Source organism: Thermophagus sp. OGC60D27 (genome assembly GCF_052400625.1).
GTDB lineage: Bacteria > Bacteroidota > Bacteroidia > Bacteroidales > Marinilabiliaceae > Thermophagus.
The window spans coordinates 462,151-519,821 of sequence record NZ_JBQTGH010000001.1; the positions used below are offsets into that span (position 1 = coordinate 462,151).

A 57,671-nucleotide genomic window follows, 5' to 3' on the forward strand; every position below is an offset into this window, starting at 1 on the left:
CTGCAGCGTGCAGGAACAAATCTTAAACGTTAGCTGACTCGCTGCAGTGTGCAGGAACAAATCTTAAACGTTAGACGAGCCGCTGCAGCATGCAGAAAGAAATCCTAAACCTTTGCTGTGTCGATCCGAACCAAAAAAGAACATATATAAAATTCAGGTAAATCATGTGAGCTTCATCAGACCAATATAAAGACAATTTTTTTCATAAAAATAAAACGATACATCCATAAATTGATGAAGACAAAAAACTTTTGAAATGAAACGATCCATGATAAAGTATGCCTCACACAAGAGCATGATTAGTTCTTGCGAGTTCCATCCGACCAATGGATTAACCCATTTTTATACGGATGAAACGAGCATGGCGACTTTTGCCACAAAAGTACATGTATAAATTTGGCCAAGCCATGTGAGTTCCATTCGACCAATAACTTAGATATAATTTATACGGATGAAACAAAACCCTTTTCTGAATTGTTTGCTTCATCTATTCTAATTCTGACAAATACCTTATTCTTTCTTTGCGACACATGGTAATTTTTATTACTTTGCCTATCATAATAATCCATTGTTCGCTGCAAGGGGAGTTCGGTATGTTTTTTAGGTTAATTCTGCAATATGGGTCTTATTTTCTTTGTGTGCACAATTGGCATTTAGCGGTTCGAAACAATGGCAGAAAATTATCTTCAGACAGAACACCCCAACACTTAAAACAGCAAAAAAATAACTCATGAATACAATCATCGTAACCGGCTGCGCCGGATTTATCGGGTCTCACTTGTCCGCAACCCTTCTCCATGAAGGTCATAAAGTAATAGGCATTGATAATTTTGATCCCTTTTACAGCCTGGACATCAAACGGCTCAATCTCCAAAAATGTCTGGATTATGAAAATTTCACTTTTTATGAAAAAGACCTGAGAGATGAGTCGTCGGTCAAAGACATCTTTTCTAATGGTGCGGATATCGTCGTTCATTTGGCAGGGAAAGCAGGTGTACGACCAAGCATCGCTGATCCACAGAGTTATATTGAAAACAACATAACGGCTACGAGGGTGGTATTAGATGCCATGAAAACTGCCCACATTCGTAAACTGGCATTTGCCAGCTCTTCTTCGGTTTATGGCAACAATCCCCAAAGGCCATGGAACGAAAACATCAATGTGGACCACCCCATCTCTCCTTATGCTTTTTCAAAAAAATCTTGCGAACTGCTCAATCATACCTGGCACCATCTTTCCGGTTTTGATATCATCAACATGCGATTCTTTACGGTTTATGGTCCGGGTCAACGGCCGGATCTGGCCATACATAAATTCACCCGAATGATGTTGGAGGGTCGACCGCTCACATTGTTTGGTGATGGCACCACCGCTCGTGACTACACCTATGTATCCGACACTGTCAGCGGAATTATTGGGGTTATCAATTACCTTCTGACTCACGAATCGGTATTTGAAGTGCTGAATCTGGGAAATAATCAACCGGTTTCCTTAAACGATCTGGTAAAAGAAATCAGTCTGGCAACGGCTATTTCACCCAAAATTGAACGGTTGCCCATGCAGCCGGGCGATGTGGACGTTACCTGCGCCGACATCGAAAAAGCTCAAAAGATGATTGGATATCGACCGCAAACAAAACTCCCTGAGGGATTAAAAGAATTTGTCGGGTGGTTTAAAGAGCATTATGAAATACTAAAAAAGGGTGTCTGATCAGACACCCTTTTTTTTTAAGATTAAATGATGATCGATTAACCGATTACATCATGCCGGGCATTCCGCCGCCCATTCCGGGGTTGGCAGGAGCTGCCGGTTGTTCTTCTTTTTCTTCAACCAATACACATTCGGTAGTAAGGAACATACCCGCGATTGAAGCAGCATTTTCCAAAGCAACACGAGTCACTTTAGCGGGATCGATAACACCTGATTCAAAGAAGTCTTGATATTCATCAATGCGAGCATTGTATCCGAAAGCATCTTTACCTTCTTTAACTTTCTGAACAATAACAGCACCTTCTTTACCGGCGTTAGCGACAATTTGACGCAAAGGTTCTTCGATGGCACGTTTTACGATTTCGATACCGGTGGTTTGGTCTTCATTTTCACCTTTCATGTTTTCAAGACCTTCGATAGCACGAATGTAGGCAACGCCACCACCGGGGACAATACCTTCTTCCACAGCAGCACGAGTAGCGCTCAAAGCATCGTCTACGCGGTCTTTCTTTTCTTTCATTTCCACTTCAGTAGCAGCACCAACGTAAAGAACAGCAACACCACCGGCCAGTTTGGCCAAACGTTCTTGCAGTTTCTCTTTGTCGTAATCGGAAGTGGTATTGGCAATTTGAGCTTTGATTTGCTGAGCACGCTGATCGATGGCTGCTTTATCGCCGGCACCATTCACAACGGTCGTATTTTCTTTGTCGATGGTTACTTTTTCGGCTTGACCCAGCATTTCCATGGTAGCATTTTCCAGCTTCAACCCGGTTTCTTCTGAAATAACGGTACCTCCGGTCAAGACAGCCAAGTCCTGAAGCATTTCTTTACGACGGTCCCCAAATCCGGGTGCTTTAACGGCAGCCACCTTCAAGGAGCCTCTCAGACGGTTAACCACCAAAGTAGCCAAAGCTTCACCATCAACATCTTCAGCTACGATAAGCAGCGGACGACCGGATTGAGCAGTTTGTTCCAATACCGGCAGCAAATCCTTCATAGTACTGATCTTTTTGTCATGGATCAGGATGTAAGGATTGTCCAATTCGGCCTGCATTTTTTCAGTGTTGGTAACAAAATAGGGAGAGATATAGCCCCGGTCGAATTGCATTCCTTCAACCACTTCAACGGTAGTTTCGATACCTTTGGCTTCTTCAACCGTAATAACTCCTTCGTGCCCCACTTTTTCCATAGCCTGAGCTATGAGACGACCAATTTCCTCATCATTGTTGGCAGAGATGCGGGCTACCTGTTCAATTTTACTGTTATCAGCACCAATCACCTTAGCCTGGCTGCGAATGCTTTCAACCACTTTAGCAACAGCTAAATCAATACCACGTTTCAAATCCATGGGGTTGGCACCGGCAGTCACATTTTTCAGTCCTACCTTAACAATCGATTGAGCAAGCACTGTAGCGGTTGTGGTCCCATCACCGGCATCGTCTCCGGTTTTGGAGGCTACTTCTTTTACCATTTGAGCACCAAGATTGGCGTATGGTTCGTTCAACTCAACTTCTTTGGCAACAGAAACACCATCTTTCGTGATTTGAGGTGCACCAAATTTTTTATCGATAACAACGTTACGACCTTTAGGTCCTAATGTCACTTTTACAGCATTGGCAAGCTGATCGATCCCTTTCTGAAGCCGTTCACGGGCATCAATATCAAATTTTATCTCTTTAGCCATAGTCTAAAAATTTTGTTCGTTTTTTAATTTTAGTTTAAGCGATGTAAAGAATGTCACTCTGTGAGATGAGCAAATAATCCTCACCATCAATGTTCAATTCAGTTCCGGCGTATTTACCATACAAAACCACGTCTCCGGCTTTAACTTCCATGGGTTCATCTTTTTTGTCGGCACCGATTAAAACCACTTCACCTTTTAGGGGTTTTTCTTTGGCTGAATCGGGGATGATAATACCACTTGAAGTTTTTTCTTCGGCTGCCTGTGGTTTTACCAAAACCTTACCGGCAAGAATTTTTCCTTTCAACGTTGACATTTCTATATTCATTTAGACGTTAAACAAATTAATTATTCCGCCCTGCTTTTAATCACAAACTGTGCCAAAGGTTCGTCTCAGTCTGCCTGCCGAAAAGAAAGACATTTTTTCAGCCGGACTATCCTTCCAAGTAGCCAATAAATGGTTGCAAAAGGCTCATTTGAAACACAACAAGCCTCGCCGCCACCCTTCCAGCTATTTCGCCATAGGGCAAAAAAAAAGTGTCAGCCTACGCTGACACTCTGTCATCATTCTGTCAAAATCGTTTTTTCCTACAAGCTATCTTGCGACGAACCTTCGGTTTCGGTCGTTGTTCCCTCTCCAATTCCGAAGTTCGGCAGTTCCTGAGTCGGTAAATTCATATTCTGAATTTCTTCATCAATTGCTGATCCTGCTCGTCCTGTGCCATTGGGCAAAAACATAACTGCCACCAATGACAATACCAAAAGTCCGCCGGCCAGCGTCCAAGTTGCTTTTTCCAAAAAATCGGCGGTTTTACGAACCCCCATAACCTGGTTGGAAGCAGAAAAGTTAGAAGCCAATCCGCCACCTTTGGAATTTTGAACCAAAACTATCAGTATCAATAATATACTAATCAAAATCACCAAAACTGAAATAAATTGATACATATTCTCTTAATTACTGATTATTAATAAGATCTTCCATTTCTTTTATACGGTCTGCAAAGTAAACACTTTTTTCGGGATATTTCAAACGCAATCGTTCGAATATCTCAATCGCTTTTTGATAACGTCCCTGTTTGATGTGAATATTTGCAAGAGTCTCGGTCATCAAATCGTCGCTTTCCTGAAGGCTTTTAACCGAAAAATCCTGATCCGACAGAGAGGAATCATCCCCCGGCACAATGCGTTTCTGACTACCGGCATTATTGAGGAAATTATCTATCAGATTCATTTTGTTGCGCTGTTTTGGTTTTTCCGCCGCGTCACGCTCTTCGGGTTGTGCCGTCGGTTCTTGATGAATAGGTTGATGCCTTAATAGATAAAGCCATTCGGAAAAGGATCGACTTTCATTAAAATCAACGACCGGGGGTTGCGACAAATCATATTCAACAGAGAACCCTTTTGAGCTAATGTCTCTTTCATAATCCAGCAGGTCGGCAGCAGGTAGTATCAAATCATGGGATGCCTCTTCCACAGACTCATTTCCCGCATCCTCGGAGCCATCATCAAAGGGATTGCCCGACAATTCGGACAGACTAATTTCTTCCCCCGTAGCGGAAATAATGATATCATCCACATTGAAATAATTGGCATCATCCCCGGTTTTTTGTGCGGGATCATCCACCCTGCCATCAACCGTTTCCTCCTCCTTTTCCGTCAGGAGACTGTCCGGGGCAGATTGATCTTCCTCCGGCACACGAACGTCAATCTCTTGAGGCTGATCCTGGCCCGAATTAATCATATCCTCCGGCACGGCTTCCACATCTACTGGCTGGGGCGCGGGTTCCGCCGGGGCAGCCACGGGCATATCATTGATCAGGAAAAATAGTTTTGACCGATCAGGGATGTAAGCCGCTGCCAATTTTAGTTCACTATTGAACCGGATATGATCCAACACATGAAGATTCTTGATCCATAACATCCTGCCTGCCTGGAAAAAGGGATAAGTTTCCAATACCTCTTTCAGCATTACCAGGGTTTGATCATCCAGTTTACCGGGATCAGACAGCAGGTCAATCAGTCGCATTCGGGCCATAGAAACATCTTTTTTACCAATCGGCAAATGCTTTATTAAAAATATTTTCGGTAAGTTCCTCCACTATTTCACTGACCAATTCATCTTCTATGGCAGTAATATTTTGTTCGCTCGGGAAGTCCCGATAGGCCGAGAATGAAGACTCCCAACTTTTTTCAGGATCTTTAAAATTCTCGTACCTGACATTAATTCTCACGGTCAGCCGGGTTTCAGCCGAGACGGCATCGGCTTGAATAGCCAGTGGCGAAGTTTCATAACCGGTAATCTCACCCGAAAAATCCACATCGCCGGTTCCATCGGCCAAGGTGAGCCGGGAACCGTTAATAACCCGATCTTTCAATGCTTCGGTGAGCGTCTGACTGAGAACAGGATTAATGTAGGCGGCTCGGTTGTCAAAGATCTGCACCGACGCCGTGCGAACATTTTCCGGGATGGAAGCACCATCAAAAGTCATCTGAATAGCACACCCCTGAACAAAAAGAATCACAAATATGGCCCCCCAGCTTCTCACTATCGCAGCCTTTAATTGTTTAATCCAGCCAAACCCCATACCTGTTTTTTTAATATTCAATACCGTTTTACGCATAAACTTTTATCCTTCAATATTGTGCTCTTTGATTTTACGATAGAGAGTGCGTTCAGAAATACCAAGTTCTTTGGCAGCCTGTTTCCGTCTTCCGCCATGCTTTTCCAAAGCTTTTTTGATCAGCTCCACTTCCTTCTCCTCCAAAGAAAGCGATTCTTCCACAAATTCTTCCGTGTCCTCAATATTATGATGCTCCGGATGTTGACGAGACGGATCATTTTGCGGGTGTCCTTTAAAAGAAACAACCGGCCCGTTCTTAATCAGTCGGGCATTACTTAAATCCTGAGCAGCGTCGTGATAAAGATTTTGAATAATTTCTGCATTTTCATCTTTCAAGTTAACTTCACTTCCATGTTGAAGGATTTCCAATACCAGCTTTTTCAGGTCATTCATATCCCGCTTCATATCGAACAACACCTTATACAAGATTTCCCTTTCATTGGCAAAGTCTGCACCGCCCAAATGATTTTCATTATTTCCAACCAGAGCCGGAAGGTTATCCCCCGAGTGAAAAGGAAGGTATTTTTCCAGATCACCGGCCGTCAAAACCCTTTCCTGCTCAATGATGGATATTTGCTCGGTAATATTTTTCAATTGCCGAATATTCCCGGGCCATCGATATCTCTCCAGTATTTCGCGTGCACCCGAATCAAGTTTTACTGCCGGCATGCGGTATCGATCGGCAAAGTCGGATGCAAATTTCCTGAAAAGTAAATAAATATCTTCGACACGCTCGCGCAAGGGTGGAATCTTAATGGGAACACTATTAAGACGATAAAACAGGTCTTCCCTAAATTTTCCTTCTTTGATCGCTTTCTCCAAATTAACGTTGGTGGCCGCCACCACCCTGACGTTGGTTTTTTGTATTCGTGAGGATCCGACACGCATAAATTCACCGGTTTCAAGCACCCTCAACAATCGCACTTGGGTGGCCAAAGGCAATTCACCTATCTCATCCAAAAAAATGGTCCCTTCATTGGCTTCTTCAAAATATCCCTTCCGGTCGGAATAAGCACCGGTAAAGGCCCCCTTTTCGTGGCCAAACAGTTCCGAGTCAATGGTTCCTTCGGGAATAGCCCCACAGTTTACCGCCACATAAGTGCCATGTTTCCGAGCACTATGTTGATGGATAATCTGGGGAAACACCTCTTTTCCGGTACCGCTTTCCCCGGTAATCAATACCGACAAATCGGTAGGGGCCACCTGAACGGCAACATCAATAGCCCTGTTCAGAGCTTCTGAGTTGCCGATTATTCCAAATCGCTGTTTAATTTGTTGTATATTGATCATGATAAACTGCTATTTTTTCAGTACTACCTGACAAAGTTACTATTCTTTGTCCGTTTTTCCATTTTGTAATTCCATAAATTAGTATTTTCTAAAACAAAATCATCTTTATAATTTTAGACCCTGATAAATCCATCCTAAAAGGAATCAATTAAAGCACGATATGAAAACTGAAGAAATACTGGGAATTATTCCTGCAAGATATGCCTCCACCCGATTTCCTGGAAAACCGCTGGCAGATATTGGCGGCAAACCCATGATTCAAAGGGTCTATGAACAAGCATCAAAAGCTTTAAAGCAGGTCGTGGTAGCCACGGATGACCAAAGAATAATGAATGCAGTGACCCGCTTCGGCGGACAATGCGTTATGACCGCCGACACCCATAGAAGCGGTACCGACCGATGCAAAGAAGCCCTTGATAAAACAGAAGCGATGCATGGACACGATTATAAAGTTGTCGTCAACATTCAAGGGGACGAACCCTTTATCAATCCGAAACAAATAGAAAAACTAACGTCCTGTTTCCACAATGCCGATACAGAAATTGCCACATTGGTAAAACCGCTCAAAAACCATCGGGAACTCTTTGACCCCAACAAACCCAAAGTGGTATTAAACAAAGATGCCAACGCCTTATATTTTAGTCGTTCTCCCATCCCATATCTGAGAAACACCCCCGAGGAAGTGTGGCACATCCATCACAACTATTTTATTCACATTGGATTGTATGCTTACAGAAGCGACATTCTCCGGGAAATAACCTTGCTCCATCAGACCCCTTTGGAAACCGCAGAATCGTTAGAACAACTCAGATGGTTGGAAAACGGATACATCATTACCACAAGAAAAACCGACCTGGAAAGCTGGTCCATCGACACACCAAATGATATAGAAGTTTTAAAAGATAAAGGAATTTTATAGTTGCGAATGAGGCAAATAGCTTGATGCCACCAAGTTAAGTTCACCAGACCTCTTGGTTTATATTCATTATAATTAAGCCTTCAGCAGGAGATTGAACCCTTATTCATATCAATTTGGAAACGCTTTTTTATATTTTTGCATAATCGTATGATTCTTAAAATTTTCAAATCATCATGAGGGGGGATTCATCAACCAGCAAGGCCATAAAAAAATTCATACTTCACCTTCATCCTAACAAAATTGACAGCAGGGCTATTGCTATTACCCGGACCTTTGGATTAGGCGGTATTGCAGCTTTGTTGTTCTTTATCTTGTTCATAACCGGCATGCTGCTCCGGTTTGTCTATGTTCCCTCTGCAGATCAGGCTTATGATTCCATCCTCACTTTGAAAAATGAAATTATTTTTGGCAATCTGCTTCGCAACCTCCATTACTGGAGTGCTATGTTGCTGGTAGTTGTAGTTTTTCTTCATCTGATAAGAGTCTTTTATTCGCAGTCCCTATTTTTTGAGCGACGTAAAAATTGGATTTACGGGTTGCTATTGATGTTTTTGGTCGTAAGTTCCAACTTTACCGGCTACCTATTACCCTGGGATCAACTTTCGTACTGGGCAGTTACCATTATGACCAATCTATTAAGCTATATACCTCTGATTGGAAAGGGCTTGGCCAATATAATCAGGGATGGCACCAGCGTTGGTGAAGGCACCTTGCTAAGGTTTTATCATTTCCACACAGGACTCCTTCCTCTCCTCATGGTCTTCTTGATGACCATTCATTTTTGGCTGGTACGAAAGGCAGGCGGGATAGCCCTTCCGGAGGCTGAAAGGACAACAAAGGTACCGGTTCATCCAAACCTCATCTATAAAGAAGCGGTAGTTGCCCTTGGCATTCTTATGATACTGCTGCTTTTTTCCATGTTCGTAGATGCTCCCCTTCAAGATAAAGCCAAACCGGCGGTCAGTCCCAATCCCAGTCGGGCTCCTTGGTATTTTATGGGTTTTCAAGAATTACTGATGCATGTACATCCTCTTTTTTCATCATTTATCATACCATTGTCTGTCGTCACATTTTTTGCGGCTATTCCCTTTTTCAATTATCAACAATTAAAACCGGGACAATGGTTTTACTCTGAAAAAGGGATAAAAATCACCCTCACATCAGGGCTTTTTTCGTTCATCTTTACCTTTGTCTTCATCATCTTGTCAGATAAAGTATTTGATTTTACCCATTGGCTGGAAGCCTGGCCAATAATTATCAGCACAGGGGTAATCCCAACCATTTTGTATTGGTTACCGGTCTGTTGTTTTATGATTTTTCTGGGTAAAAAGATTGCAGCATCGCGCATTGAAATGATAATCGGCTGGGTAACCATCATTCTTGTGGCATATATTACCATGATGTTGATTGGGAGTTTCCTGAGAGCAGAAGGGATGCAACTAATATTCTGACTAGTCATTATTTTCAAGATATAAATAAAAGATCCGGCATAAAGCAGATAAAAGGCAATAATGAAACCAATACAAATCAATCGTCGAAATTTTTTCAGAAAGTTTTTATACGCTCTTGTTTCTTTCCAGTTTATCTATATTCTGTTTCGTCTTCTCAAGCCCCGGAAACAGATTAAAAACGTAGATAACTATTTTGATGCAGGAGAAGTATCCTCTTTTGATAAGGGGAAAATATATCCATTTGGAACTCAAAGACTGTACTTACACCGACTCCCGGATGGGGGCTTTATGGCACTCTCATCCAGATGCACACATCTGGGATGCACCATTGGCTATAATACCTTGAAACAATCTTTTGAATGCCCATGTCATGCATCGGCCTTCAGCACCAATGGGGAGGTATTGTCACCACCAGCAACCCGCCCTCTGGATTTCTTCCCTATTGCATTCCAAAACAACCGTATCCTGATCGACATCAACAACCCTCAAAGGCGCAATAAATACCATCAATCACAAGTTAAGTACATTTAATATGGATCTCTCATCCTATAAAAAAACGGCACGTCTGTTGGGAATCATCCTTGTTTTTTTGCTTCCTGCCTATCTGTTATTGAAATATGCCTTTAGCGCTCCGGTTTATCTCCCCATACAGCAGGAAGCTCGCTTTGTCGGTAAAGAAAGCTGTAAGGAATGTCACCTGGGTGAATATAACGACTGGGTAGGCTCGCATCACGACAAAGCTATGGATGTGGCCAGCGACTCCACTGTACTGGGGAATTTTTCTGGTGTCACCCTGAAAAGCCGTGGAAGAATCCACAAGATGTACAAAAAGGATGATCGTTTTTTTGTCTATACCGATGGAGAAGATGGCCTAATGCACGAATTTGAGGTAAAATATGTTTTTGGCTTTACGCCGCTTCAACAATATCTGGTCGAATTTGACGGCGGACGTTTGCAGACTCTGCCACTTACCTGGAATACCCTCGATAGCACTTGGTATCACATGGCTGATTCCATCTACAAAAATGAAGTTATTGATCACAATAACTGGTTGCATTGGACCAACCAAGCCCAAAACTGGAACAGCATGTGCGCCGAATGCCATTCCACCAATCTTGTAAAAGGATATGACCTTAATACCGACACTTACCACACCACCTACTCGGAAATTGATGTGAGCTGCGAGGCCTGTCATGGCCCCGGTTCCAAACATGTAGAATGGGCCAACCTGCCGGAATATTCCAGAGAAAACATCCACAACTATGGATTGGTAGTAAAAACCAGTGGCATTAACAATGTCCAGTATGTGGATAATTGTGTGCGTTGCCATTCCAGAAAATCCTCTCTGGGCGATTTTGACCATTCCACCGCAAGTATCTATGATCATTCCGTCCCCAATTTACCGGAAGAACCAAGCTGGTTTATTGACGGTCAAATCAAAGATGAAGACTATGTATATGCTTCATTTCTTCAGAGTAAAATGTTTGGAAAAAACAGAGAAGTGCAATGCAACGATTGTCACAACGTACACAGCGGAGAACGCTTATACGATGACAACCGGTTATGTACGCAATGCCACCGCAGTGATATTTATGACACCTATGAACACCATCACCATAAATATCCCGGAGAAGAAGGGTACTCCGTCATTTCCGAATCTGGGGTAAAATATAATGTTGGTTCAGGAACCGAATGCATCAACTGTCATATGCACGGAAGGTATTATATGGGGGTCGATTATCGACGCGACCATAGCTTCCGCATTCCCCGTCCGGATCTCTCTATTAAACACGGAACTCCTAACGCCTGCAACCAGTGCCACACCGACAAAAGCAATGAGTGGTCGGACCAACACATCACCAAATGGTTTGGCGAACGAAGAAGACGCCATTATTCAGAAGCTTTTGCGGATGCTCAAAATGGCAAAGCAGAGGCTGCAACCGAACTAAAAAACATGGTGGCAGACGAGTTATTCCCGCCAAACATCCGATGCCTGGCATTGGAAAATCTGGGACGTTATTTCCCCGATACGCTCGAAACCATTTTAGATATCTATCTGAAACATTCCGAGCCTGCCATCCGACTTTCTGCCATTCGAACCATTCTTCAACCAACCGGCAAGAATATCGATAGGCTATTGGACGGACTTTCCGATGCAACCAAAGCAGTAAGGACCGAGGCGGTGCAAAAATTAATGCAAACAGGAGAAAACAGCATCCCGGCCAAATACAAAAAAGCTTATCAGAAGACACTGAAAGAGTATAAAAAAGTACTACTCTACAATAGTGATTTCCCTGTGGGAAAATTTAATCTGGCCAACTTTTATTACAACCTGAATGACCTAAACAATGCCGAAAAATATTATAAAGCGGCCCTTGAACAGGATAACCAGTTGACATTTATTAAGCTCAATCTGGCTTATTTATATAATCGGAAAGGACAAAATGAAAAGGCTGAACAACTGTTTCGGGAATATCTGAAAACAGAACCCAATGATGCTGAGGCCTATTATTCTCTGGGACTACTTCTCACGGAAATAGGCCGATACGATGAATCCTTAAACGCACTTCTGAAAGCCAGAGATCTGGCACCAGACAGGCCCAGAGTCAATCATAACATTGCCATGATGTATGACTTTATGAAGGATAAACAAAAAGCGGAAGAATATCTTAAATATGAAATACAAGTTGTAAACGACTTAAACAGTCGATTGGAACTTCTAAAATTTTATCTGGATAATAATGATGGCGAAAAAGCCTTAAGCTTTGGTGAAGAGACATTAACTCTTTATCCGAATGCCGCAGAAGTGAAACAGGTTGTTGAGCAATTAAGACAACAAATCACAACAAATTAATAGAATAGACAAACGCGTAAAATCCAATATAAGCTACAGAATTTAAAAAGCACTGCACTATCAAACTGCTGCACTGTTATTTAATGCTTAAATGTTCAAATTTACTAAATCACCCCGCATTACGTATTTTTATTGTTAGCGGTTCGTTGTTTTCTTGTTCAATTTATCGGCTGTAATTATCCTGTTCGTATAGGAATTAATTGTTAGTCGAGTATTCCTTTCTCTATTTGAAATGTAAATATTTTTACCTGTTTTTTTAAATTCAGATTCGTCTGTTTCCTGAATAATTGCAAAAATCAGTTCTTCAATTTCTCCTTTAGATAGGTTGACATTCAGTTTCTTATTAATTCTGTCATAAACAAGTTCCGTGAAACAAATCTTGTCTAAAATCTCTTGCTTATAATTATTCATGCTTGCTTATTGTAGACTTACCCTTTATAGGGCAGCTCTAAAATAGACATTTTTCTTTTTTTGAAACCAAAATTCTAAATGCATATTCAGTGAGCAAGGTGGTTCTGTCAAGGGCGGCTGAGGAACGAAGCCGTTTATATATCCTTGACAGAAACTGAAAATTCCCTAAAAGCTTTTAGAAATTGGTTTCGAAAAAAAGAAAAATTCTACTTTAGCATTGTCCTAAAAAAGGGAAGCTTACAATCCACCTCCACAAGACCAGCACCGGGTAGAAATATCAGACGTTTCATGGAGAAAACTCCTATAAAAAATGCACTTTACCTAAAGCTTCTCTATTGAAGAAGATGCAAAAAATAACCCGAAAGTATTCAAAACAACAATAAAAATTAAAAAAACAGGCATTGGCTGAGGGCTCAGCGATCAATTCCCAGCCAAACTCGATGCGGTCAAATAAAAGTAATCCTAATACAAGAAACAGAAGCCCCATTCATAGATTTTCTCCACATACACCAATCTTTACTCCAATATCTTAAAGTTTTATCTCCCAAACCGCACATCAATAAATACACATTTTAAAACAATTTTTTCCATAAAAACGGTTTTTTTTCAAATATAATTGTAAACGCTTAAACGGATATTTAACAGTTTTTACCATACGAATTATTTCAATATCTGTCTTTTAAAACTATCTAATTTAAAACATTAAATCAGATTTTATTATGCGAAAGATTGAGTTTCTAAGATTTTACATTCTAATGCTTACGTCAGTTTTTACACTGGCTGCCTTTGGTCAACAAGAACGAATGATCAGAGGTGTGGTTACCGATAAGCTAGGAGAACCACTCCCTGGAGTTACCATAACCATAAAGGGTACCACCACAGGAACCATTACCGATGTAGATGGTAACTATTCATTTCAAGTGCCTGGGGATGCTGTTTTGGTATTTACCTTTATAGGAATGGAGACCCAGGAAGTTGCTGTCCAAAATCGGACACAAATTAACATCACCATGGAAGAGAGTGTGATTGGACTGGATGAGGTGGTAGCAATAGGTTACAGCACCATTACCAAACGAGACCTTACAGGATCGGTAGCCTCGGTGTCAGGAAAAACCATATCACAAATGCCGGTTACCAATGTATCTCAGGCTTTGTCTGGTCGTTTGGCCGGAGTACATATAACAACGGCGGATGGCTCTCCCGATGCCGAAATGATTGTTCGGGTGAGAGGAGGAGGATCTATCACCGGTGATAACAGTCCACTATATATTGTTGACGGATTTCCTGTCTCAAGTATAAACGATGTTGCACCTGGAGATATTGAAAGCATTGATGTGTTGAAAGATGCTTCCTCGACAGCCATTTATGGATCTCAGGGAGCTAACGGAGTTGTCATCATCACCACCAAAAGTGCCAAAGGAGGAAAGACAGATGTTTCGTACAATGGTTTCATTCAAACCAAACGCTTGGCAAGACGACTTGATGTCCTTGATTCATATGAGTATACAATGCTCAATTATGAATTGGCTGCCATTCGAGGTGAAGACTACTTAAATGGTTTTCAAAATAAATTTGGCGTGTATGATGACCTGGAACTATATAAATATCAAAAGGGTTCCGACTGGCAGGACGACATGTTTGGGGCTGATGTGATATCTCAACAGCATAATCTGTCCGTAACAGGAGGCAACGAAAAAACCAAATACGCCCTCAGCAGCACATGGAATTACGATGGCGGCCTTATGGATAACAACGATTACGAACGCTATAACGTCAACTTCAAACTGACCCATAAAATATTGGATAATCTTAAATTTGATGTTAATGCACGGGTGTCTGATGCCACGATTAATGGTTCGGGAACATCAGGCGGCACCTACAAAGTAAGAACCTCCGAAGCGGTTACTAAAGGACCTGTGAACGGCTTGGATGATTTTATTGAAGTGAACCCAAATACTCTTTCGGACGATGAGTATGAACAATGGCTTCGGAGCAATCTAACCCTCTCAGAAAGGGCTTCACAATATTGGAAGCGCAAATTTCGGAAGAGTTTTTACTTCTCTGGTAGTCTTACCTGGGATATATTGGAAAACTTAACCTACCGAATTGATGGTGGCTATCGATATGGCTTTGACGAAACCCAAAACTACTGGGGTGAATATACCAGCAATGCTTCCTATGTGGGAGGCGAGCCATTGGTTGACTGGACAAAGGCGAATGCCCGCAAACTGAGACAGGCACAAACCCTAAACTACAAATTTAAAGTAGGCAGTAATAACCGTTTTAATTTCCTCATTGGACAGGAATTTATTACGAATAAAGGAGGTAATTCCTACATCTATGCCACCAATTATAGTGCAGACCTTATGCCGGAACGAATTTTTGCCAATATGGGACTGTCGGATGGTACAATAAAGATATCCAGCGCAGTAAATGATGAGGATAACATGGCATCATTTTTCGGCCGATTCGGATACAATTACCGTGATCGTTATTTGCTAACATTGACAGCAAGAGCGGATGGATCTTCCAAGTTCCCCGAAAAAAATCACTGGGGATTTTTTCCTGCCGCAGCTTTGGCTTGGAGAATATCAGAGGAGCCCTTCATGGAGGGAATGAGCAGTTGGTTATCACATCTTAAGTTGAGGGTAAGCTACGGAGAAGCCGGGAACAATCGCATTAAAAGCGCAATGTATAAACAGGAATACAGAATCAACACCTCCAAAGCTTATGGTATCGGTGACAGATTAACTGGATATTATGAAGCCCGCAACCGGCAATTGGCCAATCCAGACCTCAAGTGGGAGACCACCATCACACGAAATGCAGGTTTAGATTTTGGTCTATGGAACGGACGAATGTCTGGAACCGTTGAAGCATATTGGAATTCGGCAGAAGACCTTCTCATAGAACGTGAAATCGTAGCGCCTGGTTACGAAACCACCATTGAAAACGTGGGAGAAACCTCCAATAAAGGAATTGAATTCTCTATGGATGCCTTTATATTTGAACGTCATGATTTTTCATTGTCAGCCAATTTTAATATTGGATTTTATAGAACAAATGTTGAAAATCTTGCCGAAGGCATCGAAGAGCAATCATATGCTTCGGGATGGGCAGGTACCGACCTTAAAGGATATTATGACTATCGCGTAAGGGTTGGTGAACCCGTCGGTTTAATTTATGGCTGGGTGACAGACGGTTATTATACAACTAACGATTTTGAAAGTTACGACGAAGCCACCGGACAATACATTCTCAAAGAAGGAATCCCAACAACAGGACTCTATGGAGGAGCCATAGGTATTCGTCCCGGAACACTGAAACTAAAAGATATGCAATCACCGGGAGAAGAAGGATATGGCGTTATCGATGATAATGACCGAACCATTATTGGAGACACCAATCCTGACTTTTACGGAGGTTTTGGGTTAAATGCCACTTACAAAGGTATTGACTTATCTGTTCTGTTCAACTTTGTTTACGGGAATGATATTTACAATGCCAATAAATTAGCATCGACCCAACAGTATCGCACTAATTATCCCAACATGTTAGATATGATGCATGTCGATAATAGATATACCTACCTTGACCGAAATACTGGTGAAATAGTAACCGACCTGGAAACCCTACGACAAATGAATGAAGGAGAAAATGCCAAAGCATTGTGGTCACCATTCACTTTTGGAAATTCCACAACATTGCCTCATTCATGGGCCATTGAAGATGGATCATTTCTTCGCCTTCAAAACATTACATTAGGTTACACCCTTCCACAACGAATAAGTTCATTAATTGCATGCAAGCAATTTAGAGTGTTTGGAACTATTAACAATGCATGGCTCTGGACCAATTATACGGGTTATGACCCGGAAGTCAATTCTCCAGTACGCAGTTCTTCTACTTCCGGACTTACACCGGGGGTTGATTATTCATCCTATCCCAAAAGTCTGTCTTGGACCTTTGGTGTGAATATTAAATTTTAAATACCAAGGAAATAGGTTTGATTAGAAATTGTGTGCATTATGCTTATAATAGTTTTATAGTAACAATCTTAAAAGTGTAAATCATGAAAAAATATAATATACTTCTGTTTTGCCTTCTTTTGCTTTCATCATCCTGTGAGGATAAGCTAAATGTGAATTCTCCCTCATCATTTGATTCTGACTACATTTTCTCTAATAAGACAGATGCCAAAAAGGCATTATTGGGGGTTTATTCCTTGTTTGCTCAGGATCCATACACCTCCCGCATGTCAACGGTTTGGATGCAAAACACAGATGTAGAAGCGATGCAACCCGGCGCAAATCCGGATGGCTCCAGACGTGATGTATGGTCTCTTCAAGGGGGATTACTAACCGGTTTTAAAGATATTTATTCTGCATGGCAAAACAACTATCTGGCCATCGACCGGGCAAACCAGTGCATCGAGGGGATTAAAAAAAGCAACATAAATGAAGATCCCGACATGAAGATGTTGTTAGGTGAGGCCTACTGCCTTAGAGCTTACCGTTATTTTCTTTTGTGTAATTTTTGGGGCGATGTTCCTTATTTTACTGAGGCAGCCAAAGCTGGCATGCAGCTCGATGTACCTAAAACTGACAAAAATATTATTTATTCCGGTTGCATTCAGGATTTGGTCAACTGCGAAGAAGATATGTATTTTGCAGATGAATACTCAGATGGTATCGAGAGAATGAACAGAGAATTTGCAATGGGTATGATTGCCAGGCTTGCCTTATTTCGTGCTGGTTTTGGCATGACAAAAGAAGGCGTCATGAAAAGGGCCGATGACTATCTCGACGTCGCTGGAAACGATTCACTGGCGGTAACTTACACCGACATGAACGGGACGGTAAAAACAGCTCGTACCTATAAAGAGTATTACCAGTTAGCAGCAGATTACTGCAAGAAACTTATAGCACTAAAAGACAGAGAATTAAATCCTGATTTTGAGACTATATTTAAAAATCAGTCCACATTCAAGAAGCCTGTCAATGATGATGTACTCTACGAAGTTGCTTTTCTGGCTGCCAATGGTGGTGATGTAGGTTGGTGCATTGGAACCGTTGTTAACTCCAGCTCAAAAGGAACAACAACCATTCAGGTCAACCTTACTCCTACCTACTACTTTTCCTTTGACGACCAGGATAAGCGCCGTGATGTCACTGTTTCAAAGATCTACTACCAGGATGATAACGATCAATATGTATCCTCCATTACCTCTCTGGCTATCGGAAAATGGAATCGATTAGACCTCACCAATGATCCGGGGGCATCTTCATCCAAAGGAACGGGTATTAACTGGCCTCTGATGCGCTATTCTGATGTATTATTAATGTTGGCAGAAGCTGAGAATGAATTGAATGATGGTCCTAATGCCACCGCCAGAGAAGCATTAGCTAGAGTGAGAAGACGTGCATTTGATCAAGAACATCATGCAACAAAAGTTGAAAACTACATCAGCCAACTCAATTCAAAAGAAGAATTCTTTGATGCTATTGTTGATGAGCGGGCATGGGAATTTGGCGGAGAATGCTTACGCAAATTCGACTTGGTGCGATGGAATATTTACGGTAAGAAGATTGTGGAAACCAGGAAAGCACTGGACAATATTGGCAAAGCTTCCTTGGATATTGACGTCTCAAATCCCGAAGTAACCCAATATATCAATTTTGCTGATTATTTATATTATCAAAAAAGCAACGGGATTGTTAATTTTCTGAATACTAAATACGACCCCGATGAAATTCCTGAGAATATAGTAGATGTGGCAGAATTGGAAGAAGAGGGAAATGAAAATGCTTTTGCTCGTCAAGGTTGGGCAAGAAGCCTTTATAGAGTTGATCAAGAGAAGGGAATTTCGGAAAGTGCTAGTTATACTATTCGTTGTTGGAGAGGCTACACTGATGACACCGGGCTATCGGCAGTTCCGTATCTGTTGCCAATTTCCGCTACAACAGTAGGAAACAGTCAATATTTAAATAACGAAGGATATGGTCATGTATTTACCGTCAACTAAATACATTAAAAGGGTTTAAAAATCATTTTTTACATTTTGATTTATTGATCCTTTATTTAAACATTATTTAGATTTATGTTTTTTCTTTTCGGTTGTAAATTAAAAATCAAAAAATCATGAAAAATAAACCCCTAAATACCCGAAATCTTAAACCCCAAATCAGTATACCAAAACTTTTTTATGCATTGTTATTGGTTTTCTTTGGGACATTCAACAGTTGCGATGACGATGACAATTTGGGTATTCCCGATCGATTATTTAGACCTATAATTCAAAATGTCACAACAGGTGGTAACTGGATTAGAGCAGAATGGGAAAAGTATAAAAACGTTGAATATTTTCAGCTTGAACTCTCTGTCGATTCTTTCGAGTCGATCTCGGTGGATGCAGTTACAGACACCAACTTTTATAAATTTGAAAATTTGGAATATGACACCAAGTATTTTCTAAGAATAAAAGCAGTAGGAGAATCACTGGAATCAGAATATTTTGTACATGAAACCATTTACACTTCTGATTTTCCCACAAAGTTAGATCCGGTAAACAAAGTCATAGATAATAAAGCATTGGTATCATGGACTGAAGTTTCATATGACAGTTTGGTAGTGTCTCGAAATGATACTATAGTTACCCGTGTAGTGTTAACAGAACCTCAAAAAGATCAGAAAGAAGTTGTAATTGACGGTCTAACCGAGGAAACTGACTACATCGTAAAAGCTTATTATCAGGGTAATTATATGGGCAAGCAAGCCTTTTCAACAGTGGCATCCCCAGTCTATGAAGGAGATGTAGTAGATCTTAGGGAATATGATGACGAAAGCGCATATTCCTTGTTAACTCAGGATTTCTTTGATCAGATGGCAAGTGAATATCCCGAAGGGGTAACCATCATTTTAAATGGAGGAACTGAATATGAGCTTACCGGTGCGCGTCTTTCTTCTTCCATTACTTTAACAGGTGGTTTAAGCCTTGAAGGAAACGCAATCATCCGCGTCAATGGCAATTTTGATTTTCCAAGTGATGGAGCAGACAATATTTCCAAATTCTCATTTTCTAATATTACGTTCACCGATCATCCTGCTAAGTATCGTGATTTTGGATCTACTTATGTCTTTAATTTTGGAAAATCCGGACATGTAGATTCACTTCTTTTCAACAATTGTGAAATACGCTATAAAAGAGGGGTCATTCGAGTTAAAACAGCTGCAACTATCGGAACCCTCATCATGAACAATTGCTTAGTGGATTCCATTGGTGGTTATGGCGTTATAAACCTGGATAATGGCAATGCCGGTGCTGATAATATAATTCTCACCAATTCTACATTTACGCATGTAGAGGGGTACATCGTTCGTGCTTCAAAAACCAACTTGCAACCATTATCCCTTACGGTAGAAAATGTAACAACTTGTTTCGCCCCTAACGGAGGAAAATACTTTTTCGATCTGGATAAAAAAACATTTGAAGATGGTATAACGATCAAAAACTGTCTATTGGGGAAAGCTTGGGGGGATGAAGTTACAGTTCGTGGATTGAGAAGCAATGCATCTCTAATATCCCTATCACAAAACTATAAAACCAGTGATCTGGTCTGGGAAACCAATGAGGAGACTTTTACCGAACTTTATCCCATCGAAGCCTCGGACTTGGGAGGCGATATTTATTCTGTTTTCGCCGATCCCGACAACAACGATTATACATTGATTAATAACACGGTAAAAAACAGAGCCGGCGACCCAAGATGGTGGTAATCTCTTCCTTAATAAAAAGGAAAAATATAGAGATTATCATTCGGTTCTGTATTACTAACTTTTATGGTGTTTCAATTAAAACCACAAGAACTAAGGTTTAGAAAGAGATGCCAAATATGAAGTAAATAGTTCAATGTTAATTTGCAAGAATCAAAAGGAATTGTTTCCAATTCCTTTTGATTCAATCTTTATAACCGGATTTCGATTAACCAATACCTAGTACACCTTAAATCCTTTTACTATGAAACATTTATTATTCTTAATATCAGTTTTTTTTCTTTTCAGTTGTCAAAGTGAGGAAAAAGATATCTTGGAAGACAATCCTGACAATACAATAAACATAACTTTTACGGCAGGAGATAAATTGGTAGTTGATTTGAAGCAATTTGTACCTCCGGTAAAGGGAAAAGTGACTAGTGACTCTGATTTATCTAAGGTAAAATTAATCCGCACAAATGGTGGCAATCCTTCTCTTATTAAGGAGTTCACCAATTTCGAAAATAGTAAAGAATTCGTTTTTGACGAAACGATAGAAATGAATGCAACCACCTCAGAAATAAAAGTTGAGGTAATTGATGTCAATGGCAACAGCTCATCTGAAAAACTAAAAATCATCGATATTGAATCGTTAAATTTCAGCCCGTCCCCAGTAGGTGTTACCAAAGCATTTCCAGATGCGGAAGGACATGGCTGCTATACTTCTGGTGGTCGTGGGGGTAGAGTATATCATGTTACCACTTTGGAGGATTACGATAGTGAAGGTTCCCTGAGATGGGCCTTAAATCAGGAGGGGCCCCGCACGATTGTTTTTGAAGTTTCAGGAACCATTCAACTATTGGAAAATTTAAAAATTAAAAACGGTGATGTTACCATTGCAGGTCAGACCGCACCGGGAGATGGCATTTGTCTGAGAAATTATCCGGTTACAGTGGATGCCGATAATGTTATTATTCGTTTCCTCAGATTTAGAATGGGAGACACCGAACGTCAGGAAGGAGATGCCTTAGGGGGGCGTTATCATAAAAACATCATTATCGACCATTGTTCGATGAGTTGGTCAACTGACGAATGTGCCTCTTTTTACCAAAATGAGAATTTCACAATGCAGTGGTGTATCATATCCGAAAGTTTACGAAATTCTGTACATTTTAAAGGATCTCATGGCTTCGGAGGTATTTGGGGAGGGAAAAAGGCTTCTTTCCATCACAACTTAATGGCACACCATGACAGTCGCAACCCCAGGTTGGGTGAAACCAACGGCGATGCCTTCGCTTTTACCGACTTGGTAGATCTGCGAAATAATGTTATTTACAACTGGCATGGTAACAGCTGCTATGGTGGTGAAGCAATGAATGTCAATATTGTAAACTGCTATTATAAACCAGGTCCTGCAACTACAAAACCATCTAGAATTATTGCAATTGATAAGGAAACAGAAGAGGGATTTCCAACTACCGGAGTCTGGGGTAAATTCTATATTGACGGGAATTACATGGCTGGCTCAACGCTTGCCACAAATGACAACTGGACTTATGGTGTTTATAACCAATTCCATAGTAAGTACGGCACCATTTCGGAAACCGAGAAAAATAATATGCGTCTCGATTCACCTTTAGATCCAGGTCCAGTTACCACACATTCGGCTCAAGAAGCCTATGAATTGGTCTTAGCTAAGGCAGGCGCTTCTATATCGCGCGATACAGTTGATGCTCGTATTGTCCATGATGTTAAAACAGGAACTGCGACCTTTATGACAGGTGGAAATGGAAGCATTAATGGAATAATTGACACTCAGTCGCATGTTGGAGGATGGCCTGAACTTAAATCTGTTCCACCACCTACAGACAGCGATCGGGATGGAATCCCTGATGAATGGGAGCTAGCCAACGGCTTGGATCCAATGCTCATTTCTGATGGTTGGGAGTACGACTTAAGTGAAAATTATACAAATTTAGAAGTTTATTTGAATGAGCTGGTACAGTTGTAAAATCCCCAGTTAAGACTCAAAATGGTATTTGAAAATGACTAAATAAAAATAAAAGTCATAGATGCTCTGATATTTCATTATTATCTAAATTTAGTTTCCCATTCTCAAAAATAATCTTCAAAAGAGGCTGCCTTTTTGGACAGCCTCTTTTTTTTTTCAACAAAAAAGTGACGAACCTTACGAAATGCTAAAAAAATTTGCGGTGCATACATCATCCAACATCATATATATTTATCATGCAAAAAAGAGCAAGGGCTGCCCTCTCTTAGGAACAGCCCAACATTTATTCAATTGTTAAAATTCTACTTGAGAAAGCATTATTTCAAACTTTCTTTCTCGCTTAGATTTTGAACGGGTGGTCCAAGGTAAGTTTTTTTCAGCCCACCAAAATCAATTACAATTTTCTGAATAATCATTCCAGGATCGATAGAAATAATTTTAAGAGTATGTTTCCCCGGATTATCAATTACAAATTTTGTTTCATTAATCGCGCTGTTTCGCAAAACATTCTGTGCCCACTCTTTGGAATACTCTTTTACGGAATTAGAATGAACCACAGGTTCCATGTCATCAACCTGGACACCATAACGCGTATCATGAGCACTGTCTTTAGGGAAAAGCGGTAACATATAAGTATAAATCGTTATTTCCCCGTCATTCTCTGCAAAAAAATCATACTCCACAAAAGAATCATTTCCGGAATCATATTTTGCATGGCCTAATTGAAGGGATGAATTTGCATAACCAAGTCCATCAATTATTTGAAATAATATGTCTTCATTTTCTGTTTTCCGGTGAAACGCAGACGGCTTAATGCTCAGTGCTCCATTTTTCCCGACGAACAAATTATCTGGATACTTTTGCTTTACAGCCTTGACCTCTATTTCTCTTGAACTTTTACCATCTGTTATTTTTATGGTTCCATTTACCATTCCTTTGGGTACTATATCCCAATCAATGGAGACATTAACTCTTTGTTGTGAAGCGGTTTCTCCTTGCGATGGGTTCACTTTTATCCATTTTTGTGATGGCACAGCTTTCCATTTAACAGGAATACTTCCTTTGCTGAACACTTCAAAAAAACTAACCTCCTCAAAATGGCTGTAAAATTCTGGTAACTTCAAATATTGATTTACACTTGCATCTAAATCATCCCCTTCTACCCAAACGCCCATTTCAGAAATTTCAGGGATCTCCAATGTTTTTACAGGAGGAAGTTGAAATTCTGGGAGAAAGCCCGGGGCGGTCATCATTCCGGACCATTTTCCATCCAACAAATTGTTATACTTATCTGTTAAAACGGCAAGACTGTCATGAAAAAGTTTCACTTTTTCAGCCAATTCGTTTGTTATTGCCCTTTTCTGTTTTGCATACCAACGATTCTTTTGCGCAATCAACATTTCATGATTGTACAGAGAAGCCCCCTTAACAGGGTAATATACCAATTCAAAAAAGGCAGCTTTTTTTTCTTCCGGCAGTTCTGACAGAATCCGATCGGCCATATTGGAGATGGTCAAATAATCGTTGAGTCTGCTTTCTGCTTCTTTGTAGTGGATGAAGGAAAAATCCGTATCTCTTATTCTTTCTTTGGCAAAAAGACTGTTCCATCGCCAGTCCCATGTCATATATTCTGGCTTACGGGTAAATCCGTGAAAATAATATCTATCAAGAATAAATTTAAGTTCTTCTCTATATTTATCGCCGAAAATAGATGATAAAAATTCGGCTTGATAATCATTAATATTTTCAAAACTAAACCGATCAAAATCCCAGGCCATATCAAGAAAAAGTTGCGTCCCCAATTCACCGGGTTTTATATCTCCGACATTCAACAACCAGTATTCGTCAGCTCCCAATGAATATGCCTTTTGCATTTCAGCAAACATTAAGGCTGGAGAGGTTGTATTTAGCCAAAGGTAATCATTCGGCCAACCCAGATAGGATATGTGGTAGTAAACACCGGATCCCCCATCTCGTTGTTGTTCCTCTCTATTACTCAACTTTTTAATATAGCCATAATTATCATCCGGCCATACTATAGTAATGTCTTCAGGAACTTCTAATCCTTTCTCATAAAGCCCCAAAACCTCTTTATAAGGAACAAAAATCTGTGGAATTTCCTGAAGTGGTTTTTCTATGTATTTTTCCAATAACGCCCTCTGATCTTTTATGGCTTCATCAAGGGTTTGCAGTTTCTCCTCATCCGAACCTCCTTTCATCCCCTCATCATGCATGCCACGCAAAGCAATGGTATAGATATTTTCATTTTTATGGGCTTGCGAAACCCTCTCTTCAAGCACTTTAATAATCTCATCCTTATTGGAAACATAGTTCCACTCGCCTTGTTTTTCTTTATCCCATTCACTCGCATTATTATATAAAAGCGGTTCACAATGGCTGGTTGTTATCATAATGCCATAATTATTGGCCATTTCCATATTGCCCGGAACCGTAAAAAAGGCTTTGGTACATTCATGCATGGCAGGTGCCAGTATATTCCCTTTTAAACGCAATAACAACTCAAAAACCTTTTCATAAGTTTTGGGGCCAATATCAGCCAGTTCTTTGTCTATATTTTTAGCTGCCCATGGATGAAGTCCCCAATCCTCATCATTCAAGAATATACCTCGAAATTTCACCGATGGAGTTTTCGAAATATATGGCTGCGTTCCGACATAAAGCTCCTGGCTCTTTCTGATGGGAACGTCAGCCCAATAATACCATGGAGAGACTCCAATAGCTTCCGATAAAGAAAAAATCCCATAAGCTGCTCCTCTTTTATCACTCCCGGCTATTACTAACGCTTTTTTAACCCCCCTCATAGGTTTCTCAATCACCTGAATAACATATCTTTCCCATCCACCCACAATACTGTCCACATTTAATTTCCGATCTTTTATTAATTGGTCTATGACACGGTTATTGCCAATACTTCCAACTATAATCACATTTCCTTTTAGGTCTTCTTGTGAAGAGACCACAATAGCCTTTTTTTTTGTGACCCGGCTAATATCTAAAGACAATAATTGTGCGGATGTTTCAACAACTTTATGATCATCCACATCATAAAAAATAGTTGCCGCCGATTTTTTACTTACAACCGGGAAATACTCATCTCCCTTGGCATTATGGTTGAAAACTTGCAATTGAGCAAAACACAACTGTGGCAAGATCATGAATAATATCATCAAACGTTTCATCAGCTACTAATTTTGTTTACTTACACTAAAAATTGTTAGTAATTCAACTAAACAACTTGACCTAATATTTTTATGCCATCAAAGAAAAAAACAATACACCTAATTGTCTATCAATACAAAATATTAAATTTATAGGCCTTTCAATTGCATTCGTGTATAATTTATTTAAGTCACTTTTTGAATGGAACTCGCATGGCTTAAGTCTAGACACTATCTTAATGTGATAAGCCACTGTAACATGCTTTTTTCATTTTGACATATTTACTAATGTACGAGCATTACGATCCGCAACAAGCCACTCCTTGTTGATTTTAAGTTCTACCACTTGAATAGATGAACGTTGCTGGATACCATTGTTATTCTTTCCTTCTCCGAACCTATCGGGATGGATACAGTAATAGAGGCAGGCTCTTCCATTTTTTGAGATACCCACATCACCATACAATCCTGCAGTTCTATCATCAGTTCCGATTCCAGTTCCATCTGCTAAAAGCGGCCCCCGGGTTGCTGTACCCAAGTCGCGCAATCCAATTGCCTAAAAGTTTTAAACCCCAGGCCGTCGCAAAGAATCATCCAATAAAATCCTTTCCATTTAAAGATATGGGAACCTTCCCCTTTGGTAGACATCACTCGTCTACGCTCTGACCATTTATATAAATCTTGGTTCTACAGATAACAAAAGGTAGATGCTCCATGCGAAGAATCCTTAAAATACATCCGCCAACTCCCATCTGGCACTCTAATCACATCAGCATCCGAACTTCCAATCGAAAGATCAAAAACACCCAATCTTTAATATAAAAAATCTCCTATTACGAAACGAAATGAGTACACCCTGAACAGCAAAAATTGGAAGCTGTCCAGGGTGATTTTTTAAGTAAATTAATTATAACCTGGATTTTGCTGCAGCACTGCATCGGTATTAGCTTCAATAGCAGACTGTGGAATTGGCCAAAGGTTATATTTTTCCAACATTCCTACCCCGTCACCATTTGTTTCCGGATTGGTATAATAGGGGTTACACTTCTTTACCCGCTCGTAAAGCGTTCCAGTACGCATGAGAGTTATTCGCCGCTTTTCTTCAACACCAAATTCCCTCATTCGTTCATCCAAAATATAACCTAAACTAACTTCCTCTGCAGCAACCGGATTCGCATTAGCTCTGGCTCTAACAACGTTAATATCTGCAGCAGCCTTATCAGGGTTACCATCCATAAAATAAGCTTCTGCCCTTAAAAGATATGTCTCAGCTAATCTAAACATATACTGATCTGTATAAGTTGCCCCCGCACTACTTTTCAAAGCTAGAGTCTCCTTATTGGAGTACAAATTATCCGGATGATTAAAGGGAGTAGTACATTTCGTCTGATAAGCATAAAACTGTCTGGAAGGCACTTTGTCTGCAAGTGCCGGATCTTCAGTCGAAATAACCTGTCCGTAATAGGAAGAATTGGGGTTCGTGGCAACGAACTCTCTTACAAAATTGTGATTAGCGTTTCTTATATCATTATCAAAATCGCTCTCCCAAATTGTATTAGAAAAATATTGGGTTGAAATGGCCCAACCGATACCTCTTCCGCCAGTATAATCACCAATTGGCCAACTAAAAGGATTTTCTCCGTCAATCTTTAAATCCCGCACAAAAGGCCCATGATGTCTTTCCATCAAAAAGTTCCCTCCATTTTTTAGGGAAGCAGAGCTGGAAGCTCCTCCTGGTAAATCGGTTTCATATTGAATAACCCAAATAGCTTCTGTATTTCCAGCCGAACGGTTTTGATTATTCATCCTAAACAAATCCCAATAAACATCTCCCGGTGTTTCGGTGGCTCTGGAGCCAAATCTGGTTTGCATTAACTCCAGTGCTGGGTTATCAATTACTTCAGAAGCCGCATCAATAGCTTCGGTATAAAGTCCGGCAGATATATACAATTCACTTAACAAATGGTAGGCTGCAGGGGACGAAACCTCGCCATCTCTAACCTCTGTTATGTCGGGAAGGTTTTCTGCAGCAAAAAGCACATCATCAATAGCTTGTTTTAAGGTATTTTCCTTGGTTTCTCTAACATAATCTGTTTTGGGTGATTTAACCTCATCAATCACAATAGGCACACCCCCATATAAATATGCCAGAGTACGATAAGACAACCCTCTAAAAAATCTGGCAATCGCTTCAACTTCTTTCTGCTGATCAGCATCCAAACTTGAATCTGAAAGTCTATTAATTGTAGTGTTACATTGAGCTATTAACGTATAGAAAAAATCCCAATGAGATCTAGCGATGGAACCGGTTGGATCATACGCTGCCGTCATATTAGTATGGCGTTGAACCCCGGGCTCGCCATCAAAAACGATATCGGTTCCGTACAAATAATCCATTGGTCGGTTTTCATCTCTACCAAAAAACTCTAATCGAGTCAAACGATAAAAATCCACAATCGCAGCGTCAAAATCTTCTTCAGTTTTATATGCATTCTCTCCGCTCAAAAAGTCCAAGGGGCTTTCTTGCAAAAATTTCTCTTCATTACAGGCAAAAAATAAGCCCATATATATTATTGTCAATAACAACACTTTATTTTTCATATTTCTTCCTCCAATTAAAATGTGACGTTTAATCCTAAAGTAACACTTTTCATAACGGGTCTTCCACCATAATTGCTATCAGCCTCAGGATCCCATCCTTTCCAATCAGTAAGGGTTATTAAGTTCTTCCCGTTTAAATAAATGTTCAGATCTTTAATTCCATAGGGAGCAAGAAATGAACTCGGTAAAGCATAAGCCAATGTGACATCCTGGAGGCGAATAAAACTTCTCTGTTGATAGCTAGTAGGAACAATTTTTCCTGCGGTAATGGACCTTGAATAGGTGGCATCCCTGTTATTAGGAGACCATAAATCTGCAGCTTGTTCACTTATTAGGTTCCATCTCAAATTGTTATCGTTTCGGTAAAGAGCCATGGAATTGGAACCCAGATATCCGTCCTTTCCACCTTGCACCGAATTAACAAAGAAGCTAAAGGAAACATTATGAAATTTGAATTTATTCATTACCCCAAACCTATAAGCAGGGTCTCTTTTCCCTAGGATCACCCGGTCATCGGTAGTAATTTCCCCATCTTCCGTTACATCCCTAATTTTATAATTCCCAGGATTAAAACCGGCAGGAATGTCGTCATCCACCTGATAAATTCCATCAATGATATATCCATAAACCGCTGAAATAGGTTCTCCAATAAACAAATTGCTGGATATCAAATCATCCTCTATTCCATCACCGTCATTGTCTGCCCCCAAAAGAGTTATTATTTTATTGGAATTAGAAGAAATATTAAAGGTTGTAGTCCATTTAAAGTTTTTTCTTTCAATATTTCTGGATGTCACCATAAACTCAATCCCTTGGTTTCTAATTTCACCAACATTGGAACTAATGGAAGAAAAACCGGTGATAGTGGGAAGTGCAACATCATAAAGCAAATCATGTGTAGTAGTTTGATAAATTTCAAACGAACCATTTATTCGATTACCAAATAATCCATAATCAAAACCGGCATTCACCCCCTTGGTTTTTTCCCACTTAAGATCATCATTTTGCATGGATGCTAATTTCTGGCTGATTTCAGTGGAACCACCATCTCCAAAAACATAACCTGCCTGCGTTACCACTTGCGCAAGGGATTTATATCGACTGGTTAAATTCCCACTTACGCCATATCCTCCCCTTAATTTAAGATAGTTTAACCAGGGTACATCCATAAAATTTTCATTAGTAACAACCCAACCTAATGCTACTGAAGGAAACAAGGCCGTTTTATTATTTTCAGCAAATCCCGAAAATCCATCCCTTCTTAATGTGGCTGTAAACAAATATTTTTCTTTGTATTTATAGTTTGCACGAAACATTTGATAGAGTAGGGCCTCTTCCCAAGCATCCGAATTCGCGTATTGATTGGTTCCTAGTTCAAGACTGTTATAGCCCAAAGTCATTCGGGAAAAATCATCAGAATTAGAATTCGTATAATTATATTTTCGCTCGATAGCCCCGTACACAAAAGTGGCATTCAAACTATGATCACCAAAATTACCATTATAGCTAAGAATATTATCCAGCGTGTAATCATAATAAGAAGTATGATGTTTATAGGCACTCCCCGTTAAACCTGCCCCATATTTACTGGCATAAAAATGTTCATCAATTCGGTAATTATTCCCAAAATTAATTCTATACGTTAAACCTTTTAGGGGCAAACTTATTTCGGAATAAATATTGGCAAAGAAATAATTGTGCCTTTCCTGATCATCCACTTCAGACCCCATAAAAGGATTAGTATCAAGAGTATTAAAGGGGTATGGCTCCAATTCCCCATTTTCATCGTATGGCGTAATAAGGGGTGATTGCGTCCTCAAGCTCCAAAAATTGGGCTCTGCGCCATCCTGATTCACGAAAGAACCAAAAGATTGAATCCCAATTTTCCACCAATTTACCGGAGTAGCATCCAAATTTACCCTTATGCTATTCCTTTTAAAGTCATCATTTAATATATAATTTTTTTGATCGGTATGTCCAAAGGACAGAAGGTATGAAGCAACTTTATTACCTCCCGAAACACTTAATTTATTTTCCCAGATAGAGCCCGTTCGGGTTCCTTCATCCCACCAATTATAATCATAGGGACTTATTCCGTCACTTTGTTCAGAATCTCTCATCACAGCATCCGGCAAACTCGCGGCCAAATCAAATTCAGGATTAGGGGTTGTATAATCCGGCCCCTGATATGCTTTATCATAATAGAATTCTTTCACAAAAGAAAGATATTCCTCCCGATTCATAGGACGTAAATTCTTGGTTGGTTCTTGCATGGAATAGGAAGAAGAAAAAGATATAGAAGTTTTTCCTTCGCTCCCTTTTTTTGTGGTAATATGAATTACTCCGTTGGCCGCCTGAGCTCCATAAACAGCTGTTGCACTGGCATCTTTAAGAACATCAATACTCTCTATGTCATTTGGATTTATAGATGAAAGGGAACTATTATAGATAATTCCATCCAAAACGATAAGCACATTGCTATTCCCTGACAAAGTATTGGTACCTCTGACAGAAAAGGAGGGTGTAGATCCAGCACTGGTAACTTGTCCCACATTCAATCCCGGAACAGTACCCTGAAGTAATTGAACCGCATTGGTATTGGGCGACTCTTTAAGATCATCGATATTGGCACTAATGACTGCGCCTGTTAGATCAGACTTTTTCATCGTTCCATAACCTACCACAACGACTTCTTCCAGCCCAACCACATCTTCTTGCATCACAATATCCAATCTCAAATTATCGCCGATCTCAACTTCTTGGGTTTGCATACCAATAAATGAGAAAACCAAGACCTCAGCAGTCTCAGGCAAGGAAAGAGAAAAATTCCCGTTCATATCGGTTATGGTTCCATTCGTAGTCCCTTTAATGGTAATCGTAGCACCAGGAATAGGCTCTCCCTTAGAATCGGAAACGGTACCTAAAACAGTTTTTTTCTGGGGTTGCCCACTACGGTCAACCATCATTTCAGAAGGCGTAAGAACAATCTGACGTCCCATTACAGTAAAGCCGACTCCATCCTCTCGAAATAAATCTTCCAAAACATCTTTGATTTTTTGGTTTTCCGCATCCACGTTCACGATCCGTTCCACGTTGACCAACTCATTGTTATAAACAAAATAGAATCCGGACGATTGTTCTATCGCTCGAAGCACCTCTTTAACCTGAGCCCTCTTCATCCTAACAGAAACCTTCGTGTCTTGCGAATATGAAACCGAAGCCACCGCTTGACAGCTGATAATTAAAAACATTCCCAATGATAACCTCATCGCTAGTAATACTTTTCGCGGAAGAAACCCTGCAAAGTTTCTTCGCCATTGACAAATTTTTTTCATAAATTTGATCAGTTTAAGTGTTAAACAAATACCTGTCTGCAAACAGGTGTTAATTCAGGAAAGTGCTGCAACACTTTCCTGTTTTTCTATTTTTTTCTAAGAGTAACGATTCTCTTTTCATAGACATGTTCACCTCCTTCATTTTGTGGTCGTTTAATATTATAAGCTATTGGAGACGACGTGGTAATAATCTTTAAAAATTCTTCCAGTGTTTCATCCAGAAATGTAGCAGTGATCCGATACGCCAATAAATCTTGATCTTCAATCACATATTTAACGTTATATTTTCTGGCCATTGTCCTAAGAACTGATTCAAAAGCTTCATTAAAAAAAACAAATTTCCCATCTTTCCATGCAGTATATGGCTCCATATCATTCTCCTGAAGCACACTTATTTGCTGCAAATTTTTATCAAACCGAGCCACTTCTCCAGGTTTAATTTCTGCAAGTATCCTCAATTCATCACCTGAACTTTTTCGAATTTTCACCCCCCCCTCAACTAACGCAATTAATACATCAGGATCATTTTGATATGCTGAAAGATTGAAAGATGTCCCGGTAACTCTTAAGTCCAAGTCATTTCCAAAAGAAACTATAAACGGTTTATTCTTATCAGGTGCGATTTCAAAATAACCTTCTCCAACAAACTTTATCTCTCGCTTTTTCTGTCCCCTAAAAGTAGATGGAAAATAAATTTCACTTTCAGAATTAAGCCAAACATGTGTTCCATCAGGCAATTCAATATAACTTTGAATACCGGAAGGAATAGTCATTTTTGTCATAACAACAGGCTCTTGCTCACTAATTTTTAATACAATTAATAATGCTCCCAAAAGTGGCAACACTAGCATGGCCGCTGCTTTAGAGAAAGAATAGCTAAGTTTCTTAACAAAAGACGGTTTGACTTCAAATAAATTAATTTCATGATGAATATGGTCCAAAACCTGATTAAATCGAATAGGATTTCCCAATGAGTTATCGGCATCATAATTCTTCCAATGCTTACGCATAAAATCATGAAGTTTTCCTTCTCCCCCCAACCCAATTAAAGCAAAAACTGTCCTTTTAAATTCATCAACAGTACATTTCCCTGCAATATATTTTTGTAAATTTTCTTTCATTTTAAAAACATTCATTTATATAACGCATAAAAATGGATATTCCCCTATCCTATTTTTATAAAAAATGATATTTTTTACAATTATTTTTTTATCAATAAAAACCACCCCCCTTAATTGTACTCTATTTCTAAATAGAAACGTCCTTCAAGCAACATCAAATTCAAATCGGAATAAATATCGAACTATAATTAATTGAATTTTCCAAGCAAAAGAAATAACAAAGAAACTACCTTCGCTTCAATTATAGGATAAATACCTACCTCCCAACAAATTACACTAACGAATTAGAACAATAAATATTTGAGAGAGATTTTAACGCACAAAAAGATAAAAAAACAATAGTCCCAAGAAACCTCCAGCAGAGAAGTGGTTCTTAAAAAAGGCAAGTGCTTTGGTGAGTTGGTTTTCCACTGTTTTTTCCGATATTCCCAGTTGTCGAGCAATATCTTTATTATTTAAACCTTTCTTCCGACTTAGAATAAATATCTCCTTTCGCTTTTCTGGAAGTTTGGAAATTAATGCTTCGTATTGCTCCTCAAGAAAACTAAAATCAGTTACTTCCTTGGTGCCTTCATTATTAGATATTACAACACTACCTAGATATTCCAGATATTTTCGTTCAGTAGCCCTTTTCCTAAACAATGAAATAACTGCATTTTTAGTGGCAGTAAAAATAAAGGATTCTATTTTTGAATCCTTTTTCAATGTAGCGCGACTATTCCATAAATTAATAAACACTTCCTGAACAATATCGTAAGCATCCTCCTCATTTTTAAGGTATGACAATGCAAAACCAAAGATCTTTTTATGATAACGAAGGTATATTTCGTCCAAAACCCTTTTGTTTCCTTTGCTCAGTTCATGGATAACATTCTTTCCTTCCATCATAACTCAATTTAAATCATTACTTAACACAAAGAAACAATTTCCAGCAACCACAAAATTAATATTTCTTAACAGTATTCCAATTCGAGCCTTTGTTGATTTTATTTGGTAAACAAAAACTATTTTTTAACACTTGTTATTTAATTAATTTCATAATTCAAACAAAAAACAACTAAACTCAACAAAAAATCTCAATCTATCAAACCAAAATGAATCAAAAATTCATCACGATTTTATCAGATAATCTCAATTAAATCCGTCCTGTATTAAAACATAAAATTGAAGCCTCCAAGAGCTTTCATTTCTTTCCCCAAAGAACTAGAGCTAAGATCTCCTTTCATACGATGCTTTTTCTTCCTATTAATCCTTCTTTTTAAAGATATAAAACCTACTGACCAAACGGTTCCTCGAACTACCGAGAGAATTGATATCAAGTTTTCCTCGGTATTGAATTTCATATTGCTTGGACCCCAAAAAACAATCCTCATGAATATCAACATTTGATAAAACTACTGGTATTTTATCCCTGACAACCAACAAATCCACGCTACTTTCAACATAAGGAATCTTTTCTCCATACCACCATATGACTTCTGGTGCAATATATTTATATGCAAAAACCTGTAGTTTTTCTTCATTCACCATTTTTTTAAATGCCTTCACTTTCTGGCGACCATAAAAAAATTGAGTTTTAAACAAAGGAGGAATCAAAAGAAAAACCAAGGCATACAAAACAATAGCACCAATCACCACCATTTTTATTCTTTTTCGAACCAAATGATATAGCATATTTACCCCTATAAAAGGAAGAGCAACAAAGGATAACCAACCCCAAAATAAATTTTCCCTTAATGGCGATAAAAAAATCAACATCAAAAATGGTATTGCTATTCCAGCAACTGATATTAATCCAAAATTTATATATACAGGTAATCGTTCTGTCAGCTTCATGACCCCAAATCTCCGAACAACATATTCAACATAAAAACCGGTATTGATGGCAAGAGGGATAAGTACTGGCATCAGATATCGTGTTTTCTTTTCAGGAATCAGAGAGAGCATTACCACCGAAATTAAGGTCCATAACAAGCTAAAACGATAAGCTCTCAAATTAGCCACCCGATCCCTCATATATGGATAAAGGAGGCTAATAAAAGCAGGAATGGTCCACAATCCACTCTGTGCAAAAAAACTCCAATAATAGTAAAACGGACGAATATTATAACTCCCCCAATTAGAGGTCTCCCTTTGTGCAATCTCAAAAAATGTTTCAGGATCTTGCCAGTGCACATAGATATACCACCATCCCCCTACCAGCAACATCAATCCTACCGTAATCATTAACTGGTTTGCTTTTCTTCTGAGCTTTCCAAAAGTATGACTAACCCCAAAGGCCAATAAAAAGGGAAGCAACAACGCATACATCGATATTGGCCCCTTGCTCAAGAAAGAGAAACCTCCAAATATTCCGGCAAGCACCATGTTTTTCAGGGATTTCTTCTCTTCATTCAAAAAGTGGTAAATATACAATATGGCTATCAACATAAAACCATGAGTAAAAATATCCCACGGTGCTTCTATTATTATCCCGGCTATATAAAAGGAAGTAGCGGAAATTAAGGCATTAAGCACACAAAGTGATTTATCAAGATTTAATGCTTTGGAAAAAAAATACACGGTAACAGAAAGAATCATTACCATTAACACAGCAGGCAATCTCAATGCCCACAGACTATTTACCCCGAACATCAAAGATGAAAAAGCTGACAACCATGTAGGAAGAGGAGGTTTTTCATAACGAGGCAATCCGTTCATAGTGGTAAGAACCCAGTTCCCATCATTAATCATCTCACGTACAGTGATAAAATTTCTGGCTTCCATTATGGTTACCGGCAACAGATGAAGATGCGGAAGAAACATTATTGCCACCAAAATAAAGATACCTGCTAGTGGCTTTTTTTCAACAAAACGGATCATCATTTATATCTTGTAAGGTTGTTCTTTATTCAAATATTTTTGATCTTTTTCTGTTTGGCAGCAACAAAATAATGCAAAAAAAGATTTCTACTATAAATCAGAATACCGGATAATTGCCCGAGGATAATTACGGGATCATTCCTTGCTATGGCATAACCTGCAATGATAAGCGCACCAGTTATGCTTATTATCCAAAATACAGGGGGTAACAATGACTGCTTCTTTCTCTCAGAATAGATAATCTGATATACAAATCTGAAAGTAAAAATCATCTGACCTATGGTCCCGACCGTAAATAACTGTACTGATATCTCGGGATTATCAACAATTTCTTCCAAACTATAACCGCTTTTATTAAAGACTAACAAGGCAAGAGAAAATACAGGAGCACTGATAATGATCCAACGAAATAACGGAAAAACAGTTTTCCAATTTCGTTTCAAATGCAGATTCCGAATATAAATATAATAGGAAACAAATTGCCCACCGATCAATACTATATCTTTACGTAGAATACCATAGACAAGAAGCAGGAAAGAGGCTACCATACTTAATTGCCAAAAAATATCCGGAGACAACACTTTCTTTGCTTTCTCCGACAACAACCACTGAACCAGCAACCGCGCAGAAAAAAGACCTTGTGCGATAAACCCCAACCCAAAAACAAACGTAGGATTAATCATGAACGCTCTTGTATTTTGTAAATAATATTTCTTTTTCGCATCCAGACAAAGGCAAAAGTGTCCATCAAGGGCCCAACAAGACGGTTCCACAAATGATATTTGGCCTCACCTGCCAAACGGGGAAAATGACGTACCGGAACCTCCTTAACAGTCCCACCTTTTAGCAGAATTAGAGCAGGAATAAACCGATGCATACCTTTAAAGAAAGGTATTTCCTTAATCGCCTGCGTATTTATTATTTTTAACGGACAACAGGTATCTTTAATGTTATCTTTAATCATCCATCGTCTAAAAGCATTGGCTATTTGGGAAGATAATCTCTTAACCAAAGAATCTGAACGATTTTGACGGATCCCATTTACCATGGTATATTTCTTCATATATGGAAAAAACAATAAAAAATCCATCGGATGAGTTTGTAAATCAGCATCAATATATGCAACAAAAGGAGTATCTACATGGTCAAAACCAGCTTTCAGGGCCGTACTTAGCCCTGAGTTCCGATGTAAGGAAAGATATTCATACAATTCCCTGTTTTCTTCAGTAAACTGTTTAATTAAATCAAGGCTTCCATCATCGGAATGATCATCCACAAACAACACTTTTGCATTCACATTACTCTTCATCAGAAATTTGTCCAGTTCTTTTTTAAGCCCAGGTAAGTTTTCCTTTTCATTAAATACGGGAACAATAACTGTTAGAGTATATTCTGAATCCATTGATAAAAACTCTTTTATTCTTTTTACTATTCAAAATTAAGAGAATACATAATTTATATAAATGGTAGTAGCCAATATTTTACTCAAACAGCATTTTTCATTCCTTAAATGTCACTCCAAAATTCTATTTTATTAGTCCTCTCAAATAAATCTATATTCAATTCCCATGCTCACATACTACATAGCCAGAATAAAATATGGTGACGATACAATTAAGTTCTTAACTGAACAATCCCAACATTTTCCCGTTAAATAAATGCACTTCCCTTCAAAAACACATTTCTGGTCTGTTTATCGATAATAACGGACTAAGATTGCAATACATTAAGATTCAACATTTGATTCTTTAGGTAATTTCACCCGATAAAATCCAACCAGAAATCTATAAAGGGTTCCTTGGCTTGGAGAAATACTTGTCTAATCCATTCTCCTTCCGGAAGGCCCTATAATATGAGGTCTAACTTAAACATATTTAAGCTATGAAGTTTATTACTTACAATGCCAGAAATTTCCGAGAAATTGAGTACATGCGTTATCTTCCCGAAAAGGTTAAAAAGGAAATTGACATTGTTTCTAAAGTGATCCCTTTCAAAACGAATAATTACGTAGTAGACTATCTCATCGACTGGGAGAATTTCGAGGACGACCCCATCTTTATTCTCAACTTCCCCAACAAACAAATGCTTACAAATGACCAATATCGCCGATTAGTAAAAGTACTAAACAATCCGTCGGGCATTAAAGAAGCAAATAAAATCATCCATGATATTAGGATGGAGATGAATCCGCATCCTGCACAACAGATGACTAATGTTCCCACTATGGACGGCGAGGAACTCAAAGGGATGCAACACAAATACAAGGATATTGTGTTGTTTTTCCCGAGCCAGGGTCAAACCTGTCATGCCCACTGTACCTTTTGCTTCCGTTGGCCACAATTTATCAAAGACCTTGATTTAAAATTCTCTATGCGGGAAATTCAGAAAGTTATCAAATACATCCGCCAGAACGAAAGCATTAATGAAATCCTCTTCACTGGTGGCGATCCCATGGTAATGGATCCTGCAACCATAAAAAATTACATTGATGCACTCATTGATGCCCAAATACCCAATCTTCAAAATATCAGATTTGGAACTAAATCATTAAGTTACTGGCCCTTCACTTTCCTTCCCAAACACAATGAAGAAGCCACACAAATCCTGGATATTCTTAAGCACATTACCGACAGCGGGTTACACCTTTCTATTATGGCTCATTTTAATCATCCTAATGAGTTAGATACAGAAGTGGTTCAGGAAGCCATTCGCAACATCCGTGCTACCGGCGCCGAGATACGGACTCAGGCCCCCGTGCTAAATCATATCAACAACCGTAGCGAAGATTGGGCTCGTATGTGGAAAAAACAAGTCCAACTGGGACTGGTTCCTTACTATATGTTTATCGAACGAGAAACAGGTCCTTATAACTATTTTAGTCTTCCACTGGTAGATATTTATAAAATGTACCAGAAAGCGATGCGCGAAACGGGCAGTTTTGCCAAAACAGTGACCGGTCCCGTTATGTCGGCATCAAAAGGAAAGGTTCAGATAATGGGCATTGTCACTAATCCGCTCGACGGTTCAAAATACTTCATGATGCAATACATCCGTCATCGTAATTACAGCGAAACGTTTAAACCGTTTTTAATGCATTATGATAAACAAGCCACCTGGGTCGACCAACTCAAAGAAGTGGAAATACCGGAATTAATCCCCGGTTGATAGTCCCAAACGTCCGTTTTGTTGGCCATATTAATTATTATATAATTTATCTAATTCATTGGCCGAATGGAACTCGCATGGCTTAAAGTTGATACATGTTTTTGTTGTCACAAACCTTTGTTAATCATGCTCATTTCATTCGCATAAAGCTTTCTTAAATCATTAGCCGGATGAACATTGAAAGTTGCAACAAACATATTATGAATTAAAATTTATTTTAGCGATGGCACAAACACTACAATCTCAACATATTCAAAAAAAGCAAGAGAATAAGACAACCGAATCTGAGACGACCCTTCACGTAATATACGGCAGCCGTACCGGCAACTCCCAATCAGCTGCCATACTGGCGTATGATTATGCCCGCCATTTGGGCATCGCCACAGAAATTCACGACATGAATACGATGAATCCGGCCTCGATAGCATCCATGAAGAACATACTGGTGGCTGTCAGCACTCATGGCGAGGGCGATCCACCGGCCGTAGCCGAAAACTTTTACCATTATATCCATTCGGATAAAGCACAGCTCCCTGCCGAAACAAAATTCAGCGTTCTTGCACTGGGTGATAGTAGCTATAAAGATTTCTGCAAAACAGGTCACGATATCAGAAACCGGTTGCTGGAATTGGGTGCTTCGGAAATCTCACCGCTTGTTGAATGTGATATCGATTACGAAGAAAATGCCAAAAAATGGGTGCAACAAGCTGTAGAAGCTTTCGAAGCCATTGTACCCAAAACCATCCCGCAAAGCAAAAAAGAATTCGCCTTCGAGATAAACCGGGTCGATTCCGAAAACGACAACATTTTTTATGCTGAAGTAAAAGAGATTAAACGTTTAACGGATGCCAGATTTCCGAAAAGGACCCTTCACATGGTATTATCCATGGAAAAATTCGCGGAAGACTACCAACCAGGCGACTCTTTTGGAATCTATGTCCACAACTCACGTCTGTTGGTGGATAGACTCCTTAAACAATTAAAATTCGACGGTTCAACAACCGTTGAGACCGCCAAAGGGCCTCGTTTGCTTAAAGAAGCACTGGTTGAAAATTACGAAATAACAGTGGTTACCCCTCTATTGGTTGAAAAGTATGCCAAAATTGCATCCAACAATAACCTTATTTCCTTAATATCGGATAAAGCACTGCTCCATAGTTATTGTGAGACCAGCGATGTTTTGGACCTGGTAACCGACTTCCCGGGACCTGTTACACCTCAGGAATTAATAGACCTCCTTCGGCCACTGAATCCAAGACTATATTCTGTAGCCAATGCACCCGAGGTTTTCCCGCATGAAGCTCATTTTACCATTGGACTCATTGAATATACTCAAAAAGGAAGGCATCATACCGGGGTGTGTTCTACATACCTTTCCGACCGCATCGATGAAGGCGATGCCATTCCTGTTTTTCTGGAAAAAAATGAAAAATTCAGGCTTACCGAAGACGACACCAGGCCAATAATCATGATTGCCACCAGTACCGGCATTGCACCCTTCAGGGGTTTTCTGCAGCAACGTTTAAATAGAAAAGCAACAGGTGAAAACTGGCTTTTCTTTGGTGACCGTCATGCTCAAAGTGATTTCCTGTACAAAGATGAGTTGGAAGAGTTTCAAAAGGCCGGAATACTTACCCGGTTAGATACGGCCTTTTCACGCGACCAGGAACATAAAATTTATGTACAACATCGCATGAAACAACATAAGAAAGATCTCTTCCGATGGATCGACAAAAAAAAGGCAATAGTTTACGTTTGTGGAAACAAGCGAACCATGGGGCAAAGTGTAAAAGACGCGCTGGAGGATATTATTGCTTCAGAAGGTCATTTATCTAAAGATCAAACTTTAGACTACATTCAAAAGATGAAAGATGAAAAAAGATTGCTGATGGACCTATATTAACATCTTTCCAACAGATTATTAAGCATTTGTCGAGAGAAACTCGCACGGTTAAAGTGTAAACCTATTTTCAAATTGTGGGAAAGCCTCTTGCCATGGTCGTTTCATCTGAACCATATATAACAGACCATTCTGCTTACATTTGATTTATCAAGCTATAACGTGTGCTGTATTATGTGCTAAAAATGCAAAACCATGCTTCGGAAAGGGATTAGCCCATTCCGAAAGCATGGTTGCATTTTTTCTTAGCTAATTTAATTTCCAGCTAAAGGAACAATTGTTTAAACGACTTAGCTGGTTCTTCACCAATAAATCTATTTTACAAGCTTTATAACAAACCCGTAGCTGTACGATTTTTCGGTCAGGCGGTATTGCTCATGCGTCCAGGCGCCCCAGCTGGTATCGCCTCCAACACCCATCTGCTTCAGGTCGATATCCACCGAGGTCAAATCCCGCGGTTTCACGTCGGTTGTATGGCGCTGGACAGGACGCTCTTCGCCTTTTTCCCACCGGCCGTCGGTACGTCGGGGCGACTCAAAATCTTCCATGATATTGTGATGGGCAGAGACCTCCAGCAATTGTTTGCCTTCGAATCTCAGTCCTTCGCCTGCAGAATTGGTTATCATAACCCATCTGACATCGGTTTTATTGCCATTCTCCTGCGGACGGATATATGGCCAATACTGATCTGCTACGCTCCCGCTATACAAATCCACAAAGGCACTGGTCTTGCGGTCTTGATACGATTCATGGGGACCGCGACCGTACCACGTCATTTGGTCATATTCCCGTGGCATATGTAAGGTCATTCCCATTCTTGGGATTTCCGGTAATTCATCTGATACCATGGCAAAGTGATTATCCACTTCTACCTCAGCATTCCCCTTGACCAAATAGGTGCTTGTATAGTTTGCTATTTTTTGACCATTTTCGCTGTTTAGCAGATCATATTCGAATTTGACTTCCAGTTGTCCCACGCCTCTTTCCTCTACAGCGGATTTTGTTACTTTGCGGTTTTCCCCTGCCTTACGCCACATGCGACTGCGAATGGGCATGTTGTTCCCAAAATCATTATCGGTGGGCGCACGCCAGAAGTCCGGTTCCGGTCCTTTCAATAACAGCTCCTTATCGGCCGACTTAAAGCTGGTCAGTACACCTTGCGACAGGTCGAATGATACTGTAAAATCTTCGCCTGTGATGGTCAACTGATTACCTTGTTGTTCATACTTTAACGCCGCATAATCCTGTTGCTTATTCCCGGGAACATATAACGGCAATTGGAATTGCTCCGAAGCCAATACGGTTCCCGCCGGAACCAATCCATCTTCTTCTTTCAGTTTTGCCCTTACGGTGAGGAAATATTCAACACCTGGTTGGGGAGTAAAGTCCATATCTACCTTTACCCTTGTTTTTTCGTCGGGTAAAAGTGAAATCCCTTCTAATTTGCCGGACTTTACCAACTTCCCTTCGCCTTTTATCTCCCACTCAAAGGCAAATCGATCGGTACTGATAAAGGCATATTTGTTCTCTATAGAGATTGTACCCCTTTTTAGGTCTACCGGACGGAACTTTATGTATTGATACACTTTCTTTACTTCCTGCAAGGCGGGATGCGGAACCCGGTCGGGATTCACAACGCCGTTTATACAGAAGTTCCCATCCGACGGAACTGTATCAGGACCAAAGTCGCCGCCATAGGCCCAAAATTGCTCACCCTGTTCATTTTCGGTTAGTAACCCCTGGTCTACCCAGTCCCAGATGAATCCCCCCTGCATCATCTCATACGACTCGATTACATCCCAGTAATCCTGCAAATTACCTACACTGTTCCCCATGGCATGTGCGTATTCACATTGTATCAACGGTTTGCTGCCGTCTTCCTTCGCATATTTTATCATCCGCTCTATCTTGGCATACATCGGACAGAATATATCTGTGTTTCGGCCGCCATGAGCTTGCTCATATTGCACCGGACGTGTCGTGTCCTGAGACTTTAAATAGTCATACGTCGCATCAAAGTTTACACCGTTTCCGGCTTCATTACCCAATGACCAAATGATGATTGAGGGTTGATTCTTGTCACGCTCGTACATATTGCGCGTACGATAAAGATGGGAGGCCATCCAAGCTGTATCTTTAGCCAGCGATTCTTTGCTGTGTACCAAACCATGTGATTCAATGTTTGCTTCATCAATCAGGTACAAGCCGTAACGGTTGCACAACTCATACCAACGTTCCGGTTGGGGATAATGAGACGTCCGTACAGCATTAATATTATGCATCTTCATTGTGCGAATATCTTTCAACATCGTTTCTTCATCCACCACATGCCCATTGATATGGTGATGTTCATGAAGGTTGACACCCTTTAGGTAAACATATTGTCCATTTACCAATAAGGTGTTCCCTTTGATCTCGACTCGTCTAAAACCAATATCTTGGCGAATCACCTCCAACACTTCTCCACTCTTATTCTTCAATCTCATCACAAGATGGTATAAATTTGGGGTCTCAGCAGACCACTTTTTTACATTTTTAAAGGATGCACTGAATTCTGCTTCAACGTCGGCTACTTCAGAGACAAATTGTTCGACCACATCCTCCCCGTCGTACAAAGTAGCCTCCAGTGTTACCGGAGAATCGGTTGATACATTTACCAATTTGGTTTCCAAAGCAAACAACCCTGTGCTATAATCATCGCCTAGATTGGCAACAACTTTAAAATCACGAATATGCTGCCTTTCCCGTGCCATTAAAAAAACATCCCGGGTGATTCCCCCAAGACGCCAGAAGTCCTGATCTTCCAGATAACTTCCATCGCTCCATTTATATACTTCTACCGCCAATGTATTTTCACCAGATTTCAAATAGGGGGTAATATTGAATTCTGCGGGTGTTTTACTATCTTCACTATATCCCACTTGCATTTCATTGACCCAAACATACATAGCTGAACTTACCGCACCGAAATGCAGAAATATCTCTTTGCCTTCCCAACTCTTAGGAACTGTAAACGTCCGCTTGTAAGATCCTACCGGGTTGTAATGATCCTGTATCGTTGGCGGCGTCTTGGCATGTGGATATTGCACATTGGTATAGATAGGATAGGTATAACCTTCTAGCTCAAAATTAGAGGGTACTTTTATCGTCCCCCAATCCCGGGTATCATAATCATCTTTAAAAAACCAAACCGGTCGTACCGAAGGATTTTCCGACATACAAAACAACCATTCGCCGTTTAGATTTTGCAACAGCGAAGAGCTCCATTTATCATCTTTGGCAGCCTCAGACTCATTGGCATAGGGGACATACCATGCTCGGGGAGCTTCCTTATTAATCTGGTTAACCGCCGGGTTCTCCCAATCGGGCGGAGATTTCTCCTCATAAGGAACATTACTGTAATCGTTGTATCGGGTACATGAGAAAAAAGACAAACTCATCGCCAGAAATAGAAAACTGTTTTTCATTGCTTTATACTTTTTCATATTTTAGTGGAAAACAAATTTATTTGATCTTCAAATAAAAACAAATAATTATTAAATATCTCGTGGAGAATAAAAAATCAACATTCACAACCTTTTCCGATAATTATTTCATCTCCCCCACTAAGGTCACTACTGACCTCCCGCCAATAACAATCTCATCGGCGGGCATCTCGCCCTTTTCCAGGTCATCACTGGCAGAAGTGGTATAAGAATCAAATGTGTTTCCGACGATGGAAAATGAATCTCCCAGACTACCGATGGTCAACCTCTTGTCACTATCGGAATAATTCACAAAAACCAGTACCAGTTTATTTTCTTCCGTATCTTTAAAGGCAGAAAACATCACATTGGTGGCCATATACTCCTCAGATTTGGGGATAGAAAATCCCGATTTTACCCGCACCATACCCGGACGAACAAACCTGGAATAGTTTCCAAGAGCCCACAATAATTTGGATTCTCGGTAATATCCATCGGATTTGAGGGCTTCCGAGTCGGGATGAGAGGGACCGTTTATACCTCCGTTACCGTTATCCAGATAGATCAGTCCGTCCTTGTAATCATATTGTGACAGGGCAGTCCACCAACTCCAGGAACTGGCATAGGCCAGAGTAATATCGAAATGGATAACCCGCGCAACATACAGAGCAGTAGCAATACTTAAATCTCGAGACCAGCCTCCCCCTATATCATCGCTATATTCAAGGATACAAAATTCACTTTGCCAAAATCCCGGAGAAAAGCCATATCCACCCAATTTACTTCCTAGATTGTTTCTTACGTCCACCAGAGTGGTAAGGTTCGCCGTGGTCCAGTAGCTATGTCCCAAAACAACATCCTTAACATTAAGCAAATCACCAATGTAATAAGATGAAGAAGGATTAAAGAAGGCATCTATCTGGTTGCCGCGCTCTTCCTTTCCATTGGCTTGGTAAAGATACTGTAACTCGCCGGCTTCGGGCACAACGACCTGCGTCTGAAGATTCCTTCCCTGTAAATCGGTTGATAACGTTCGGACCAAAGTGGCAATATCCTGGTTGGTGGCAGGCGACCCCTCCTGGCCTGAAGATTCCCAATCCCACTGCGGCTCATTTACCGGGCTTAAAAAGTCAAAACCCATTCCTTCATCTTCAAAATGTTCACACACAGCAGCCAGAAACTCTGAAAAATCGGACATTCGACCACTTGCCAAGTTGATATTATTCCCCCCGGGTGAATATGCTTTTCCATTTTTAGTGAAATAAACCGGCGGGCTATTAACAAAAGCCAGAAAGGATTCGACGCCCCGTTCTTTGGCAGCATTAAGGAACCACTGCTGCCCAGACTGTTTGGTCCAATCATAAGTTCCATCTTCATTCAGGAAACATTCTGCTCTGCGCCAGGAATTATCTATGTTGCTTTCATTTCCTTGTTCTGCACTACCGGCACCTATGTTAAACCGCCACAATGAAAGACCAATTCCTTTTGGATTTCCTTCCTCATCCGTTTCCTGACTAAACAGAAGGTCGGCTATGGCTTCTCTTTTCTCCAGTGGCCAATTCTCGCCCACAAACTGCACCCGCCAGCAATCGGATGCCCCAAAACCCTCCATCTCCTGATAAGTCACGGTAGGATCAATATAAATTAATTCACCCTGTGAACCGGTACCATTATTATTCTCAGGCTCATCATTGCCATCCTTGCATCCTGACAAATAAAAAAATGCTATTACTGTCGGAAAAATATACTTTAAATAGTTTATCATAACTTTCTAATTTCAGAATAAAATTCACCAATGAGAATTCGTTATTAACGGAATAACAAAACCATATTATGGACTCTCCACATATTTTAATGTTGTTTTATTCCACCTCAAATGTGACAATGTCCTTTTCCAGCCAAGGGGAAGAAAAAGAGAGTTCAACATTACCTTTTCCTTCGGTTTTTATGTAGGCAATCATTCGTCCCTGGTAAACACGTTGTTTATTGTCATTGTAATTACCCATATCGGAAGTGTTGCTTGCCTCAAGCCCCAAAAGCTTCGCCGGCCCATGAACCATGCAGGTTACTTCATTATCCGACAGAAAAACATATCGTCCTTTTTCATCTATAATGCGGATTTCTATTTGTACAACATCCCCCGCCTTAACTGCCGAATTATCATTCCAACGATGAGCTTCAATTGCGAAAGGACGGCCTGATGTCTCTATCCGGTCCAATGCCACTAAACGCTGCTCATTAAAACCCCGCGCTTCAAGTATACCGGGATGATAAACCACATCCCAGATGATAACGCCGGTTTCTTCATTTCGACTTTTTTCTGAGCCTATTAATTCGCTGTTAAGGTATAATTGAGCTGCCTCACAATTGGTATAGGCAATAACCCTTACAGAGTCACCTTCCTGGAAATTCCACACTTTGGGAGCATCGATGAGCGATCTCCGACCTTTGGATACGGGATAGGTTCCCACATAAATCATCGGTTCATCACTCCACAAACTTTTCCTGAAAAATCCCCGGGGTTTTATAAATCCTGCCATATCCAACAATCCGGAATTGGAACCTCGTGAGGGCCACCGCCCTGCCTCTCCCAAATAATTAATCCCGGTCCATAGAAATTGCCCAAAGATGTATTCATTGTCGGTAACGGCTTTCCATGCTTTATAAGAATGTCCATTTTCACTGCCATAAAATATCCGGTAAGGATAAGTCTTATGGTCTTGTGCATACCTACGTTCGGTATAATTGTAGCCTACTACATCCAGTGCCCCCGGATATTCTGTTTCATTAGACATAACAGCGCCGGCCAAAGCTGCCGTAACAGGTCTGGAAGCATCAAACTCTCTGACAACAGCCGCCAAACGCTTAGCGATGCCCCCCAGACGTTCGGCTGAGGGTTGACTAGGTTGATAACCTTTGGTATGTTGCTGTTGAATGCCTTCTTTATCCAGTATGGGATGGGAATAGGGATCATTGGGATAATCTACTTCGTTGCCGATACTCCACATAAATACCGAAGGATGGTTACGGTCTCGCAATACCATATCTCTCAAATCAATTTCTCCCCACTCTTCAAAAAACTCATAAGCACCCTGGAAAGCCGGTGTACCAACATTCCACCCTTCGACCCACTTCTTTTTGGGGAACTCCCACTCATCAAAAGCTTCATTCAAGACCAAAAATCCCAATTCATCGCAAAGGTCATACAAAACCGATGCCTGCGGATTGTGGCTGGTACGAATAGCATTCACGCCCAACGATTTCAAGGTTATTAGCCGCCGTTTCCAAACCTCTTTGGGTACGGCACTTCCAAGCGTCCCGGCATCATGGTGCAGACACACTCCCTTTACTTTAAAATTTTTTCCATTCAGTGAAAAACCCTTATCAGGATCAAAGCCGAGTGTTCGGATGCCTAATCGTGTAGTTGTTTGGTCAAGGAACTGACCATCATCCAATATACTTGTTTTCAAATCATAAAGATAGGGTTTTTCCAACGACCACAATTGCGGTTTGACTAACCTTAATTTTTGTCGCACCAAATTGGAATCACCGGGCACGGCCTTTATCATTGATGAAGTAGAAGCGACTAAACGACCTTCTTTATCAAAAATATCCTGCTTAACCGTTAAATTTTTCTCTTGCAGAGAGGTATTATGCACACGCGTTTCAACTTCCACGACCGCCCTGTTTTTATTTTTCATTTGGGTATAATAGTAGACACCCCATTGGGCAATATGAACAGGATTGGCATATATCAAATAAACATCCCGGTAAATACCGGAACCAGTATACCATCGTGAATCAATAAATTTTGAATGGTCGACCTTAACCGCAATAACATTTTCTTCACCAAAATCAATCCAGGGGGTGATGTCATACATGTATGAGATATACCCATTAGGACGCATCCCTACGAAATGTCCATTAATAAAGACAGAACCATTACGATAGATACCTTCAAAGTAAACATACACCTTTTGGCCTTTTTTGTGTTTCGGAATATTAATATGTTTCCGATACCAACCGATACCTCCGGGCAAATATCCTGTGGCACTTGCCAGAGTAGGACTGTAGGGCTCTTCAATACTCCAGTCATGCGGCAGATCTACCCTTTGCCAGTTGGCATCATCAAAATCCTTTAGCGAAGCCTCCTGCAAGTCCTCTTTACTAAAAAACCAGTGGGCATTGATCTTTTCCGGTTCACCAAAAGAGACCTGAGCACCAAGCAGGGAGACATCTATCACCAATATCAAAAAAAACAAAAATAATTTCATAACAAACAATATATGTACTTATTTAGAAACAAAATACCCCGGACAACCTGTGAATGCACAAAATATCCGGGGTATGAAATTACATTTAAATCAGAAATTTCGGAAGAAATAAAGAAAAACTAATTTTCCACAATGTTATTTGAACTCAAACTCAAAAACCAAGAAACATAACATCCTTTAAACAATTTCATTCCCTCCAATCATATATTTTCATAAAATATCAATACCCCGGATTTTGAGACATCACACCGTTACTTCTGTCAATTTCCGACTGAGGAATAGGCCACAGTTCATGTTGACCTTCCTTAAACCGAATCCCTTTGTCTTGTGGCTCTTCAGGGTGAATGGTTTCATAAGGGTCAGTACTTTCATAAAGGTTATACTGAACAAAATAACCATTTGGCCCCATAGCTTCGGCGATACGAGGTTTTCCTGAAACAGGGTCGATTTGGCGGCGAAGATCATAGAGACGTAACCCTTCGGAAGCCAATTCCAGTCGACGTTCTTTCCAGATGGCATACAATAGATCATTACCTGTTAAATCATCTTTATCACCCAGTCCCACTCTTGTCCGAATGGTTTTGATATCCTCTTTAGCCTGCCCTTCGTTCCCGAGATAATAGGCAGCCTCAGCTCTTGTCAAATACATTTCTCCCAGTCGTAGAAGAATCATAGGCAATGGGATGTGTCTATCTTTAGTTGTCAGTTGGCGGCGCATGCTAATAGGCACGTAATATTTGCGCCATACCCGTCCCGATTTATTAATATCTACATTAAACTGATAATTGGGATTCTCATCTTCATCACCATAAACCGGATCACCAACAGTAATAATGGTGCTTTTCCGTCGAATTTCATCTCCTTCAGAGAGAAAAGCCTGTTCAAGATGTGAAGAAGGAACACACCAACCCCATCCGTCCATGATTTTATCCTCTTCACCTTCGGGCCAAATTTCACCGCGAGCACACATCACCACCGAAAAACGGTTTCCAACATTGTAGTTTTGTTCGCTGCTGGCATTAATCTCAAAAATAGATTCTACCCCGTGGTGATTATATACGCTCCAGATATCCACAAAGTTGGGCTCCAAAGAAAATGTTCCCTGACGAATCACTGTATCAGCGTAAGCATAAGCATTGTCATAATCTGCCATAAAAAGATAAGTTCTGGCTAACAAAGCTTTACAAGCCCAACTGGTTACACGTCCAAGATCTTCTTCATCATATCCTTCAGGCAATACAGAAGCTGCTTCTTTCAGGTCTTTAATTATCTGTTTATAAACATCTTCTTGAGAGGCTCTTCCCTTATTTAATCCGGAAGTTCCTTCCGGTTCGGTGATCAATACCACATCTCCAAAATTTTGAACCAATTCCCAATAGCTGAAAGCCCTGAAAAATTTGGCCTCTCCAACCAATCTTTCCTTCAATTCTTCACTAATGGAAGCATTAGGAATTTCACTAATTGCGATATTACAAGCTCCAATATTCAAATATTTGTAGGTATAAAAATTATTAATTGATCCTGGCGCATTAGATGCTTCCACAAAATAGTGGGCCAAGGCATAATGATCACTAGGATCCTGCTGTAGGTTACCCATCCAACCATCGTCAGTAGACATAATATTGGTAAGACGGATAATTTGCTGCCACCAGTCATCCCAATTGGCAAAGGATTTATAGAGACCGTTAACAAAAGCTTCGGCTTCCGACTCATTGGCAAAATAATTATCCAGGTTTTGTGATCCTCTTTCTTCAATGTCAATGAAGTCTTCACAGGCAGAGAGGCCACCTAAAAGAACCACTGCCAGTAACATATATAATATTTTAATCTTCATAATTATTGTTTTTGTACCGTTACATTATAATCTGACTATCATTCACAATCTCGTCAGAAGGTAATATTAACTCCGAGTAGGTAAGTTGGAAGAACGGGATAAGTCCATCCAGAAAATCCAAAGTTTAAAACATTATCGCCGGACACTTCCGGTTCTACACCATCATAACCGGTAATGGTTAAGATATTTTGTCCGGAAACATAAAAGCGACATTTGGTCAGACCGATACGCTCCAAAACCGGTTGTGGTAAAGAATAACCCAACTGAATATTTTTTAATCTCACAAATGAACCATTCTCCACATAAAAGTCACTGAAACGAGAGAAATTTTGATTCAGGTCGGTATGCGACACCCTGGGGTATTCATTGGAGGTATTTTCTCCATGCCAGGCTTTATCCAATAACCCTGAGATGACGTTATTATCGGAGCTCTCGGTATTGTAGAGATCCCCTTTCACCCAATTCACGATGTCGTTGCCAACGCTGGCATACACATTAGCCACCAGGTCAAAACGGTCATAGGCCAGGCGTACATTGACGCCCCCAGTAAAGTCGGGCCAGGGACTTCCAATCTTGGTGCGGTCTTCCCCGTTTAGTTCCCCATCACCATTCACATCGACAAACCGTATATCGCCGGGTTGCGCATATTCTTGCAGCAAGGCGCCATGTTCATTGGCATGGGCATTTATTTCGAATGGGTTCTGGAAAATACCATCTGTCTTGTAGCCATAAAAATAGCCAGGTTCATCCCCTTCAACAGTTCGCGTATATTCATTATCACCATATACTACCGGGGTAATATCGGGCAGGTCAGTAGCTTCAACGGCTACCGTTGTAAAGGTAACCCCCAGGTCATATTTCAACCGACCAACATGGTTATGATAATTCAAAGCCATCTCCATTCCCTGAGATTTCATGGATCCCACATTGGACCAGATTTTGGCATCGTTGGGATATCCGCTGTAGTTGGGATACGGGAGTTGGAAGATCATGTCTTTGGTCTTCTTTTGGTAATATTCCAACGAACCATCAATGTGGTTACGGAATAATGTGAAATCGGTACCAAGGTTAATATCCTCCACAGTCTCCCATTTGATATCTTCATTTTTCATGCTCGAGGGATAGGTGGTATTCACCAATGAACCTTCTCCCGGACCAAAAACATAATAATCCTGACCGATACTCGAAGTATAAACATTGGAAGGAAGATTCTGGTTACCTAGGCGCCCCCATCCGGCCCGTAATTTCCAATCGTCAATAAAGCTAATACCGCTCATAAAATCTTCATCAGAGATACGCCATGCCACAGAAACAGATGGAAAGGCTGCCCATTTATTGTTGTCCAAAAATTTGGAAGAACCATCAACCCGATAAGTTGCAGTCACATAATAACGATTCAGATAATTATAACTTACCCTTCCCAGGAAAGACTCGATAGAGGTTTCAGAACTATTTCCGTTGACCTCAGGATTTTCGGTTGCAGCATTGATTTCACGCAAGGGATCGCTGTTGTTTGGGATCCCGTCTTTGGTTCCGTTAATATACCTTTCATTCCATTTTTCGAAAGTAGCACCCCCCATGACCGAAGCACTATGTCCGTTGGTTTCGAGGGAATAAGTAAGCGTATTTGTCCAGTTCCAGTAAGAGTTAAAGTTATGGCTTCTATAGACATAATTTATTTCATTTTTCTCATGGGCTCCATCAATTACGAAGTCGGGTTCGAAATCGTCGTCATGAGAGAATTTAAAGTCTCCACTAATCTGAGTTCTGAAAACCAAATCTTTTACCGGTTTTATTTCGGCATAAGCGTTGGCACCCAAAGCGTAGTAACCGCCTTCATCAAACTGACGGGCATCCCGAGCTATGGGATTCCAGACATAAGTGTAATAGGATCTCTGGTAAATACTATATTCATTCAATCCGGCCTGCTCTTCTACAGGACGATATATTGGTGTTATGGGATCAATCAACAAATAATCCTGATACCAGTAAGGGGTATCATCCCAGGCTTCGCGACGGGGATTTACCATGACCCCTGCAGAGATCCAGTCGGCAAATTCCCAATCGGAACTCAGTCGGGCTGTGAATTTCTGCCAGTTTCCCGAATTATAAAACGATTCCTGATCGTAATAATTCAAGCTGACAGCAAACCGGTGTTTCTCATTTCCTCCGGAAGCCTGGAAGCTGAAGTTGCGTTGCGGTGACACTTTGTTCACACCTTCACCCCACCAATCAGTTCCTTCACCGAGGCTTGCAGGATCAGGGAAACGTTCATCCAGTCCGGCATTTTGCAGTGACTGATTCATAATTTCTGCATATTCGGTAGCGTTAGCCATATCGTAAGGTTTTTCAAAAACCTGAAAACCATACGATAAGTCGGCTGAAAACTGAGTTTTCCCTTTTTCTCCTCTCTTGGTAGTAATCAGAACCACCCCGTTTGAGGCGCGGCTACCATAGATGGCTGATGCGGAAGCATCTTTCAGCACTTCAATGCTCTCTATTTCATTAGTGTTTAAAAAATTAAGGTTAGTTCCCATAGGAACACCGTCTACCACATAGAGGGGGTCGGTAGAAAGATTCAGCGAGGTAAAGCCTCGAATCAACACTTTTGGGGAAGCTCCGGGATGCCCGCTTCCGGCAACCACCTGTACCCCTGGTGCCTTCCCTTGCAATGCTTCAACGGGGTTACCCACACTCATGGTTTTCATCTCTTCCCCTTTTACTGAAGTAATGGAACTGGTCAGGTCACTCTTTTTTGCCCGACCATATCCGATAGCTACCACCTCGTCCAAGGCTACCAGAGATTCTTCCATAACGATATTCAAGAAAGTATTACCCTCAACAGGTACTTCCAAATTATTAAATCCGATAAAGCTAAATTGAAGCACATCTGAAGGCGCGGCTTCCACCATAAAATTACCATCCACATCGGTAATCGTACCGGAGGAGGTTCCCTTAATAGCAATTGAAACTCCGGGCAAAGGTTCTCCGTTAGAATCAACCACTATCCCTTTGATTGTTTGTTCCTGCCCCAGTATGGAGGCTGAGAACCAGAAAAATATTGCTAAAAGCCAAATTGACTTAATTATATATTTTCTCATCATATTCTTTTTAATTTTATGTTATGCGAGCGCTGACCAACCAGACAAAAATCTACATAATAACATTACTTTTCATTCTCCCGCATAATCAGTTAAAACCTTTAAATGCTTCCCGGAATTCAAAGAAAGATTCCGGGAAAATTCTATTTACTCTACCGGTACTACTTTAGCCCTGTTAAGGTGACTATCAAAAGTGACTTTATACGTTGTCCGTACGGGAACCGTTAAAGCAACATTATCCCCACCTTTCAAGACTGTTTTTTCGGGATTTTCTTTACTGTCGAATCGCCAGAATGGTTCTGGCCACCAGCCCCATGGATGCTCAGGTTGGAAAATAAACTCCACATCGCCCTCCATATCCAGCGTTTTATAAAATCGGTAGGGATTGTCCGGGTCTCGATCAAATTCAATCGAAGCCCAAGTTGCCCAATTCTGGTCTGGATACTCAGGAAAGCCTTTTCCTACAAGACCAAGTTTCCCGACATACTCTGTTTCGATGTAAGAATCATCATCTGGATATTCCATTTTGGGCTCGAAATACCAATCTTCGGGCTCATACGACTCAACCTCGTAGGAGAGATTTTCCAGGTTGAGGGTTATGCGGTAATACCCCTTTCCATCCAATACGATAGGTAAAGCAGTTTCGGAATCATTGATAAGCTTGGAAGGATCTTCCGGGTCCACCCCGTAACAATGAGGCTTAAAGCTTGTGGTTTGTGGTATAAAACGCACTTTAGTTCCTGGAGCCTCGGAATAATACTTAGCTTCGAAATTATAAGGGGCAGTTTTCGAAATCAACATAGGCACTCCAAATAAATCGGAAGTTAATTCTTCATCGGTTTCCACATCTGCCAGATAAAGCTTATCAAAGTCGTAGGAGGCTTTCACCAAACGACTTTCTCCGACCACATTCCCGGCGCTATCGGCCAGTACAAATTCAAAATTATATTCTCCTATCTCTGCCGGAAGAGTGGCAGTGCTATTGTATTCAAAGCTCAAAGCTCCAGTCCCCATAAAGGAAATACTATCATAGAAATTGATAGAGCTCTCTTTGGCCACAAAATAGCCGAGCTGACGCGAATCACTCAGAAGGGCATAAATTTCAACAGGAATCTCGCCTTCAGGTGCCAGGGTTAATCCGTCGACCGGATTTTGCAGGTCAAGCACAGGAGACACAAAATCACCATCCATATAAACACTCACGGTTTCACTAACCGACCGATCGCCCATGTTATAAACCGTAATCTGAATGGTATGCTCTTGGTCCGCAGCATCCTTAGGCACTTTAAAGTCGTACCATAAATCGTACTCTTTCACCAACGAATCATTAGCTGAAACACGGATATCCCTATCTAAATACCAATCATCAATATTCAAATTGATAGATTTAATCCCTACTTCATCTTTAACGACACCCTCTATCTTGATGGTACGCCCTTGTTCAGAATGAATTTCTGCAGCCTTCAATTCCAATACCGGATCGCTATCAACGCTCCAGGTCTTTTCATTGTTATCATCACACCCCCAATTGATTATTCCCAAAAGGAGTAACGTGGATAACATCATGCAACTAAAAACATTTTTCTTCATAAACCCACATTTTAAATTATGTATTTTTAGCTATTTTAATAAATACAACAACCTATTTCACAATACATTCAATCACTTAAACTTAAGAACAAACGTTTTAACACTTTTGGGTTGGACTACCAAATGGTCTAAACGACTTTTGAAAAATGCCAAGTCATGATCCTCGGAAGTAACATATGTTTTCACTTCTTTTTCAAACATTCCATCTTCCTCAATATAAAGCTCATATTCCTGTTCAGCATAATTAACTGCCACTAATACCATTTCATTGGAAACATTATTCTTATAGGCTGATACCATCAACGAAGTAGCCTCTTCATATATACTTCTATTGTCATCAATATCTACATTCACCCTAACCATTCCGGGACGTACAAATCGTGAATAGTTTCCAAGTGCCCACAACAGTTTAGAATCGTGAAAATGACCGTCATATTTTAGTTTTTCATTATCGGGATGTTGCTGGGATGGAATACCGTTATTCCCGTTATCTATATAGATAAGCCCATCTTTGTAATCACATTGAGTGATGGCGGTCCACCACTGCCAAGAGGTAGCATTGGTAATTGTAAGATCGTAATGGATGACCCGCGCTACATACAGAGCTGTTCCCATCCCCAGATCGCGTCCGTTTCCTTCTTTTATATCGTCGTTTCTTTCTAAGATACAAAATTCACTTTGCCAGAATTCCATATTTGGATTAATCTGGTCGAGACTCTCCCGAACCTTTTTTCTCACATCGATCAGTTTTTCCACAGGCCAGGTAGTGAAATAGCTATGGGCAGAAAATAAGGGAGCGGCATGGCTGAATTGTCCGATGTAGAATGGACTATGAGGATAAAGAAACTCCTTAAACTGGTCCGAGCTACCAATATAATCATCCAATTTCTCATAAAGGAACTTATATTCTGCAGCCTCTCCTAATGCCAGTTGAGTTTTCAAGCCACGTTGTTGCATTTGATGATTAAGCAGGTATGAAAACAAGAAGAGATCTTCATTGGTGGCAGGTGTTCCCTCTTGCGTGGGGTTACTCCAGCTCCATTGTGGTTCATTGAAAGGGCTTAAATAATCAAAGCCTAGTCCTTTCTTCTCAAAGTATTCACACACCTTCACCAAAAAATGTGCGTAATCATCAAGCCTATCATCCTTTATATTCAGAGAAGTTCGACCGGCAGGGGAAAAAGCCTTTCCATTAAGGGTATAATTGACAGGGGCAGAAATGGAAAACGCCATGGTGTTTTCCACTCCATATTGATGAGCTTGTTTTAGGAACCACTGCTGACCCGCATGTTTACTCCAGTCGTAAGTGCCGTCAGCGGTCAAAAAACATTCGGACCGACGCCAGGGATTCACGATGCCACTACTGTCACCCTGCTCCAAACTTCCTGCTCCAAGATAAAAGCGCCACATTGACAGACCTATTCCCAAAGGATTCCCTTTCTTATCCAACTCCTTACTAAACAACCACTCGGTCATCTGCTGCTTTTTGCTCTCGGGCCAGTATTGGCCTATAAACTGACACCGCCAGGCATCCGAGGCCCCAAATGAATGTATAACCTGAAATTCTTGATTCGGTTCAATCTTTAATAATACTTTATTTTGTACTTGACCAAAGACTCCCAGATATGGCCAAGCCAAAATCACCAACATTAATAAAACTCTTTGCATGAATTGAATTGTTAAATTTTAAACAACACCATCAAAATAAGTTAATATCCATTCTCTTTATCCTTGTTTTTTATTCATATATCTTTGATTTTTATTCGCCACTCCAAATAAAGCATCATTTACAACATTTTTTATCCATCTGATTTAATGTCTCTTACACAACTACACAAAATATCATTCATATATTTTCGTACATTTGACCAATATATAAGGGACAAAAAAGAAATTTTAACAATTACTTAGGTGTTATTCGATCTAGGAAAGAATCATGTAGATTAGTTTACTTCTATGGATAAATGGTTAGACAATACCAATGTTTATACATAAATCAACCATCCATATAGAAACACACGTAAATAATATGAGTGTTACCGGTAACAAATTAAAAGTCTCAGGTCTGTTATTCATTGCCCTATTAGTAGTTTTCCAGAACCTTCTATTGGCAGAAAAGATGCAGGACAATTACGTTATTGATGTCATCAGTAGTAATCAGGGACTACCCTCCGACGATGTTAGAGATGTTTTTCAGGATTCCAAAGGTTTTATCTGGTTCTGCACGACTGAAGGCCTCATCCGCTATGACGGATATGTTCTCAAAACTTATTCCATCGCCTTGCATCACAACCGAGGGCTGATCACCAACTCGTTCAATGCCATAGATGAGGATTCCGAAGGTTATTTATGGTGTGCCACTGATCGGGGGGTTGCACGCTTAGATCAGCAAAAGGAAACATTTACCTTTTATAATACGAAATCACCGGCCCCATATACACTATCCTACGATGTAATTAACACCCTTGCTGTAGATAAACACAACAAAATTTGGATCGGCAGCTCAGGCGACGGAGTTGATGTATTGGATCCTCTTTCGGGTAT

Annotated in this window: 36 protein-coding genes (1 of these 36 running past the window's edge); 13 read left to right on the forward strand and 23 right to left on the reverse strand. The window is 40.3% G+C overall.

Features of this window, described 5'->3' with window-relative positions:
• Nucleotides 1–256: 256 nt before the first annotated feature.
• Entirely contained in the window at nt 257–394 is a 138-nt protein-coding gene (locus ACT29H_RS01855; protein ID WP_444819889.1) for a hypothetical protein, read from the forward strand.
• A gap of 336 nt (nt 395–730) precedes the next feature.
• Nucleotides 731–1,711, forward strand: a complete 981-nt coding sequence (locus tag ACT29H_RS01860; protein WP_444819890.1) for a GDP-mannose 4,6-dehydratase — start codon at nt 731–733, stop codon at nt 1,709–1,711.
• A gap of 46 nt (nt 1,712–1,757) precedes the next feature.
• Here ACT29H_RS01860 and groL read toward each other — a convergent pair whose 3' ends face one another.
• From groL to ACT29H_RS01890, 6 genes are all read right to left on the reverse strand, one after another.
• Nucleotides 1,758–3,395 carry a chaperonin GroEL gene (gene groL, locus ACT29H_RS01865; protein WP_444819891.1) on the reverse strand — a complete coding sequence of 546 codons (1,638 nt, stop codon included), beginning with the start codon at nt 3,393–3,395 and terminating at the stop codon, nt 1,758–1,760.
• A 34-nt stretch (nt 3,396–3,429) separates the two neighbouring features.
• On the reverse strand, nt 3,430–3,708 hold the full coding sequence (locus tag ACT29H_RS01870; protein WP_444819892.1) for a co-chaperone GroES: 279 nt from the start codon (nt 3,706–3,708) through the stop codon (nt 3,430–3,432).
• 272 nt (nt 3,709–3,980) lie between these two features.
• Nucleotides 3,981–4,337: a preprotein translocase subunit SecG gene (gene secG, locus ACT29H_RS01875; protein WP_444819893.1), complete on the reverse strand. Its 357-nt coding sequence runs from the start codon at nt 4,335–4,337 to the stop codon at nt 3,981–3,983.
• A gap of 10 nt (nt 4,338–4,347) precedes the next feature.
• Nucleotides 4,348–5,427 (reverse strand): tetratricopeptide repeat protein, encoded by a 1,080-nt coding sequence (locus ACT29H_RS01880; RefSeq protein ID WP_444819894.1) that lies wholly within the window; start codon nt 5,425–5,427, stop codon nt 4,348–4,350.
• Between the two features lie 13 nt (nt 5,428–5,440).
• Nucleotides 5,441–6,013 (reverse strand): LptE family protein, encoded by a 573-nt coding sequence (locus ACT29H_RS01885; RefSeq protein WP_444819895.1) that lies wholly within the window; start codon nt 6,011–6,013, stop codon nt 5,441–5,443.
• 6 nt (nt 6,014–6,019) lie between these two features.
• A complete protein-coding gene (locus ACT29H_RS01890) occupies nt 6,020–7,303 on the reverse strand; it encodes a sigma-54 interaction domain-containing protein (protein WP_444819896.1) in 1,284 nt (427 codons plus the stop codon).
• Nucleotides 7,304–7,463: 160 nt separating this feature from the next.
• Between ACT29H_RS01890 and kdsB the strand changes: the two genes are divergently transcribed.
• The 4 genes from kdsB to ACT29H_RS01910 all read left to right on the forward strand — a co-directional run bounded on the left by kdsB (nt 7,464) and on the right by ACT29H_RS01910 (nt 12,527).
• A complete protein-coding gene (gene kdsB, locus ACT29H_RS01895; RefSeq protein ID WP_444819897.1) occupies nt 7,464–8,222 on the forward strand; it encodes a 3-deoxy-manno-octulosonate cytidylyltransferase in 759 nt (252 codons plus the stop codon).
• 173 nt (nt 8,223–8,395) lie between these two features.
• A complete protein-coding gene (locus ACT29H_RS01900; RefSeq protein WP_444819898.1) occupies nt 8,396–9,673 on the forward strand; it encodes a cytochrome b N-terminal domain-containing protein in 1,278 nt (425 codons plus the stop codon).
• Nucleotides 9,674–9,733: 60 nt separating this feature from the next.
• The gene (locus ACT29H_RS01905; protein WP_444819899.1) at nt 9,734–10,204 is read left to right on the forward strand and encodes a QcrA and Rieske domain-containing protein; all 471 of its coding nucleotides are present in this window, start codon (nt 9,734–9,736) and stop codon (nt 10,202–10,204) included.
• Nucleotide 10,205: 1 nt separating this feature from the next.
• Complete coding sequence (locus ACT29H_RS01910; protein ID WP_444819900.1) at nt 10,206–12,527, forward strand: multiheme c-type cytochrome; 2,322 nt, start codon at nt 10,206–10,208, stop codon at nt 12,525–12,527.
• A 135-nt stretch (nt 12,528–12,662) separates the two neighbouring features.
• Here ACT29H_RS01910 and ACT29H_RS01915 read toward each other — a convergent pair whose 3' ends face one another.
• Complete coding sequence (locus ACT29H_RS01915) at nt 12,663–12,938, reverse strand: DUF3781 domain-containing protein (RefSeq protein WP_444819901.1); 276 nt, start codon at nt 12,936–12,938, stop codon at nt 12,663–12,665.
• 719 nt (nt 12,939–13,657) lie between these two features.
• Here ACT29H_RS01915 and ACT29H_RS01920 point away from each other — a divergent pair.
• The 4 genes from ACT29H_RS01920 (at nt 13,658) to ACT29H_RS01935 (ending at nt 22,701) form a co-directional block, all read left to right on the forward strand.
• Nucleotides 13,658–16,927, forward strand: a complete 3,270-nt coding sequence (locus tag ACT29H_RS01920; RefSeq protein ID WP_444819902.1) for a SusC/RagA family TonB-linked outer membrane protein — start codon at nt 13,658–13,660, stop codon at nt 16,925–16,927.
• 83 nt (nt 16,928–17,010) lie between these two features.
• Nucleotides 17,011–18,963: a RagB/SusD family nutrient uptake outer membrane protein gene (locus ACT29H_RS01925; protein WP_444819903.1), complete on the forward strand. Its 1,953-nt coding sequence runs from the start codon at nt 17,011–17,013 to the stop codon at nt 18,961–18,963.
• 116 nt (nt 18,964–19,079) lie between these two features.
• The gene (locus ACT29H_RS01930; protein WP_444819904.1) at nt 19,080–20,714 is read left to right on the forward strand and encodes a DUF5123 domain-containing protein; all 1,635 of its coding nucleotides are present in this window, start codon (nt 19,080–19,082) and stop codon (nt 20,712–20,714) included.
• A gap of 241 nt (nt 20,715–20,955) precedes the next feature.
• Nucleotides 20,956–22,701: a pectate lyase family protein gene (locus tag ACT29H_RS01935; RefSeq protein ID WP_444819905.1), complete on the forward strand. Its 1,746-nt coding sequence runs from the start codon at nt 20,956–20,958 to the stop codon at nt 22,699–22,701.
• A 317-nt stretch (nt 22,702–23,018) separates the two neighbouring features.
• Here the strand turns inward: ACT29H_RS01935 and ACT29H_RS01940 are convergent, their stop codons facing one another.
• The 9 genes from ACT29H_RS01940 to ACT29H_RS01980 all read right to left on the reverse strand — a co-directional run bounded on the left by ACT29H_RS01940 (nt 23,019) and on the right by ACT29H_RS01980 (nt 37,201).
• Nucleotides 23,019–25,901, reverse strand: a complete 2,883-nt coding sequence (locus tag ACT29H_RS01940) for a glycosyl hydrolase 115 family protein (RefSeq protein WP_444819906.1) — start codon at nt 25,899–25,901, stop codon at nt 23,019–23,021.
• 318 nt (nt 25,902–26,219) lie between these two features.
• The gene (locus tag ACT29H_RS01945; protein WP_444819907.1) at nt 26,220–26,384 is read right to left on the reverse strand and encodes a hypothetical protein; all 165 of its coding nucleotides are present in this window, start codon (nt 26,382–26,384) and stop codon (nt 26,220–26,222) included.
• Nucleotides 26,385–26,783: 399 nt separating this feature from the next.
• Nucleotides 26,784–28,481 carry a RagB/SusD family nutrient uptake outer membrane protein gene (locus ACT29H_RS01950; RefSeq protein ID WP_444819908.1) on the reverse strand — a complete coding sequence of 566 codons (1,698 nt, stop codon included), beginning with the start codon at nt 28,479–28,481 and terminating at the stop codon, nt 26,784–26,786.
• A gap of 14 nt (nt 28,482–28,495) precedes the next feature.
• Nucleotides 28,496–31,816 (reverse strand): TonB-dependent receptor, encoded by a 3,321-nt coding sequence (locus tag ACT29H_RS01955; RefSeq protein WP_444819909.1) that lies wholly within the window; start codon nt 31,814–31,816, stop codon nt 28,496–28,498.
• Between the two features lie 86 nt (nt 31,817–31,902).
• Nucleotides 31,903–32,937: a FecR family protein gene (locus ACT29H_RS01960; protein ID WP_444819910.1), complete on the reverse strand. Its 1,035-nt coding sequence runs from the start codon at nt 32,935–32,937 to the stop codon at nt 31,903–31,905.
• 312 nt (nt 32,938–33,249) lie between these two features.
• Nucleotides 33,250–33,825, reverse strand: a complete 576-nt coding sequence (locus ACT29H_RS01965) for an RNA polymerase sigma factor (protein ID WP_444819911.1) — start codon at nt 33,823–33,825, stop codon at nt 33,250–33,252.
• A gap of 357 nt (nt 33,826–34,182) precedes the next feature.
• Nucleotides 34,183–35,802, reverse strand: a complete 1,620-nt coding sequence (locus ACT29H_RS01970; protein ID WP_444819912.1) for an ArnT family glycosyltransferase — start codon at nt 35,800–35,802, stop codon at nt 34,183–34,185.
• A gap of 26 nt (nt 35,803–35,828) precedes the next feature.
• Nucleotides 35,829–36,482: a lipid-A-disaccharide synthase N-terminal domain-containing protein gene (locus ACT29H_RS01975; RefSeq protein ID WP_444819913.1), complete on the reverse strand. Its 654-nt coding sequence runs from the start codon at nt 36,480–36,482 to the stop codon at nt 35,829–35,831.
• Nucleotides 36,479–37,201 carry a glycosyltransferase family 2 protein gene (locus tag ACT29H_RS01980; RefSeq protein ID WP_444819914.1) on the reverse strand — a complete coding sequence of 241 codons (723 nt, stop codon included), beginning with the start codon at nt 37,199–37,201 and terminating at the stop codon, nt 36,479–36,481. Before ACT29H_RS01980 ends, ACT29H_RS01975 begins: the two co-directional genes overlap by 4 nt.
• A gap of 479 nt (nt 37,202–37,680) precedes the next feature.
• Here ACT29H_RS01980 and ACT29H_RS01985 point away from each other — a divergent pair, with 479 nt between their 5' ends.
• Together ACT29H_RS01985 and ACT29H_RS01990 are read left to right on the forward strand one after the other, a co-directional pair.
• A complete protein-coding gene (locus ACT29H_RS01985; protein WP_444819915.1) occupies nt 37,681–38,964 on the forward strand; it encodes a KamA family radical SAM protein in 1,284 nt (427 codons plus the stop codon).
• A gap of 223 nt (nt 38,965–39,187) precedes the next feature.
• A complete protein-coding gene (locus ACT29H_RS01990) occupies nt 39,188–40,867 on the forward strand; it encodes a diflavin oxidoreductase (protein ID WP_444819916.1) in 1,680 nt (559 codons plus the stop codon).
• 311 nt (nt 40,868–41,178) lie between these two features.
• Here ACT29H_RS01990 and ACT29H_RS01995 read toward each other — a convergent pair whose 3' ends face one another.
• From ACT29H_RS01995 to ACT29H_RS02025, 7 genes are all read right to left on the reverse strand, one after another.
• Complete coding sequence (locus ACT29H_RS01995; protein ID WP_444819917.1) at nt 41,179–44,349, reverse strand: glycoside hydrolase family 2 TIM barrel-domain containing protein; 3,171 nt, start codon at nt 44,347–44,349, stop codon at nt 41,179–41,181.
• A 103-nt stretch (nt 44,350–44,452) separates the two neighbouring features.
• Entirely contained in the window at nt 44,453–46,093 is a 1,641-nt protein-coding gene (locus tag ACT29H_RS02000; RefSeq protein ID WP_444819918.1) for a glycoside hydrolase, read from the reverse strand.
• Nucleotides 46,094–46,190: 97 nt separating this feature from the next.
• Nucleotides 46,191–48,602, reverse strand: a complete 2,412-nt coding sequence (locus ACT29H_RS02005) for a sugar-binding domain-containing protein (RefSeq protein ID WP_444819919.1) — start codon at nt 48,600–48,602, stop codon at nt 46,191–46,193.
• A 220-nt stretch (nt 48,603–48,822) separates the two neighbouring features.
• On the reverse strand, nt 48,823–50,436 hold the full coding sequence (locus ACT29H_RS02010; protein ID WP_444819920.1) for a RagB/SusD family nutrient uptake outer membrane protein: 1,614 nt from the start codon (nt 50,434–50,436) through the stop codon (nt 48,823–48,825).
• A 53-nt stretch (nt 50,437–50,489) separates the two neighbouring features.
• Nucleotides 50,490–53,540: a SusC/RagA family TonB-linked outer membrane protein gene (locus ACT29H_RS02015; protein WP_444819921.1), complete on the reverse strand. Its 3,051-nt coding sequence runs from the start codon at nt 53,538–53,540 to the stop codon at nt 50,490–50,492.
• 144 nt (nt 53,541–53,684) lie between these two features.
• Nucleotides 53,685–55,127, reverse strand: a complete 1,443-nt coding sequence (locus ACT29H_RS02020) for an Ig-like domain repeat protein (protein WP_444819922.1) — start codon at nt 55,125–55,127, stop codon at nt 53,685–53,687.
• Nucleotides 55,128–55,199: 72 nt separating this feature from the next.
• Complete coding sequence (locus tag ACT29H_RS02025; protein WP_444819923.1) at nt 55,200–56,795, reverse strand: glycoside hydrolase; 1,596 nt, start codon at nt 56,793–56,795, stop codon at nt 55,200–55,202.
• A 313-nt stretch (nt 56,796–57,108) separates the two neighbouring features.
• On the opposite strand from ACT29H_RS02025, the gene ACT29H_RS02030 reads away from it, so the two are divergent.
• Nucleotides 57,109–57,671: the 5' portion of a hybrid sensor histidine kinase/response regulator transcription factor gene (locus ACT29H_RS02030; protein WP_444819924.1), read on the forward strand. It continues 3,637 nt past the right edge of the window; the window shows 563 of its 4,200 coding nt (coding positions 1–563); its start codon is at nt 57,109–57,111; its stop codon lies beyond the right edge, outside the window.

Coding starts and splice junctions, on each gene's coding strand:
- ACT29H_RS01960 (WP_444819910.1), bottom strand. CDS start 32,937: ATGAAAGAAAATTTACAAAAATATATTGCAGGGAAATGTACTGTTGAT.
- ACT29H_RS01975 (WP_444819913.1), bottom strand. CDS start 36,482: ATGATTAATCCTACGTTTGTTTTTGGGTTGGGGTTTATCGCACAAGGT.
- ACT29H_RS01910 (WP_444819900.1), top strand. CDS start 10,206: ATGGATCTCTCATCCTATAAAAAAACGGCACGTCTGTTGGGAATCATC.
- ACT29H_RS02020 (WP_444819922.1), bottom strand. CDS start 55,127: ATGAAGAAAAATGTTTTTAGTTGCATGATGTTATCCACGTTACTCCTT.
- ACT29H_RS01955 (WP_444819909.1), bottom strand. CDS start 31,816: ATGAAAAAAATTTGTCAATGGCGAAGAAACTTTGCAGGGTTTCTTCCG.
- ACT29H_RS01940 (WP_444819906.1), bottom strand. CDS start 25,901: ATGAAACGTTTGATGATATTATTCATGATCTTGCCACAGTTGTGTTTT.
- ACT29H_RS02005 (WP_444819919.1), bottom strand. CDS start 48,602: ATGAAATTATTTTTGTTTTTTTTGATATTGGTGATAGATGTCTCCCTG.
- ACT29H_RS01930 (WP_444819904.1), top strand. CDS start 19,080: ATGAAAAATAAACCCCTAAATACCCGAAATCTTAAACCCCAAATCAGT.
- ACT29H_RS01905 (WP_444819899.1), top strand. CDS start 9,734: ATGAAACCAATACAAATCAATCGTCGAAATTTTTTCAGAAAGTTTTTA.
- ACT29H_RS01970 (WP_444819912.1), bottom strand. CDS start 35,802: ATGATGATCCGTTTTGTTGAAAAAAAGCCACTAGCAGGTATCTTTATT.
- ACT29H_RS01980 (WP_444819914.1), bottom strand. CDS start 37,201: ATGGATTCAGAATATACTCTAACAGTTATTGTTCCCGTATTTAATGAA.
- ACT29H_RS01855 (WP_444819889.1), top strand. CDS start 257: ATGAAACGATCCATGATAAAGTATGCCTCACACAAGAGCATGATTAGT.
- ACT29H_RS01925 (WP_444819903.1), top strand. CDS start 17,011: ATGAAAAAATATAATATACTTCTGTTTTGCCTTCTTTTGCTTTCATCA.
- ACT29H_RS01885 (WP_444819895.1), bottom strand. CDS start 6,013: ATGCGTAAAACGGTATTGAATATTAAAAAAACAGGTATGGGGTTTGGC.
- ACT29H_RS01880 (WP_444819894.1), bottom strand. CDS start 5,427: ATGGCCCGAATGCGACTGATTGACCTGCTGTCTGATCCCGGTAAACTG.
- ACT29H_RS01870 (WP_444819892.1), bottom strand. CDS start 3,708: ATGTCAACGTTGAAAGGAAAAATTCTTGCCGGTAAGGTTTTGGTAAAA.
- ACT29H_RS01985 (WP_444819915.1), top strand. CDS start 37,681: ATGAAGTTTATTACTTACAATGCCAGAAATTTCCGAGAAATTGAGTAC.
- ACT29H_RS01945 (WP_444819907.1), bottom strand. CDS start 26,384: ATGGAACTGGAATCGGAACTGATGATAGAACTGCAGGATTGTATGGTG.
- ACT29H_RS01860 (WP_444819890.1), top strand. CDS start 731: ATGAATACAATCATCGTAACCGGCTGCGCCGGATTTATCGGGTCTCAC.
- ACT29H_RS01935 (WP_444819905.1), top strand. CDS start 20,956: ATGAAACATTTATTATTCTTAATATCAGTTTTTTTTCTTTTCAGTTGT.
- secG (WP_444819893.1), bottom strand. CDS start 4,337: ATGTATCAATTTATTTCAGTTTTGGTGATTTTGATTAGTATATTATTG.
- kdsB (WP_444819897.1), top strand. CDS start 7,464: ATGAAAACTGAAGAAATACTGGGAATTATTCCTGCAAGATATGCCTCC.
- ACT29H_RS01920 (WP_444819902.1), top strand. CDS start 13,658: ATGCGAAAGATTGAGTTTCTAAGATTTTACATTCTAATGCTTACGTCA.
- ACT29H_RS02000 (WP_444819918.1), bottom strand. CDS start 46,093: ATGATAAACTATTTAAAGTATATTTTTCCGACAGTAATAGCATTTTTT.
- ACT29H_RS01990 (WP_444819916.1), top strand. CDS start 39,188: ATGGCACAAACACTACAATCTCAACATATTCAAAAAAAGCAAGAGAAT.
- ACT29H_RS01950 (WP_444819908.1), bottom strand. CDS start 28,481: ATGAAAAATAAAGTGTTGTTATTGACAATAATATATATGGGCTTATTT.
- ACT29H_RS02025 (WP_444819923.1), bottom strand. CDS start 56,795: ATGCAAAGAGTTTTATTAATGTTGGTGATTTTGGCTTGGCCATATCTG.
- ACT29H_RS01965 (WP_444819911.1), bottom strand. CDS start 33,825: ATGATGGAAGGAAAGAATGTTATCCATGAACTGAGCAAAGGAAACAAA.
- groL (WP_444819891.1), bottom strand. CDS start 3,395: ATGGCTAAAGAGATAAAATTTGATATTGATGCCCGTGAACGGCTTCAG.
- ACT29H_RS02015 (WP_444819921.1), bottom strand. CDS start 53,540: ATGATGAGAAAATATATAATTAAGTCAATTTGGCTTTTAGCAATATTT.
- ACT29H_RS02010 (WP_444819920.1), bottom strand. CDS start 50,436: ATGAAGATTAAAATATTATATATGTTACTGGCAGTGGTTCTTTTAGGT.
- ACT29H_RS01995 (WP_444819917.1), bottom strand. CDS start 44,349: ATGAAAAAGTATAAAGCAATGAAAAACAGTTTTCTATTTCTGGCGATG.
- ACT29H_RS01915 (WP_444819901.1), bottom strand. CDS start 12,938: ATGAATAATTATAAGCAAGAGATTTTAGACAAGATTTGTTTCACGGAA.
- ACT29H_RS01900 (WP_444819898.1), top strand. CDS start 8,396: ATGAGGGGGGATTCATCAACCAGCAAGGCCATAAAAAAATTCATACTT.
- ACT29H_RS01890 (WP_444819896.1), bottom strand. CDS start 7,303: ATGATCAATATACAACAAATTAAACAGCGATTTGGAATAATCGGCAAC.